Raw genomic sequence first — 57115 nt, 5'->3', positions numbered from 1 at the left:
GACGCCAGTGTGCGACAGAAGTATTGACTTTGTTTCTTCGGTGACTTAAGAATCGCCCCACGTGAGCGACCCCGCCCGCCCGCGAGGCGGCCGAACGGCACACCGACGTGCCCCTCCAGTCACGAGAGGATCCATCCATCATGTTCCAGCAAGCAAGACGCCGCCGTGTGCGCGTGGCGGCGGCCGGGATGGCCGCCATCGCCCTGCTGGCCACGGCGTGCTCGGAGTCGAGCGGTTCGGGCGGCGGCAAGGACGGGACCCTGGTGGTCTACACGGGGCAGGCGGGCGACTACCAGGCCAACTTCAACCCGTTCTCGCCGAGCATGATCGAGGGGCCGGGCACGATCTTCGAGTCGCTCTTCTACTTCAACCAGGTCCGCGACGAGCCCGCCAAGCCGCTGCTGGGCACCGAGTACTCCTGGAACGAGGACGGCACCGAGCTGTCGATCACCCTGCGCAAGGGCGTCAAGTGGTCCGACGGCGAGAAGTTCACCGCGGACGACGTGGTGTTCACGCTGGACATGATCTCCAAGCACAAGGAGATGAACAGCACCGGCTACAAGGGCAGGGCGGAGGCCGTCGACGACACCCACGTCAGGATCACCTTCGACAAGCCCTCCTACATGGACGGGCCGCAGATCCTCGGCAAGATCTTCATCGTCCCGGAGCACATCTGGAAGGACATCGACGAGCCCTCCAAGGACACCGTCCGCAAGCCCGTCGGCACCGGCCCGTACACCCTGGGCGAGTTCAAGGGCCAGGCGTTCACCCTCAAGGCCAACCCCGGCTACTGGGACGGCGAGCCGGCCCTGAAGCAGGTCCGCTACCTGGCCCTGTCGGGCAACCAGGCCGGCGCGGACGCCCTGGCGGCGGGGAAGATCGACTGGCAGACCGGTCCCGTCCCGGACATGCAGAACGTCGAGAAGAACTACCCCGGCTACAAGGCCGTCACGGTCCCGCTCAACCAGACCGTCCTGATGACGTGCGCCAACGCCGAGCTGGGCTGCAAGGGGCCGCAGACGGACCCGGCGGTGCGCAGGGCGATCTACTACGCCATGGACCGCACCCAGCTCAACTCGCTGGCGTTCCAGAACACCTCCAGCCAGATCTCCCCCGGATTCGTGCAGGTGGAGACCAACAAGGAGCTCATCTCCAAGAAGCTGGAGGAGAACCTGGCCCCCATGCAGCCCAGCGCCTCCAAGGCGGAGCGGATCCTCGAGGAGGCCGGCTACACCAAGGGCTCGGACGGCATCTACGCCAAGGACGGGCAGAAGCTGGCCCTGACCGTCAGGGTCGTCTCCGGCTGGACCGACTACATCACCGCGGTCGACACCCTGGCCGAGCAGCTGAAGAAGGCCGGCATCAAGGTCACCCCGCAGCAGTCCTCCTGGAACGAGTGGTCCGAGGCCCGCGGCCAGGGCAACTACCAGCTGCTGATCGACGCGCTGTACCCGGGGCCGTCGCCCGACCCGTTCTACATCTACAGCTACTTCTTCAGCACCGAGACCACCGCCGAGGTCGGCGAGGCGGCCAACCCGAACTTCTCCCGGTACAGCAACCCCAGGGTCGACAAGGCGCTCCGGGCGCTCAAGGAGCTCGACCCCGAGGCGGCCGGGGAGCGCCAGAAGCAGTACGACGTCATCCAGGCCGAGCTGGAGCGGGACATGCCCTACATCCCGGTCATGACCGCCGGCACCACCAGCGAGTACCACGCCGCGAAGTTCGAGGGCTGGCCCACGGAGTACAACCTCTACGCCGTTCCGGCGGTCTGGAGCCGCCCCGACCAGGCGCAGATCTACAAGGCCCTCAAGCCGGCCGGCTGACGGCCCGGCGGCAGTGAACGGTTCCGAGGAGGAGACACAGTGATAGGCGGCGATCGGTGAGGTACTACGCCCGGAAGCTCGGGTTCTATCTCGTCGCCCTCTGGGCGGCGCTGACCCTGAACTTCTTCATCCCGAGGATGATGCCGGGGAACCCGGTCGACACCCTCATGGCGAAGCTGCAGCAACGCGGCGGCGCAGCCGACCCGTCGGTCCGCAGATCCTACGAACTCCTCCTCGGAACCGACACGGGGGACCCTCTGATCAGCCAGTACTTCTCGTACCTGGCCAACATGCTCCGCGGGAACCTGGGCGTCTCGGTGAGCGTCTTCCCGACCGACGTCTCCACCGTCATCGCCGACGCCCTGCCCTGGACGATCGTGCTGGTGGGGATCGCGACCCTGCTGTCGTTCCTGCTCGGCATCGGACTCGGCACCCTGGTCGGCTGGAAGCGCGGCTCCTGGCTCGACTCGCTCATCCCGGCCACCACCGTCCTGGCTGCGGTGCCGTACTTCTGGCTGGCGCTGATCCTGGTCGCGCTCTTCGCCTCGACCCTGAAGTGGTTCCCCCTCAACGGCGGGTACGACGTCATCCTGAGCCCCGGCTGGAACGGCGAGTTCATCGCCTCCGCCGTCTACCACGGCACCCTGCCCGCCCTGACGATCGTGCTCTCCTCGGTCGGCGGCTGGCTGCTGGGGATGCGGAACATGATGGTCTCGACGGTGTCGGAGGACTACATCCTCACCGCCCAGGCCAAGGGCCTGCGCGACCGCCGCATCATGACCCGCTACGCCGCGCGCAACGCGGTCCTGCCCTCGGTCGCCGGCTTCGCGATCTCCCTCGGCTTCGTGGTCTCCGGATCGATCATCACCGAGCAGGTCTTCTCCTACCCCGGGATCGGATCGAGGCTCCTGCAGGCCGTGGAGAACAACGACTACGCCCTGATGCAGGGGATCTTCCTGGTCATCACGGTGGCGGTGCTGGGCGCCAACCTGGTCGTCGACCTGCTGTACGGCCTGATCGACCCCCGCACCCGCGCCGGCAACTGAGAGCTGAGGAACCGACACCGTGACGAACACCAACCCGTCCGCCGGAGCCGCCGTCCGGCGGACCGGCAACAGCGGCTGGCGGGCCATGCTGCCGCGCTGGTCGCCCAAGCTCGGCGTGGGCCTCGGCCTGGTCGTCGCCATCGCCCTCTTCGGGATCCTCGGGCCCTTCTTCGTGGGGAACCCCGACACGGTCCGCAACATCGGCATGACCTCCCCCAGCGGGGAGTTCTGGCTGGGCACCACCCAGACCGGCCAGGACGTGCTGGCCCAGCTGGCCCACTCCACCCGCGGATCGCTGCAGATCGGCCTGCTGGTGGGCATCCTGGCCACTCTCTTCTCCGCCGTCTTCGGCGTCATCGGCGGCTACGTCGGCGGAGCGGTGGACGAGGGCTTCTCCCTCTTCTCCAACGTCATGCTGGTCATCCCCGGCCTGCCGCTGGTGATCGTCATCGCGGGCTTCGTCCCCGTCGAGCAGCGCGGCTGGTGGACCATCGCGGTCGTGCTGGCCGTCACCGGCTGGGCGGCCTCCGCCCGGGTGCTGCGGGCCCAGACCCTCTCCCTGCGCAACCGCGACTACGTCGCCGCGGCGAAGGTGGCCGGCGAGAAGCCGTGGCGGATCGTCTCCGTGGAGATCCTGCCGAACCTGCTGCCGCTGATGGCCTCGCAGTTCGTGTTCGCCGTCATCCTGGCGATCCTCAGCGAGGCGGGCCTGTCCTTCCTGGGCCTGGGCGCCTCCAACTCCGACACGCTCGGCACGATGCTCTACTACGCCCAGAACGGCTTCGCGCTGCAGTACGGGGCGTGGTGGTGGTTCGGCCCGCCCGGCCTGGCCATCGCGCTGTTCGGCTGCGGCCTCTCCCTGATCAACTTCAGCATCGACGAGATCATCAACCCCAGGCTCCGCACGGTGCCGGCCACCACCCGCCGCACCCGCCGGGCCGCCCGGAACGAGGCCGCCCGGAAGGGGACGGCGCGTCCGCTGCCCCGGCGCGACGCCTCCGGCCGGGACGCCGTCCTGACCGTCGAGAACCTCAACGTCGTCTACCGGGGCGAGAAGTCCACGCACGCCGTCAAGGACGTCTCGCTCACCCTTGGCCGCGGCGAGATCCTCGGCCTGGCGGGCGAGTCCGGCTGCGGCAAGACCACCCTCGCCTACGCGATCAACCGGCTCCACCGGCCGCCGGCCGAGGTGACCTCGGGAACGGTGGTCTTCCACGACCGCGACGGCACGGACATCGACCTGCTCGCCCTGGAGAAGGAGGAGCTGCGGGCCTTCCGCTGGTCGAAGCTGTCGATGGTCTTCCAGGGCGCGATGAACGCCCTCAACCCGGTGATCTCCGTCGGGGCGCAGATGGAGGACGTCCTCACCACGCACCGGCCCGGGATGTCCGCCGGGGCCCGCAGGGAACGGTGCGCCGAGGTCCTCCGCCTGGTCGGCGTCGATCCGCGGCGGCTGGACTCCTTCCCGCACGAGCTCTCCGGGGGCATGCGCCAGCGCGTCATGATCGCCATGGCGCTGCTGCTCGACCCCCAGGTGATGATCATGGACGAGCCCACCACCGCCCTCGACGTGGTGGTCCAGCGCGGCATCCTCCGGGAGATCCTCCGCTTCCGCGACGAGCTCGGCTTCGCCGTCGTCTTCATCACCCACGACCTGCCGCTGCTCCTGGAGCTCAGCGACCGGATCGCCGTCATGCGCGACGGCGAGGTCGTCGAGTACGCCACCGCCGAGGAGATCCACCGGCGCCCGCGGCACCCCTACACCCGCAGGCTGCTCGACTCCTTCCCCAGTCTCACCGGCGAGCGGGGCGCGTTTGTCCGCACCGGGGAGTCCAGCGCCCGCGAGCACACCGAAACGACCGTGAAGGAGGCGGGTCCGCGATGACGACGCTCGAAGTACGCGACCTGGTCAAGGACTTCTCCATCCGCTCGGGGCTGCGGCACTCCCGGTTCCGCGCCGTCGACAACGTTTCCTTCACCCTGACCCCCGGCCGGACCGTGGCACTGGTCGGCGAGTCGGGATCGGGCAAGTCCACGGTCGCCAGGATGATCGCCCGTCTGGAGAGGCCCACCGCCGGGCGGATCACCGCCACCCGGTCCGACGGCACCCGGGTGGCCGACCGCGACTACCGCGACCACGTGCAGATGGTCTTCCAGGACCCGTTCGCCTCGCTCAACCCCTTCCATACCGTGGAGCACCACCTGGCGCGCCCGCTGAAGCTGCACGGCCGGGCGAAGACCAGGGAGGAGACCCGGCGGCTGGCCGAGGAGCTCCTGGAGCGCGTCAACCTGACCCCGGCCGCCGACATCGCCCGGCGCCGCCCGCACGAGCTCTCCGGCGGGCAGCGCCAGCGCGTGGCGATCGCCCGCGCCCTGGCGCCCGGCGCCCGGGTCGTCATCGCCGACGAGCCGGTCTCGATGCTGGACGTCTCCATCCGGCTGGGCGTCCTCAACCTCCTCGCCCGCCTCCAGCGCGAGGACGACCTCGCCGTCCTCTACATCACCCACGACCTCGCCACCGCGCGGCACTTCTCCGACGACATCCTGGTGATGTACCGCGGGCGCGTGGTGGAGAGGGGCCCGGCGGACGAGGTCATCCTCAACCCGCGGCACCCGTACACGAAGATCCTCGCGGCCGCGGCCCCCAACCCCGACGCCCGCGACCGGGACCGGCTCAGGGAGGCGCTCGGCCTGGAGCCGGCGGGCAACTCCACCCTGCCCGGCGACGATCCCGGATGCACCTTCCGGGACCGCTGCCCCTCGGCGACGGATGTCTGCGCGCGCATGCCGGAGGACTTCGAGGTGGGCTACGACCACTACGCCAAGTGCTGGCTGCGCCCCGGCGAGGGCCGCGACGCGCTGCCCGCCGCCGACGGCACGGCCGCCGGGCGCCCCGCCTGACGGCCCGCCCCGCCCCCGGCACGGATCGGGTGCCGGGGGCGGCACCCGGCCGGACGCCATGGCCCTGTTCTCCCGAAGCTACGACGAAGTGACAAGTAGCTCTCTGTAATCAGAGTGACGCTCGGTCAGGGAGAGCAAGGCGGGACCCAGGGAGTTCGCTGGCCGCCTGGAGGGCGGCGAAGTCGGCGTGGGCTGCCTCGACGGCTTCGGGGTATGCCTCGCGCTTGGCGTGTTCGGCGAGCGCCCGGTAGATGCTGGCCACCGAGGGGTTCTGTCCCTTGCGCTTGCCGGTGGGGATGATCAGGTCGGGCTGGATCTGCTCGGCGGACTCGCCGCCCGCCCGCGCGGCGGCGGTGCACGGTGTGGAGCATGTCGGCGGTGATGACCGGGGGTCGGCCGCCGTGCTTGCCCTTGCGGGCCGCGGTGTCGAGCCCCTCCAGGGTCGACTCGCGGATGTTCTCCCGCTCGGTCTCCGCCATCGCGGCGAAGAACGCGAACAGCAGCTTGCCGGGGCCGGTGGGGTCGTAGATGCCGGGCAGGGGTCCGGCGAACATCTCCAGGACCAGGCCGTGGGCGGTGAGGTGGTCGGCGAGCGCGGTGAGTTCGGCGGCGTCGCGGCCGAGGCGCTTCATCTCGTACACGGTGAAGATGACTCGGCAGTGCGGGGCGTGCGCCTTGACCTCCCGCGCGGTCCGCAGCGCTTCCTCGAACTTGGGCCGTACGCGGACGCGGGTGCTGATCTTCTCGCTGAAGATCTTGTCCCTCGGGATGCCGTGCTCGCTGAGCGCGTCGAGTTGGGAGTCGAGTTCCTGCCCGAGGGTCGAGCAGCGGGCGTAGCCGATGCGGATGTCCGCGCTCGGCAGGTCTGGGTCGATCGGCGCCGGCGGCGGGGTGCCCGGCCGCCATGGCCGGCCCGGTCCGCGGTCGGCCGGGGTCGGCACCCGTAGCGCCTTCTTCAGCCGGGGCACCATGGTGAAGCGGCGGGTGTGGTACGGCCTCGGGGAACATCGGTACAGCGGTTATCGGTGAGAACGATCATGGCCGTCTAGCACAGTGATCCACTTTGCTGCTGGGGTTCGGTGAAACGTCTTCGGGCCTGCTCCGGGGCTGGCTACGGTCCGGCTCGTGCCGGTGGAATTTCTGAGTGATGAGCAGGCCGAGGCGTACGGGACGTTCGCCGAGGAGCCGACGAGGCCCGAGCTGGAGCGGTTTTTCTTCCTGGACGACGTGGACCGGGACCTGATCGCCCTGCGGCGTACGAAGCATCACCAGTTTGGGTTCGCGCTCCAGATGTGCACAGTGAGGTACGTCGGTCTGTTCCTGGAGGACCCGCTTGCGGTGCCGTGGCCGGTGGTCGAGCATCTAGCCGCGCAGCTCGGCATCGAGGACCCGTCGGTGGTCAAGCGGTACACCGAGCGGCGTCAGACTCTGTACGACCACGCGTGGGAGATCCGGGACGCCTACGGCTACCACCCCTACGAGGACGCTGAGTGGGGCCGGCGGTTCCGTACGTTCCTGCATGGGCGGGCGTGGACGCATGCCGAGGGTCCGAAGGCGTTGTTCGACCATGCGGTGGGCTGGCTGCGCCGTCACCGAGTGCTGCTGCCGGGGGTGTCGGTGCTGGCCCGGCAGGTGTCGGAGGCGCGGAAGGTCGCGGAGAAGCGGCTGCACGCCACGGTCGCGGGCGCTGCTCGCCGGGCGGACCCGGCGCTGCCTGGGGATCTGGTGGCGACGCTGAAGACGCCGGAGGGTTCCCGGTTCTCGGAGCTGGAGCGGTTGCGCCGGCCGCCGACGCGGACGACCGGGACGGCGTTCGCCCGCGCGCTGGAGCGGGTGGACGAGATCGGCGCGTACCGGCTCGGGCGGCTGAGGCTGTCGCAGATCCCGCCGAACCGGATGGCGGCGCTGGCCCGGTACGCGCTGGGGTCGAAGGCGCCGTTGCTGGAGCGGGCGGCGGAGCCGAAGCGCACGGCGATGCTCACCGCGGTGATGCGGCATCTGGAGGCGAAGGCGATCGACGAGGCCCTGGATCTATTCCAGGTCCTGATGGCCACCCGGCTGCTGAACACCGCGAAGCGCAAGACGGAGAAGGAGCGGCTGTCCACGCTGCCGCAGCTGGAGAAGGCGTCGCGGATGCTCGCGCGGGCGGCGAAGGTGCTGTTCGAGGAACTGGAGCTGGTCGAGGAGCAGGAAACGGACCTCGACGTGGCCGCCCTGTGGGCGGCGGTGGAGGAGGTCGCCCCGCGTGCCGCTGTGATGACCGCGGCGGCCACGGTGGTCTCGCTGGTGCCCGAGGACGAGAACTCGGCCGAGGTCGCCATGCGGGCCGCGCTGGCGAACCGGTACGCCACGGTGCGCCCGTTCCTCGCGTTGCTGGGGGAGTCGAAGGCGCTGGACGCGGCGAGCGCCGGGAAGCGGGTCCTGGCCGGGGTGCGCGGCCTTCCGGCGCTGGCGCGGCGGAAGACGGGGGTCAAGCCGCTGCTGCCGCGCGAGGTGGATGACAAGCTCGTGCCGCCCGCGTGGCGCAAGGCGGTGTACGCCAGCCCCGACCTGCCGCAGGGCGCGGTCGACCGGGACGCGTACGTGGTGTGCGTGCTGGAGCAGTTGCACCGGGCCCTGAACAACCGCGACGTCTTCGCCTCGCCCTCGCACCGCTGGTCCAACCCGCGGGCCCGCCTGCTGGACGGGCCCGACTGGGACGCGGTCGAGGAGGACGTCCTGGCGGCCCTGAGCCTGGACATGCCCGTCCAGGAGCACCTGGCGGAGCTGGTGCGGGGCCTGGACGCCGGGTGGAAGCAGCTCGCCGAACGGCTTCAGGAGGCGGGGCCGGCGGCGAAGGTCTCCATCGAGGTGGCCGGCGACGGGCGGGTGAAGCTGAACGTCGACAAACTCGGTGCGCTCGGCGAGCCGAAGTCCCTGACCTGGCTGCGCAAGCGGGTCGAGAAGATGCTCCCGAAGATCGACCTGCCGGACCTGCTGTTCGAGGTGAACGCCTGGACCGGGTTCCTCGACGCCTTCGTCCACCTCGGCGACGGTACGACCCGGATGAAGGACCTGCCCACCTCGGTGGTCGCGCTGCTGGTGTCCGAGGCGTGCAACATCGGCCTGGCCCCGGTGGTCAACCCCGGTTACGAGGCCCTGACCCGGGCCCGGCTCGTGCACGTCGACCAGTACTACCTGCGCGCCGACACCATCGCCGCGGCGAACGCAGCTCTCATCGCCGCCCAGGCCAGCATCCCGATCGTGCGGTACTGGGGCGACGGGCTGCTCGCCTCCGTGGACGGGCTGCGCTTCCAGGTACCAGTGCGCACCATCAGCGCCGCCCCGTCGCCGAAGTACTTCGGGTTCAAGCGGGGCATCACCTGGCTCAACGCCGTCAACGACCAGGTCGCGGGGATCGGGCAGATGGTCGTCCCCGGTACCCCGCGCGACTCGCTGCACATCCTGGACGCGCTGCTGAACCTGGACGGCGGTGTGAAGCCGGAGATGGTGGCGACCGACAACGCCTCGTACTCCGACATGGTGTTCGGCCTGTTCAAGATCCTCGGCTACAACTTCAGCCCCAGGTTCCGCGACCTGGACGACCAGCGGTTCTGGCGGGCCACGATGCCCGGCGTCGAGACCGGAACGTACGGCGCGGTGGAGGACCTGGCCCGCAACCGCGTGAACCTGAACAAGGTGATCACGCACTGGCCGGACATGCTGAAGGTCGCCGGTTCCCTGGTCACCAACCAGGTCCGCGCCTACGACCTGCTGCGCATGTTCGGCCGCGACGGCCGCCCCACTCCGCTCGGGGCGGCGTTCGCGGAGTACGGGCGGATCGCGAAGACCGAGCACCTGCTGCGGGTGGTGGACCCGGTCGACGACACCTACCGGCGGCAGATGAACCGGCAGCTCACCGTGCAGGAGTCCCGCCACAAGCTCGCCCGGGACGTGTGCCACGGCAAGCGCGGCACCATCCACCAGGCGTACCGCGACGGCATGGAGGACCAGCTCGGCGCGCTCGGCCTGGTCCTCAACGCCATCGTGCTCTGGACTACCCGGTACATCGACGCCGCCGTCGCCCAGCTGAAAGCCGAGGGCTACGAGATCCGGGAGGAGGACATCGCGCGGCTCTCCCCGCTCAAGCACCGCAACCTGAACCTGCTCGGCCGCTACAGCTTCACCGCCACCGTCCCGGCGGCCGGCGCCCTGCGCCCGCTGCGCGACCCGGACACGGTCGAGCTGGACGAGGACGACGACGGCGCCGTGCAGGAGTGAGGCGCCCTACCGCTGGCCCGCGAGGGAACGGGTGCCGGGGGCCGGGAGCAGACGCGGGATCGCCCGGACGTAGACGACCATGCCGATCACCTCGACGAGGGTCTGGGTGACCACGACGACCGCGGCGACGGCCAGGACGTCGGGCAGGGCCAGGGCCAGGGGGAGGACGACGAGGGAGTTGCGAGTCGCGCCGGTGAACACGATGGCCCACCCGTCGGGGGCGGTCAGCCGGAAGACGCGGGCGACGGCGAGCCCGGCGAAGGCCATCACGAGCAGGAACAGGACGTAGAAGGGCACCACACGGGCCACGTCCGCCAGGCTGTCGCCGAGCTTGGGAACCTGGGAAGCCACCACCGTCAGCAGGGTCGCGGCCATCAGCGGGACCATGGTGGTCCCCATCGCGTCGGCGACCTTCTGCCCGGCGGCCCGGCGGGCGGCCCAGCCTTGGGTGAGCCAGGCCAGGGCGAGCGGGATGACGATCAGGACCAGGAACGCTTCGAGGAACGGTCCGGCTTCCACGACGTCGGCCAGGCCCGAGCCCATGAACAGGAACAGCAAGGCCGGCAGCAGAATCATCTGGGCCAGCAGGAGCAGCGGCGTCGCGGCCAGGAGACGCTGGCTGCTGCCACCGGCGAGACCGGAGAAGACGATGACGTAGTCGACGCACGGCGCCAGCAGGACCAGCAGCACCCCCAGACGGACGGCCTGGTCGGCAGGCAGGAACGGGAACATGGCCGCCACGACCAGCGGCACCACCACGAAGTTGACCACCAGGGCCGCGGTCAGGAACCGGCCCGCGCGCAGCGAGCGGAGCAGGTCGGCCGCGGGCACCTGCAAGAACGTGACGTACAGCAGCGCGGCGAGCACCGGGTTGATGGCGTGCTCCAGGCCCGGCCCGGCCGCGGGGGCCGCCCAGCCGACCAGGCCGCCGGCCGCCAGGGCGCCGATGTAGACGGCGACCTGATGGCGCTCCATGGCTTCGACCAGGCCGGATGACTGCGACAACGTACGTGCTCCTTGCTCAAGTGGAAGGCGCCGGGCGGAGACCCCCGCCCGGCGGGTGTGAACCGGCGCAGGTCAGGCCGTCGGCACGCTGCGCCGCCCGGTCCCGTCCGGGTGTGCGGACGGCGCCGGGGGCATGGCGGGGATGCGGCCGAGGAAGGCGCACTGCGGATTGCAGCGGTCCTCGCGGTCGGGCAGTTCGTCCAGGTGCTCCACGGCGCGGTGCAGGGACGCGGTGAACGCGGCCAGTTCCGCCGCTCTCCGCTCGGCCTCCTCGATCCGGGCCACGACCCGCTCGCGCAGGTCGGCCTTCACCTCCTGGCAGGCCCGCGCCTGCCACACCCCGAGCAGCTCGGCGATCTCCTCCAGTGGCAAGCCCAGGTGCTTGGCCGCCCCGATGAACGCCAGCCGGTCGACCGCGTCCTCGCCGTACAGGCGGTGGCCGCCGTTGCTGCGCTCCGGCTCGGCCAGCAGACCGCGCCGCTCGTAGTAGCGCAGGGTCTGGATGTTCACACCGGCCGCCTCGGCGACCTGCCCGCTGCGCAGCCCCGCGCTCATGACCGTGTCCCGGCGGCGGTCCGCGCGGCCAGGGCCTCCAGGACCGCGGCGTGCTGCTGGTCCACCGCGATATCCAGGCCGATCAGGTTCTCGCCCGAGGTGACGGTGAAGGCGAAGAACGAGCAGCAGCCGCCCTCCCGCTCCGCCAGGTCCCGCACCCGCTCCTCGACGCCGGGTCCGCCAGCCAGGTCCAGGTGCAGCCGCAGCCGTTCCGGCCGCGACATCGCGGTCAGCCGTTCGGCGAACAGCTCATCCCACTCCGCGACCCGCAGGGGCCGCTCCTCGGTGGGTAGCGTGCAGGACTGCGGCACCCACGCCAGATCGCTCATCGTGCTTACTCCCGTCGTCATGTCCCTCGAAGGGGGACACCTCCGACGGTAAACCTGTACCTAGGTACCGGTTGCAAGCCCCGGTGAAGCGGAGGGCGCCGAGGCTCCACCCCCTCCCCCTGTCGTCAAACGATCGTTTGCCGACAAGGAGCCGCCGCGTCCAATGAACCCGTGCAATCCGGGGGCTCGCGGCGGCGCGAATCCAATCAGATCCGATGGTGATTGCTGACAGGGTTTGACGACAGATAGGGTCCGATCCTCCGTACGGAAGGGACCCGCGGTGGCGAACCTGGTCTACAAGCGGGTCTCGACCGACCAGCAGTCCACCGACCGGCAGAACCTCGTCCTGGACGAGGCCGGGATCGAGGACCCGGTCGTCTTCGAGGAGGACCCGGGGACCTCCAGCCGTCTCCACCCTCTCCAGCGTCCGAAGTTCCGCGCGCTCCTCGACTACGCGCGGCCGGGCGACACCGTGCACATCTCCGAGATGTTCCGTCTGGTGCGCGGCACTGGGCACATCCTCGACGTGCTCGACGTCCTCCACCGCGACCGCCTCGCGCTGCGCATCCACGACGGCGCGTTCTCCGCCATGGACCTCACCGCCCGCCACCCGCGCACCGGCGAGCTGCTGTCCACCGTGAAGTTCATGGTGCAGACCCTCGCCGCTGCCGGCGAACTCCAGCGCGACCTCCAGCGGGAGCTGACCTACGACGGACTGCGCGCCGCCGAGGCCAAGGGCAGCAAGGGCGGCCGCCGCCCCGCCGTGGCGGCCGACAAGACCGCCGGCGTACGCGCCGCGTACCTGGAGGGCCGCTTCATCGCCGCCCTCGCCCGGGAACACGGCGTCAGCCGCGGCGCCATCCGCACGGCCGTCGCCGACCTCATGCCGGACCACACCGCCACCGAGGAGGAGGCCCCGGCCCCGGAGCTGCCCGTCACCCTCGACATGCCCGGCAAGGTCGCCGACTACCTCCGCACCGCCGACCTGGAGCCCGCCGAGCGGGCCGCGCTCGACCAGGGGGTGACCGTACGGCGCGGCCAGGGCTACACCCTGCGCGTCACCACGGCCCCCGCCGTACACCGCCAGCTCCTCGCCCACTGCCAGCCGCTCGACGGCACCCCGGGCGCCCAGTCGGTCCCGGCCCAGCGCAAGGCCCGCCGCGAGTACGAGAACCGGGTCAGCACACTCGTGCCACCTGGACCATGATCGTTCTCACCGATAACCGCTGTACCGATGTTCCCCGAGGCCGTGGTAGGCGGAGGCGACCGCGCCGCCGCGCGAGCGGCACGGCGAGCCGGGCTGCGCGTCACACTTCGGACAGGCGTGCTGTTCGACGTCGTCGGCGTCCGACCGGTCGGTTGGCGAGGGCTGCTGGGGGTCCGTCATGGGCCCGAATTTTCGCACAATGCAAGTCTCATAAGGGGGTCATTCCCTCTTTTGAGTGAGAACGGGTTCCGAGAACCGATCGGGTGCCGAACGGGGTCCTGCGGCCGATTGTTGATCTTGCTCGCGCAAAGGAACCGTTTATGAGAGTTCGTGTTGCGTCGCTCTTGCTGGCGAGCTTCGGCGACTGAGGTGCTTGATACTCAGCGAGGTGGGGTTACCAAACCCGTCTCATAGGCGGTGATGACAAGTTGGACTCGGTCGCGGGCTCCGAGTTTGGTGAGTAGCCGCGCTACGTGTGCCTTCGCCGTGGCCACGCTGATGTAGAGGTGGGTGGCGATCTCGCTGTTGGACATGCCGCGTCCGACGAGGGTCAGTACCTCGCGCTCCCGCTCGGTGATGTTCCCGACCGGTCGTGGATGCAGAGCTGGTTCGGGGCGGGCGGCGAACTCTGCGATGAGGCGGCGCGTGACGCTTGGGGCGATCAGGGCGTCTCCGGCGGCGACCACGCGGATTGCCCCGAGGATGTCGTCCAGTGCCATGTCCTTGACGAGGAATCCGCTCGCACCCGCTCGGAGCGCGCCGTATATGTACTCGTCGTCGTCGAACGTGGTGAGGATAAGGACGCGCGTCGCTCCAGCGGCTGCTGTGATCAGCCCGGTGGCCTCGATGCCGTCCATGCCTGGCATGCGGATGTCCATCACTGCCACGTCGGGCTCGGTGTCCCGGACCAGTTGGACCGCTTCGGCGCCGGTTCCGGCTTCTCCCACGACGTCGATGTCGGGGGCGTCGGCCATCAGGACGCGCAGACCGCTGCGGACCAATGGCTGGTCGTCGGCGAGCACGACGCGGACCGTCATGAGATGTGCACTCCTTCGGGGAGGGGGAGCCGGGCTGCCACACGAAAGCCGCCCTCGGGTCGCGGCCCGGCGGTGAACTGGCCGTGCAGCAGGGTGACGCGTTCCCGCATTCCGGTGATGCCGTATCCGGTGCCGGAGGCGGGGCCGCCACGGCCGTCGTCGGCGACCTCGATGGTCAGTTCGCCGTCTTGGTAGCCGATGGTGACGCGGCAGTCGGGGGTGTCCGCGTGGCGTACGACGTTGGTGAGGGCCTCCTGGACGATCCGGAAGGCGGCCAGGTCGATATCGGGCGGTAGGGGCCGTCGTTCTCCGAGCCATCGCACGTCGACACGGACACCCGCGTCCTTCGTCGACGCGGTCAGCCGGTCCAGGTCGGCCAGCCCCGGGGCAGGCTCGCGCGGCGGTGCCTCCGCCCCGGGGCCCGGTTCGGTGCGGCGCAGTGCACCCAGGGTGCGCCGCAGCCCGGCGAGGGTTTCCCTGCTGGTGTCTTCGATGGTGGCCAGCGCATTGCGGGCCTCGTCCGGCTGTGTGTCGATGACCCGGCGGCCCACGCCTGCCTGGATGGCGATGACGCCGATGCTGTGCGCGATCATGTCGTGCAGCTCACGGGCGATCCGGAGCCGCTCGGCTGCGACGGCCTGGGCGGCGGTCTGCGAGCGCAGTGCTGCGGCGTGCTCGCGGCGTTCGCGAACCGAATGGCCGGTCATCCAGGCGGCGACAAGGGCCAGGACGAGGACCACGACCGTGCGGGCGAAGCCGTCCGTTCCGGTCCCAAGACGTGCGGCGAAGGCGACCTGTACGCCGAGCGTCGTGACGGCAGCGGTGACCACGATGCGGCGAGGCCGTGTGGCCACGATGTATCCGGCGGCGAGATCGTTCGCCAGAACCAGCAGATACACGACCTGCCAGAACGGGGTTGTCGTCGCCGTGACGTACGTACCCAGAAGCATCAGTGCCAGGGCCGGCAGCGGACGACGGCGCAGCAGTCCGAGAGGCAGGACCGTGACCGCGGCCGCCGACACGAAGGGCAAGCCAGGGGAGTCGAAAGGACTGCCGCGTGCCGCGAAGAACAGCACGAACGGGTAGGCGATCGCCCCACACCAGGCCAGAGCCGCCCGCGCGGCCGGCCGCAGGTGCCAGGACAGCAGGGGACGCGGCTTGGCGGACATGGGGAGATCGTAATCGCCTGACCAGCGGCGGAACATTGGCCCGTGGACGTACGCCCACGGGATACCAGCCCTCCCGCCAGTGCAGCCGACGGGGCGATGCCGGACAGGCACTCTCCCCGGCACCGTTGGCCGGGTGATCGAAGTCAACGAACTGACCAAGCGATACGGCAAAGCCACTGCCGTCAACGGCCTGACCTTCACCGTGCGCCCCGGCCACGTCACCGGGTTCCTCGGCCCCAACGGTGCCGGCAAGAGCACCACCCTGCGGATGCTCCTCGGCCTGACCGAACCCACCAGCGGCACCGCCACCATCGACGGCCACCTGTTCCGGGACCATCCGCGCGGCCTGCGCCACGCCGGTGCCCTGCTCGACGCCCATGACGTCCACGGCGGTCGCAGCGCAGTGGCCTATCTGTCCGCCCTGGCCCGCAGCAACGGTATTCCGCGGCGCCGGGTGGACGAGGTCCTTGAGGAGGTAGGACTGGCTCCTGCGGCCCGGCGCCGCATCGGCGGGTTCTCCCTGGGCATGAAACAGCGGCTCGGCATCGCCACGGCCCTGCTCGGCGACCCTCCGGTGCTGCTGTTCGACGAGCCGATTAACGGCCTGGACCCCGAGGGCGTGCGGTGGGTGCGCGGTCTATTCCGGCGGCTGGCGGCCGAGGGGCGCACGGTGTTCGTCTCCAGCCACCTGATGAGCGAGATGCAGAACACCGCCGAGCACCTGATCGTTATCGGCCGGGGCGAGTTGATCGCCGATGAGAGCGTGGCGGAGTTCGCGGCCCGCGGCACCCGCCAGAGCGTGGCCGTGCGGACGCCCGACCCCACCGCGCTGGCGGCTGTGCTCGAAGCCGAGGGTGCTTCGGTACGGCCGGACGACTCGGTCGCCGACGCAGAGGAGCGGCTCACCGTGAGTGGCCTGAGCGCGGCCCGCATCGGGGAACTCGCCTCCCACCACCGCATCGTGCTCCTTGAGCTGGCCACCCGCACCTCCTCGCTGGAGGAGGCGTTCATGGAACTCACCGCCGACAGCGTCGAATACCTCGCAGGAGAATCCCGATGACCTCGACCACCACACAGCAGACGGGGGTCTCGACCGCCGTGCGCGCCGCCGAGCCCGGCGCCCGCTTCCGGGACCTCCTCGCCGCCGAGTGGATCAAGCTCTGGTCGCTGCGGTCCATTTCCTGGGCGTTCGGGGTCAGCGCGCTGGTCATCATCGCCATCAACATCAGCGCGGCCGTCGCGGACTACAACAACTGGCCGACCTACAACGAAGGGATCAGGGCCCTCTTCGTTCCCATCTGGGCCATGCGGGACGCCTTCACCATCGGCGCCTGCATGGTCCTGATACTCGCCACCGGCAGCATCGGCGCCCTCACGGTCGTCGGCGAGTACAGCACCGGACAGATCCGCACGACTTTTGCGGCAGTACCGGCCCGCCGATCGGTCGTAGCGGCCAAGATGGCCGTCGTGACGGCAGTCATGCTCCTCTACGGCACGGTCGTCGCGGGCACCTCGTTCGGCGTGACACAGGCCATCCTGTCCGGTCGGGACATCGGCCTGTCTCTCGACTACCCCGGCGCGCTCCGCGCCGTCGCGGCATCCGCGCTGCTCGCTCCGGTGTGCGCGCTCGTCGGCATGGGCCTCGGCGCCCTCATCCGGCACACCGCAGCCACCCTCGTGACGTTCACCGGAATCCTTCTGCTGCTGCCGTTCCTCCTCAACGACCGCCGCCGCTGGTCGTCCGCCATCCTTCACGCGCTGCCCCGCAGTGCGTGGGAACGACTGGTGCAGGTGGGCGACCCCTTCGGATCGGCCCCCTACCCGGCGACCATCAGCGGGTCGTGGATCGTCTACGTGGCTTGGCCCCTCGCCGCAGCAGTCGTCGCTGTGGTTGCCGTCCGCCGGCACGATCTGTGAGCCCGCAGGGCCTGGCTGTCAAAGATGCACACCGGGCCGTTGCAGCAGGCTCTCGGTCCGTACTCGCCGGGCGCCAGGCGGGAGTGTGACGGCTCCGCCCCGCGCTCAGGCTTTCGGCCTGGTCGTGCCGCGCGGTGCAGGTTGAGGGGGCTGCGAGTCGGACGCCCTACGGGGGCCGGGCACCAGGGATGCCTCGGCGGCGAGGGCGAGGTGTGAGTTCATGTCCAGCTCGAACCGACCGTAGGGGTTCACGTGGGTCCAGAACAGCGGGGACAGCGCCCGCCGATCGGCGTCGGTGAGCCGCTTCTGCCACTTCTCCTCGCTCAGGATCTCCTGGAGGAGCAGCGTGTTGACGTGCACCAACGCCGACTGGAGCAGGTGCAAGGCGAGCATGGAGACCTCCTGGGACTCCTTGTCGGAGCCGGTCAGGTCGCCGTCCTTGCCGTAGAACAGGTCGTGGTTGGCGGAGTTCCAATTCTCTACGACCTGGAGCCCGTCGTTGATCTCGCGCCGCAGGTCGGCGTCGGCGAGGTAGTCGCAGATGAACGCCGTACGTACCGCGCGTCCCAGTTCCTCGATCGCCCGGTACGTCGGGTGCTTGGGCCCGCCGCGGGTGAAGCGGCGCAGGACCTGCTCGGCCTCGGCGGTGCCCAGGCGCAGGGCGGTGGTGTACTTCACGATCTGGTCGTACTGCTGGCGGATCAGGTCCCAGTCGATCGTCTTGGTCGACAGCACCGGCGCCAGGTGCGGCCACTTCTCGTCCTCCCCGGCCGCCGGCCGGTACAGCCGCGCGGAGCCGACGTTCTTCAGCCGTGGCAGCAGGTTGAAGCCGAGCATGTGGGCGAAGGCGAACCCGACGATGGAGGCGCCGTGCGTGTCGGTGTACTGCCGGTCGACCTCCACGTCCGTGCAGTGCCGCAGCACGCCCCCGATCATCGCGGCGACCTCGGAGGCCGAGCAGGACGTGAGCTGGCTGTAGACGCACAGCGACTTCTTCTCGACGTGCCAGTAGATCATCACGCCGGGCCCGCGGTACCGCTGGTGCCACTCGGTCATGAAGTTCGAGCTCCAGGAGCCGAACTTCTTGGAGTCGCTCGCGCAGGCGGTGCCCTCGCCCCACCACGCCTGATCGCGGGCGGCGAAGGTGGCGTTGACCAGCCGCACCAGCGCTGCCCGCATGTTGGTCCGGTTGACGAACAGGTGCCGTACGCGGCGCAGGACGGCCTCGCTCTCGCCGTGCTTGCCGGTGACCGCGACGCGCTTGATGCGCATGTTCGTCCCGAGCGCGAACAGCACCAGCAGCAGCCGGCGCCGCAGCACCGCCTTCGGGACCGCCTCCCTGGTGGCGACCGAGGTGAACTCGCCGGTGAACCCGGTGGCGAACTCGGCCTCCTTGAGGATGTCGATCAGGTCGATGGTGCCCCAGCGGCGTTCGATCTCCGCCTTCAGTGCGACGAGGTTCTCCGGCTCCTCCTGCTTGCCCAGCGGCGAGACCTTGATCCACGGCTCGCCGTGTCTCTTGACGATGTCCACCCCGCCCGTAGTGCCCAGCTCCAGCGCCGTGTCGAAGCGGGTCAGGGCCTCGCGCAGCCTTTTCTCCAGGGCCTCGATGAACTTCTCCGGGTCCTGCGGCTGGCGGATCGCGTCGTAGTGCACATCGCGGTTGTCCTCGAAGTCCGGCGGCAGATCGTCCTCCGGGTTCTGCCACCGGTTCGCGCCCGGCACCCAGATCTCCCGCCGCCGCAGCGCGTCCCGCAGCGCCACGAGCACGCACAGCTCGTACGGGATGCGCTCGACCCGGCCGCGCTCATCCACCACCGCCTTGCGCCACTCCTCGCGCACCACCCCGGCCAGCGGGATCTTCTCCGCCTCGTCGAAGAACGCCCCCTCCTTGGCGATGGGCTGGTCCAGGTACCGCTTGAGCAGGTCGATCGCGTCCATCACCGGCCGGTAGGCCGTGTTGTTGCACTTCAGCTCCAGCGCGTTCAGCAGCGGCGAGAGCATCCGCCGCCAGTGGTTCGAGTACGACGAACGCAGCACCGTACGCACCCGGGCCCGGTAGCGTGCCTCGTTCGCCGCGGCCTCCGCCGCCAGCGCCTTCAGCGTGGACTCCCCGGCCACCGGATAGATCACCTTGCGGACCGTGCCGCCCGGCTCCGCGACCGCCGCCTCCGCCAGCCGCAGCAGGATGCCCTCCTTGCCGCGGACCCGCTTGAGCTCCTTGTTGAACTCGCCCTCGACCTTCTTCTCCGCCCGCGTGTTGATCTTCTGCACGAGCTGGATGAACAGCTCCACCAGCGAGTCGGTGATCTCCGTCTCCCGCACATGGCACAGCGTCGACAGCAGTGTGTACCGCACCGGCCCGGCCGCCGCCCGCAGGTCCGAGGGATACTCCTTGGCCGCCCGCGCCCGCCAGGCCGCCACCAGCTTCCCCGACACGTCCCCGAACAGCTCCGGCGGGAGCTGAAGCCCGCGCACCCGCTGGAGCTTGTTCACCTCCGCCAGCAGGCTGTCCAGCCCCAGCGCGCCCGGGTCCGCCTTCAGCTCGGTGAAGAACGTGCCCCCGCCGCCCGCGCTGTCCGCATCCGCGTCGGCGTCCTCGGCGATCAGGTCGTCCAGCCGGGACCGGGTCGCCGCCGACAACCGGCCCATGGTCGCCGCGCAGAACCGTTCCCCGAAGGTGCTGACCGCCTTGCCCACCAGCCGGTCGATCTGTCCCGGGGCCGGCGGCTCCAGCCGGTCCTTGCGGCAGCGGGCCACCACCGCCTCCGCCAGCCGGTCCCGGTTCAGCTCCACCCCGCACAGCTCGACCGCCAACCACTCGGCGAGCTGGGCCTGGTCCTCCTCGGTGCACTCACGGAAGCCGAACGCACCCCGGATCTCCATCCGGTGCCGCTTGATCGCCCGCCCCGACCAGTCGTACGCGGCCCACTCCTCCGCCGCCACCCTCACCTGCTGAGCGACGTACGACACCGCCGGCACCGGGATCTCCCCGGCGTCCTCCGGGAACCGGGCCTCCACCTCGAAGAACTTCAGCAACAGGGCGAACCCCAACCGGTTCGCCCCCGACTTGTTCCGCAGCCGCTCCTGATCCTCCTCCAGCAGCGTCCAGACCTCGATCAGGTCCTCCGGCTCCCACTCCTGCCGCACCCCAGGCTCCTTCCGGTCGTCATGACCGGACCAACCTCGCCGAGCACCGCCCTCGATGACCCCAGAAGATCAAAAACGCTGACAAGCACACCCCAGCTCCGCTACAGAGGGCTACTTGTCACTTCGCCGTAGCTTCGGGAGAACAGGGCCGCCATGGGCGACGCTCCCCCGCTGACCGCGCCCCGGGGAAGGCCGCACACCCGCTCGCCGCCCGTCGCGGCACGCGGACGGACGCCCGGGAATCCGCCGGCCGGTCACCCGCCCGCGCCCGGTGCCCGCCCCGCCCGGGGGCGTGCTCACACCCGTGTCGCGCGCAGCAGCACCAGCCGCTCGGGGTAGAGCACCGGCGCCTGGAGACCCGCCTCGGAGAGGACCCGGCCGGGCAGGCGCAGCCCCTCCGGCGTCCACCACGGCAGGTGCGCGCCCCAGTGGTGGGCGTTGCCGTCGGGCAGGTCGCCGGGGGCCTGGGGCCGCACCCGGTAGACGGCCTCGGGATCCAGCCCCGGCAGCCTGACCGGCCCCGGCGGGTACAGCTCGGAGGAGGCCGTGGCGACGAGCGCGTAGACCGCGTCCGAGCCGTCCTCGGCGACCACGCCGTGCAGGTGGTAGGCCGGGTCCGGGTGGTCGGCGTGGACGGCCGTGCCGGTGTGGAGCAGGCCGCGCAGCTCCTTGTGGAGGGCCACCCACTCCGCCAGCCGGTCCAGGTCCCCGGGCGAGGCGTCCGTCAGGTCCCACTCGATGCCGAAGTGGCCGAACAGGGCCGTGCCCGCCCGGAAGTCGAGCGGGTGGCGGCGCCCGGTGGTGTGCGCGGTGCCGGAGCCCACATGGGTGCCCATGAGTTCGAGGGGGATCAGCACGTTGGTCCAGCGCTGGATCTGCTGCCGCTCCAGGGCGTCGATGCAGTCCGAGACCCACACCCGGTCGGTGCGCTGGAGGATCTCCAGGTCGACCCGCCCGCCGCCGGAGGAGCAGGACTCGATCTCCACCCCGGGGTGCCGCCGGCGCAGCTCGTCCATCAGCCGGTACACCGCCAGCGTCTGGCCGTGCACGCCCGCGCGGCCGGTCGGCCGGTGGCCGGCCTCGACCAGATCGCGGTTGTGGTCCCACTTCAGGTAGGAGATCGGGTAGGTGGCCAGCAGCTCGTCCAGGCGCTCCAGGATGTACGCGAACGCCTCGGGGCGGGCGAGGTCGAGCACCTGCTGGTGGCGGGCCGCGCCGGGCAGCCATCCGCCCGCGGCCATGATCCAGTCGGGGTGGGCGCGGGCCAGGTCGGAGTCCTCGTTGATCATCTCCGGCTCCACCCACAGGCCGAACTGCATGCCCAGGCCGGTGACGTGGTCGGTCAGCGGGCCCAGCCCGTCCGGCCACACCTCGTCCGAGACGTACCAGTCGCCCAGGGCGCGCCGGTCGTCGCGGCGCGAGCCGAACCAGCCGTCGTCCAGGACGAACCGCTCGGCGCCCACCGCGGCGGCGGCGTCCGCCAGTTCGCGCAGCCGCTCCAGGTCGTGGTCGAAGTAGACGGCCTCCCAGGTGTTGAGCGTGACCGGCCGGGGCGAGGAGGGGTGGTGCGGACGGGACCGCAGCCAGCGGTGGAAGCGGGCGGACACCTCGTCCAGGCCCCTTCCGTACGAGCCGTACTGCCACGGCGTGGTGTAGGACTCGCCGGGCGCCAGCTCCACCTCGCCGGAGAGCAGCAGCTCGCCGGAGCCCAGCAGGGAGACGGAGTGGAAGGTGCGTTCGGCGAAGGTGCGGTGGTTGCCGGACCAGGCGGTGTGCACCGCCCAGACCTCCCCGGACCGGTTGCCGAAGCCCGCGGTGCCCGCGGCGAGCAGGTACGCGCTGTCGTAGCCGGTGCGCCCGGTGCGGTTCTCCCGCACCCGCAGGCCCTGGGTGAAGGCGGTGCGCTGCGGGCTGCGCTCGCGCAGGTGGTGCCCGGTGAAGTCCAGCAGCTCGGTCGCGGCGGCGGGCACCGGCAGGGTGAGGTTCACGGCGTCCACGGCGAAGGGGGAGGAGCCGCGGTTGGTCACCGTCGCGCGCTGGCGGACCAGGCCGGACGCGGTCAGCTCGATCGTCAGCTCCAGGTCCAGGGCGGCCGCCTCGTCGTGGGCCAGGACGGTGACACTTCCGCCCGCCGCGCCGCTGGAGGAGTGGGGCCCGCCGGAGGACCGGGGCCGCCCGGCCGGGGGGTCCACGGTGGCCCCGCGGACGGCGAAGGCGGTGGAGAAGTCCCTCCCGCCGCGGTTGCCGACCAGGCCCGGGGTGCCGAGCCAGCCCGCCGACTGCTCGGGGAGGACGGCCGGCTCGACCGGTCCGTCCACGGAGAAGCCGATGGGCTGCGGCGCCCGCGCGAGCTTCAGCGCCCGCAGCTCCTCGGGGCCGAGACGGCCGAGATCGGCCCCCCAGTGGAGCACCCGGGGGAGGGTGCCGCCGGTCAGGTCGAGCACGAGGCCGACCCCGGCGGCGCGCAGCTGGATCAGCTCGGAGGGAGTTCCGGGAGGAAGGGGAGCGGGACGTGGTGCCACGGTGGTGTCTCCGTCCTGGCCAGGCGGACGCCGGAGGCGCCGTTGACTTACTTTGTTCGGTGGCGTAAGAATCTCGGGCGACGATACTCGGCTGGCGGCGGAGAAATCCACCGGAGACCGGCCAGCCTCTTTCCCGCCGTCCGGACCGTCTTCCGGACCCGCCGCTCCGCACAGCGGAGCCGACCGAGGAGTGAGCGCCGATGATCCGCCAAACCCTGCACGACGGCTGGAAGTTGTCGGCGACCGCGGGACCGGTTCCGGAGCACGTCGCGGGGCGCACCGTCCCGGCCGCCGTCCCGGGCAGCGTCCACCTGGACCTGCTGGCGGCGGGCCTGTTCCCCGACCCCTACCTGGACCGCGCCGAGGAGGAACTGGTCTGGGCGCACCGCACCGACTGGCGGTACGCGCTCGCCTTCGAGGCCGCGGCCCCCGGACCGGGGGAGCGGGTGGACCTGGTCTTCGAGGGCCTGGACACCGTGGCCACCGTCGAACTGGACGGGACGGTGCTGGGCAGCACGGCCAACATGCACCGCGGCTACCGGTTCGACGTCCGCGACGCGCTGGCCGGCGGCGGCTCCCACGAGCTCGCGGTCTCCTTCCGCTCCGCCCTGGAGTACGCCGAGGAGGTCGAGCGCCGGCTCGGCCGCCGCGACCACGTCTACCCGCACCCCTTCAACATGGTGCGCAAGATGGCCTGCAGCTTCGGCTGGGACTGGGGCCCGGACCTGCAGACGGCGGGCATCTGGAAGCCGGTGCGCCTGGAGCGCTGGCACACCGCCCGCCTGGCGCGGGTGCGCCCGCTGGTGACGGTGGACGCCGACGGCACGGGCCGCGCCGAGGTGCACGTCGACATCGAGCGCTCCGGCCTGGACGGCGACGCCGGCGGCACCCCGCTGGAACTGACCGCCACCGTGGCCGGCCGCACCGGGCGCGTCACCGTCCCCGCCGGGGAGAGCGGCGCGGTGCTCACCGTCACCGTTCCCGGCGCCCGGCTGTGGTGGCCCGTCGGCCACGGCGACCAGCCCCTGTACGACCTGGCGGTCACCCTGAGGGCGGCCGGCGCCGGCGAGCCGCTGGACGGCTGGGAGCGCCGCATCGGATTCCGCACCGTCACCGTGGACACCGCTCCCGACGAGATCGGCACCCCCTTCACCGTCGTCGTCAACGACAAACCGATCTTCGTCAAGGGCGCCAACTGGATCCCGGACGACCACTTCCTGACCCGGATCACCCGCGAGCGCCTGGAGCGCCGCGTGGACCAGGCGGTCGGCGCCCACATGAACCTGCTGCGGGTGTGGGGCGGCGGCATCTACGAAACCGACGACTTCTACGACGTCTGCGACGAGCGCGGTGTCCTGGTCTGGCAGGACTTCCCCTTCGCCTGCGCCTCCTACCCCGAGGAGGAGCCGCTGTGGAGCGAGGTCGAGGCCGAGGCCCGCGAGAACGTCGTCCGGCTCGCCTCCCACCCCTCCCTCGCACTGTGGAACGGCGCCAACGAGAACATGTGGGGCTTCCGCGACTGGGGCTGGCCCGAGCAGTTGCAGGGGCGCACCTGGGGCCTGGGCTACTACACCGACCTGCTGCCGTCGATCGTGGCCGAACTCGACCCCACCCGCTTCTACTCCGCCAACAGCCCCTACAACCCCGGCGCCCCCGTCGACGGCCTCCACCCCAACGACGAGAACCACGGCACCCGGCACGAGTGGGAGGTGTGGAACCGGGCCGACTACACCCACTACCGCGACCACATCCCGCGGTTCTGCTCGGAGTTCGGCTTCCAGGGCCCCCCGACCTGGGCGACCCTCACGACGTGGATCCACGACGACCCGCTGACCCCCGCCTCGCCCGCCTTCCTGCTGCACCAGAAGGCCGAGGACGGCAACGGCAAGCTCGACCGCGGCATGGCCCCGCACCTGCCCGAACCGAAGACGTTCGAGGACTGGCACTGGGCCACCCAGCTCAACCAGGCCCGCGCGGTCGCCTTCGGCATCGAGCACTTCCGCTCCTGGTGGCCGCGGACCGCCGGGGCGGTCGTCTGGCAGCTCAACGACTGCTGGCCGGTCACCTCCTGGGCCGCGGTCGACGGCGACGGGCGCCTCAAGCCGCTGTGGTACGGACTGCGGCACGCCTACGCGCCCCGGCTGCTGACCGTGCAGCCCCGGGACGGGCGCCTCGTCCTGATCGCGGTCAACGACCACGACGAGCCCTGGCGGGGCGAGCTGCTCCTGGAGCGGCAGACGTTCTCGGGCATCTCGCTGCGGAGCGTTAAGCTTTCCCTCGACGTACCGGCCCGTTCGGTCACCCGCACCGAACCGGACGAGTCCCTGCTCACCCCGGAGAACGCCCAGGAGGAGGTACTGGTGGCGACCGCACCGGACGCACGCGCCGTCCACCTCTTCCGCGAGGACCGGGAACTGGCCTACGACCCCGCCCCGCTGAAGGCGGAGGCCGTCGCGGTGCCCGGCGGCTACCGGGTGGACGTGCGCGCCTCGTCCTTCGCGCGCGACGTCGCCGTCCTGGCCGACCGGGTCGCGCCCGACGCGGTCGTGGACGAGATGCTGGTGCCGATGCTCGCGGGGGAATCGCGGTCCTTCACCGTCAGGACCGGGGCCGACATCGATCCCGCCGCGCTGACGGGGCCGCTGGTGCTGCGCTCCGCCAACGCCCTGAGCGCTCCGGTGGTGCGGGACTGAGTGAACGCCTCGGAACACGGCATGACCACCGGCACGGAGTTCTCCGGCGCCGTCGGGCTGGTGCTCGCGCGCCCCGCGCGGCTGCTGGGCGTCGAACCGTTCTTCATGGAGTTCATCGCGGGCATCGAGGAGCGCCTCGCCGAACGCGGGCTGTCGGTCCTGCTGCACGTCGTGGGCACCCAGGAGGCGGAGATCGCCGCCTACCGCCGGTGGGCGGCACAGGGGCTGGTCGACACGGTCGTGGTGGTCAACCGCACCGTCGACGACAAGCGGCTCCCCGTCCTGCGGGAACTGGGGCTGCCCGCCGTCCTGGTCGGCGCGGGCAGCGACGACGCCGGTGACGCGGCGGACGGCGGCGGGCCGGGCATGCCGGCCGTCCGCACGGACGACGCCGGGCCGGTGCGCGAGGCGCTCGCCCACCTGCTCGACCTCGGCCACCGGCGCATCGCCCGGGTCAGCGGTCCCGCCGCCCTGCTCCACACCAGGGCCCGCACCGCGGCGCTGGTCGAGGGGTGCCGCGAGGTCGGCGTCGAACCGGTGGTGGTGGAGGGCGACTACTCCGACGAGGCCGGCGCCAGGCTGACGGAGGAGCTGCTGCGCCGCCCGGAGCCGCCCACCGCGATCCTGTACGACAACGACGTGATGGCGGTGGCGGGTCTGGGGGCCGCCCAGCGGATGGGCGTCTCCGTGCCGGACCGGCTCAGCCTGATCGCCTGGGACGACTCCACCATGTGCCGGCTGGCATCGCCGCCGCTGACCACCATGAGCGTGGACGTGCACCAGTACGGGGTGCTGGTCGCCGAGTCGGTCCTGGAGCTCGTCGACGGGAGGCCGGTGGCCGAGCGGTGGTCCCCCACCGCGCGGTGCGTGCCCCGGGGCAGCACGGCGCGCTGCACCGTCCCGTCCGCCACCGCGTAGTCCGCGCCGCGGCCGGGCACGGACACCTCCGGGGAGGAGGCCCGTACGGGCCTCCTCCCCGGAAGGGTTCCGGTGGCGTCAGTGGCCGTAGCCGCCGTTGCCGTAACCGCCGTTGTGGCCGTTACCGCCGTTGCCGTTGTGGCCACCGCCGTTGTGGCCGCCGTTGCCGTTGTGGCCGTGGCCGCCGTTCCTCTTGCCGCCGTTGTGGCCGTTCTTCTTGCCGTTGTCCTTCTTGCCGTAGTGGTGACGGCCGAGGTCGTTGATGCAGGCGTTCCCGAACGCCGGGTTCAGCGAGCCGAAGACGTTGACGCTGTTGCCGCAGGCGTTGACCGGAACGGTGACCGGCACCTGGACGAGGTTGCCGGAGGCGATGCCGGGGGAGCCGGCGGCGATGCCCTTCGCCCCGTCGTAGGCGGAGGCGGTCCCGGCGGAACCGGCCAGAACGGCGCCGGCAGCGGCCGTCAGGGCGGCGACCTTGGCAATACGAGACATGGAAAGTCACTCCTTATAACGAACATTCGCCCAACCGCCCAGCCAGCGGCGGTGGTGCCGTGACCAACGCCCGACCCGGTCGAAGGTCACCGCGATTAGGCCGAATGGTGACCGGGCCGGTGATTCCGCCGCGAAACCCCCCTCGTTTCGCGGGAAGGCCCCCGGGTACCGGAATCCGCCCGGAACCGATCGAGGAGGTTGGATGAACGCCCACGACGAATCCGCCCGGCGTGTCGCCGTGATCACGGGAGCGGACTCGGGCATCGGCCGCGCCACCGCCGTGTGCCTGGCCGAGCGGGGGATGGACGTCGGCATCACCTGGCACGAGGACGAGAAGGGCGCGCGGGAGACGGCGGAGGAGGTCCGGTCCCACGGCCGCCGGGCCGCGATCGCGCAGATGGACCTCACCCGCCTCCCCGGGGCGGCGGACGCCGTCGACCGGCTCGTCGGCGAACTGGGCAGGATCGACGTCCTGGTCAACAACGCCGGGACCGGCACCGCCACCCCCTTCCTCGACCTCGACTTCGACACCGTCCGCCAGGTCCTGGACGTCGACCTCCTCGGCCCCTTCCTGTGCGGTCAGCGGGCCGCCCGCCACATGATCCGGCAGGGGAGCGGCGGCAGGATCGTGAACGTCACCAGCGTCCACGAGCACCAGCCGAGGGTGGGCGCCGCGCCCTACTGCGCGGCCAAGGGCGGGCTCGGACTGCTCACCCAGGTCATGGCCCTGGAACTGGCCGCGGACGGCATCACCGTCAACGCCGTCGCACCGGGGGAGATCGCCACCCCGATGACCGGCCAGGAGGACACCGACGTCCGCACCGAGCCCCGGCCCGGCATCCCCGCCGGGCGGCCCGGCGACGCCCGCGAGGTGGCCGCCGTGATCGCCTTCCTCGCGGGCCCGGACGCCTCCTACGTCACCGGCGCGTCGTGGGCGGTCGACGGGGGGATGCTGAGGATGGGCCCGCAGGCGGGCTCCCACCTGCCGGACGACTCCTGGCGCCGCCCCTGACCGGCGGGCGTTGCTCCGGTTGGTGGGCACCGGTTTCCCAGCCGTGGCGCGAACGGGCAGCATCGGTGTCCGGGAGGAGACCGCGGGCGGCCCTCCCGGCCCCGACCAGCCCCGCGAGCCGCCGGCTCGGACGAGACACAGTGTGGTGATCGGCAGTGACGGAGACCGCGAGTGCGCCGCAGGGCGTCCCCTGCTGGGTCACCCTGCTGGTTCCCCACCTGGAGGCCGCCCAGCACTTCTACGGGGAGCTGCTGGGCTGGCACTACCGGCCGGGTTCGCAGAAGCTCGGCCACTACGAGATCGCGCTCTCCGGGGGAGCGCCGGTCGCCGGACTGGGGGAGGCGCGCAACAGCCTGCGCACCTTCGTCGCCTGGACCCCGTACTTCGCCACCGACAGCGTCGACACCGTCGCCGGGCGGATCCGGGAGCGCGGCGCCACCGTCGCCGTGGGGCCGGTCAGGTTCGGGCCGGGCCGCGTGGCGTGGGCGGCCGACCCGGCCGGGGCGGTCTTCGGCATCTGGGAGGGGGCGGTGACCCCGGGGTGGCGGGTGGGCGGCAGGGTCAAGGCCAACAGCCCGGCCTGGCTGGAGCTGATCACGCGCGACGCCTTCGCCGCGGCCCTGTTCTACGGGGAGGTGTTCGGCTGGGACCGGGCCGACCCCGAGCGCTACGACATCCGCTACGAACACGACCGGGTGATCCTGCGCATCGACCGGCAGACCGTGGCGGGGCTGAGCGGAGGCGCGGTGGAGGACGCGCCCGATCCGCGGGTCAGGCCGCACTGGCACGTCCACTTCCGTGTCGAGGACGTCGAGGCGTCGGCGGCGAAGGCGGCGTCCCTGGGCGCCGAGGTGGTCTCCCCGCCCACCGAGTCGCCGTCGGGGCGGCTGGCGGTCGTCCGCGATCCGCAGGGCGCCCTGTTCTCCATCGAGAGCGAGGGCGCCTGAGACCGGAAGGGGACGCGGGCGGACCGGCCGGCGCGGCGGACGGCTCAGCCCCCGCTCTCCTCCCCGCCCTTTCCGTCTCCCCCGCCCTTTCCGTTCCGCCCGTCCCCGCGGTCCTTCCCGGCGAGCGTGAGCAGCCCCTGCCCGGTCACGGCCTCCAGCGACAGCGCGCGGTAGCCGGCCGCGTCGAACAGGACGGTGATCCGGTCCTCCTCCTCGCTCATCACCATCCCCTCGCCCCACTCCCGGTGGAGCACCCGCGCTCCGGTGCGGAACCGGCCCGCGTCCGGCCGCGGCGCCTCCCCGGCGTCCTCGCCGCGCTCCCGCGCCAGGCGCCCGAACTCCTCCCGGTCCCCGCCGTGCGCCTTCGCCGCCGCGCAGATGTCGCAGCCGCCGCACGGCGGCTCGTACTCCTCGCCGAAGTAGCCCAGCAGAAAGCGGCGCCGGCATCCGGTGGTCTCGGCGTAGCCGCGCATCATCTCCAGCCGGGACCGCTCCAGGCCGCGCCGCGCCTCGGCCGCCCCGGCCGCGCGGTCGGCGGCCTCCCGGGGGTCCAGGTCCCCGGCGGGCAGCAGTTCGCCGGCGGCGGTGACGGTCACCGCGCCCGCCTCCTCCAGGAGGTTGACGGCGGCGGTGAGGCGGCCGGCCGGCAGCCCGGTCAGCTCGCGCAGCCGGGCGGTGGGCAGCGGGGAGCCGTGGCGGCGGATCCGCCCGGCGACGTCGGCCAGCGTCCCGGTGTCGGGGCGTCCGCCGGAGAAGAACCTCCGCAGCCCCAGGTCCTCGGGCCGGTAGTGCAGCACGGCCAGGGCCGGGGCGCCGTCCCGGCCCGCCCGGCCGATCTCCTGGTAGTAGGCGTCGGGGGAGTCCGGCACGGAGGCGTGGAGCACGAACCGCACGTCGGGCTTGTCGATGCCCATGCCGAAGGCGGAGGTGGCGGCCACCACGTCCAGCCCGCCGCCGAGGAACGCGTCGTGCGCCCGGGAGCGCTCGGCCGCGCGCAGGCCCGCGTGGTAGGGGAGGGCCCGCAGCCCGAGGCCGGCCAGCCGCTCGGCGTACTCCTCCGCCTCCCGGCGGGTGGCCGTGTAGACGATGCCGGGCTTCGGCTCCCCGGCGGCCCGTTCCACCACGGCCCGGCGCTTCTCCTCGTCGTCCCGGAAGCCGGCGCGCACCTCCAGCCGGAGGTTCGGCCGGTCGAAGCCCGCGACGATCCGGGCGGGGTCGTCCATGCCCAGGCGCTCGGCGATCTCGTCCCGCACGGGAGGGGCCGCCGTGGCGGTCAGGGCGAGGACGGTGGGATGGCCCAGCCGCCGCACCACATGGCCCAGGCGCAGGTAGTCGGGGCGGAAGTCATGGCCCCAGGAGGAGACGCACTGGGCCTCGTCCACGACGAACAGGGAGGGGCCGGCGCGCGCCAGCCGCTCCACCACCTCGTCCTTGGCGAGCTGTTCGGGGGAGAGCAGGAGGTACTCGGCGTCCCCCTCGCGGACGGCGCGCCACGCCTCCGCCGTCTCCGCGGCCGCCTGGCCGGAGTTGACGGCGACCGCGTCGGGGGCGCCGCTCTCCGACAGGCCCTCCACCTGGTCCTTCTGGAGCGCGACGAGGGGCGAGACCACCACGGCGGGGCCGGGCAGCAGCACCGCGGGCACCTGGTAGACGGCGGACTTCCCCGCGCCGGTGGGCATCACCACCAGCGTGTCCCTGCCGTCCATCACCTGCCGCATGGCCTCGGCCTGCCCCGGGCGCAGCTCGCTCCAGCCGAAGACCTCGGCGGCGACGCGCCCGAGGCGGCCGGGACCGGCACCGGTCCCGGCCGGCCCGGAATCGGACATGACCGGTCCTCCCTCACAAGCTCCCGGGGGCTCCCGCCGGCCCCCGCGGACCGGGCTCGCGACCGTCCGGCGCGGGCCCGGGCGGGGGCCTCAGCGGGACGCCTCGGCCAGGGCGCCCGCCTCGTGCCGGCGGTCCGCGCCGGGCTCCAGGTGGTACACCGCGAAGGCGCGGCGGATGACCGGCTGCGCCACGTTGCGCACCCGCACCCCGCCGCTGGTGAGGCCGCGCTCGGTGCCCGCGTGGGCGTGCCCGTGCACGAACAGGTCGGCGCCGGCGGTGTCCGCCGCCTCGGCGAGCAGGTAGCTGCCCAGGAAGGGGTATATCTCCAGCGGCTCCCCGGCGAGGGTGTCGGCCACCGGGGAGAAGTGCGTCAGGGCGACGCGCACGGCGCACCCCTGGTCCCGCAGCTCCTCCAGGGAGGTCCGCAGGCCCTCGGCGCAGCGCTGGGTGTGGCGCATGAAGTCCTTCATCACCCGTTCGCCGAACTCGCTGCCGCTGCGTCCGGCGAACCCGCCGCCGAAGCCCTTGGTGCCGGCCACTCCGACGCGGGTCCCGTCCACGTCGACGACCGTCCCCTCGCCCTCCAGGACGGTCACGCCCGCCTCCCTCAGCACGGCGGTGACCTCGTCGGGCCGCTCGTCCTGGTGGTCGTGGTTGCCCAGGACGGCGATCACCGGGACCGGCAGCCCGGACACCTCCTCGGCGACGACCCGGGCCTCCTCCGGCGTGCCGTGGCGGGTCAGGTCCCCGGCGAGCAGCAGGAGGTCGGCGCACTCGCGCAGGGTCTCGAAGGCCGGGCGGAGCACTCCCCTGCTGTCCGGGCCCATGTGGATGTCGCCGACGGCTGCGATGCGGATCATGCGAGTTCCTCCGAGCGGTCGGGTGCCGTGGCGTCGGCCACGACGATGTCGGTCCGTACCGGTACGCCGGCCAGCTCCTCCCTCACGACGCGCTCGATGGTGTCGCGGCACTCGCCCGTGGGGGCGGTGCCGGTGACGACCACCGTGCCGCCGCGGGCCTCGATGCGCATGCCCTGCTCGGCGATCTCCTCGTGGACGAGCCGCTCCTGCAGGTGGGCGATGCGGTACTCGGTGGCGCCGGAGCCCTCCGCGGGGCTCACCCGGTGGGTCTCACGGTCCGTCATGGGAGTCCTCCTCCGGTTCGATGACCTGGAGACGTTCCAGCAGGTAGAGGAAGGCGTCGGGCATCGGAGCCGAGCCGCACTCGCGCCGCACCCGGGCCCAGTCGACCTTCTCCCGCAGGGCCCGGGCGATCGGCAGGACGGCGCCGAAGTCGCAGTGGTGCTCGGTGAAGGCGTTCAGCAGGCTGGCGACCAGGTCGGTCACGGCCAGGACGGGCATGTGGACCGACTCCACGGGGAGTTGCTCGGCCCGTTCCAGCAGTTCGCGGGTGACCGGCTGCCGCGCCAGCTCGAAGATCAGGTCGATGTCCTCGCCCAGGCACTTGGCCTTGATCAGCCAGTCCTCCGGCGGGGTGTAGACGTGAAGTCCCGCCCGGCTCAGTGTGGCCGCCACCGCCTCGGCGTCCTCGGGGAGGATGCAGAAGTCGGCGTCGTGCTGGAGGTTGTCGGGGCCGCCGTGCGCGTAGACGGCGACGCTGCCGGCCAGCGCGAAGGGGTGGCCGGCGGCCTTGAGCAGGGTGGCCACCTGCTTGGTGGCCTCCAGGATGGCCTGGGTGCGGTTCGGGGGCAGCTCCCCGAGTCCCTCGCCGGGGTCCCGGCGGTCCCGCCCGCCGCCGGGGCCGGCTGCCGGGCGCGGGCCGGGCGGCGCGTTCCGCGCCGCCGACGCCGCCTCGCCCGGGTGCTCCGTCACAGTCACTCCATCTCCAGGTCGTGTCGTCGTTCCCCGCCGCCGTGTCGCCGGGCCGCGGCGCCGCGTCCGCCGCGGCGGCCTCGCGGATACCGGTCCGGGCTCCTCCGGCGTCCGGCCGGAGGGCCGGCGGCCTTCCACGACACCACCGGTACCCGCCGCGGGCGGTTCGATACCGGCGGATACCGGGCGTGCGGGGGCGCGCGGCCCGGACGGGGGCTCAGACGGCGGCCGGGGCGATGCGCCGCAGTTCCTCCAGCGCGGCGGCGACGGCGGGACGTTCGCGGCCGCCCCGGCGGGTGCAGGTGAGCAGCCGGCGGCTGGGGTTTCCGGCGCAGGGCACGCGGACGACGGGCAGGTGCGGCGGGAGGTGGGCCAGGCGCGGTACGAGCGCGACGCCGAGCCGGTGCGCGACGAGGGCGGCGATCGCCTCCCAGGCCAGCGCGTGGTGCGCGATCGCCGGGGTGAAGCCGGCCGCGCCGCACGCGGTGAGGGTGTGCGCGTGGCAGGTGCTGTCGGGCAGCGGGACCACCCAGTCCTCGCCGGCCGCCTCGGCGAGGTCCACCCGCCGCCGCCGGGCGAGCGGGTGCGTGTCGGGGACGACGAGGTCGAAGGGGTCGTCCAGCAGCGGCCGTTGGTCGAACCGGGCGTCGCCCGGGGGCGGGGCGCCCGGGACGGCCTCGACGATCGCCAGGTCGGCCTCCCGCTCGAAGAGGAGGTCGAAGCTGCCGTGCGGTTCCGTCTCGGTGATCCGCACGGTCAGCCGGGGGTGGCGGTCGCGCAGGGCCGCCGCCGTCGGGGCGAGCAGCGTGGAGACGGCGACCGGGAAGCCGCACACCCGCAGCAGGCCGGCCGGTTCGCCGTCCTGCGCGCACAGCTCGCTCTCCGCCTGCTCCCAGCGCGCCTCGATCGCGTCGGCGTGTTCCAGCAGGGTGCGCGCGGCGGGGGTCAGCCGTACCCGGCGTCCGTGGGGCTCCAGCAGGTCGACGCCGAGTTCGCGACCGAGCTGCCGGATCTGCTGGGACGCGGCCGAGGGCGTGAAGTGGAGGGCGCGCGCGGCGGCGGTGACCGTTCCGTAGTGGGCCACCGCCCTGAGGACGCGGAGGCGGCGCAGGTCAATCATGTAGGGCACGCTTAATGGTCCGGTGCGGAAAGTCAACCTGGACGTGGAGACTCCATGGCCCCCACCCTGGGTGTGACAGCGGCCGGGGACGGCCCGGGACGGCAGAGGAAGGAAGGTCCGTCATGACGAGTCGGTGCCCGCACTGCGGATGGCCGGACGCGCAGCCGGTCCGGGTGGTCTCCCGGCACCGCACGTCCGCCGGGCAGGCGGTGTGGACCAGGTGTGCCTGCGGCTCGCTGCAGGTGAGGGTCGTGGACGAGGCGGGGGCCCGGATCGCGGTGCGGGGACGTCCGGAACCCCGCGGACCGGGGGCGGGCCGGTCCGCGGGGTCCTCTGCCCGGTGAGGCGGGCCGGCGCCGCCGCCCGCGGCCGCCGGTGTGCGGGGTGCGGCGTCCGCCGGATGCGGCACCCCGCCGTTCCCCGCCGTCCGTCAGGGCGCGGGCGCCCCGGCGGGGGAGGCGGCGACGTCCGCCCGGACGGTCGTCCGTGATCCGGCCTCCTGCCGGCCCACAGGGGGTGGGAGCGCTCCCAAGATAGGGAGGGCGGGAAGGCGGGGCAGGGCCGGGGCAACGCCCGGTGAACACGTCCGAAACGGAACTCCGGTGGCCGTGCCATGCAATCCGCCATCCGAAACGGAATATGCGAAAACGGTCGGCCGTCCGCCATTCGGAGGGCCCGCGCGGTCTTCCGGAGGATCTCCGGAGGGAAAGGGGAGCCGGCCCCGGAAGAACAGGGTGCCGCCCGATACGCAGCCCACCGGGTACCGGAAATGTCGCTCCCCTTTCCCGGCGGGGATCCGGAGCGGAAGGGAGAAGTGCTGGTTTCGGCCAGAGGAAACGACGGCGGGGCGAAGAACCGCCCGGCGCCGGAAAGGTTGCCGCGCCGGGCCGGGCGTTCCGCGATTCCCGGCCGGGGACTACCGATCGGTTTCCCTTATTCGCCCGAGGATGTCCGCGGAACGCCGATCCCGGACACGGGAACCGGCCACCGGCCCCCGCCGGAGTTCCGCCGAGGCCGGGGGCGGGCGGTCCGGCCCCGGTGCCGCCGGGGCCCGGCGCGGACGGAACCGCCTCCCGCCGCCGCCCGCTCCGCCGTTGGAGCGGCGGTTTCCGGGAAGAGGGAGGAAGAAGGAGGAGGGACAGGCCCTCCCACCGTCCCGGAGGTGCATGCCGGATGGCCCGCTCCGTCAGATCCTCGCCCCCGTCCCGGTGGTCCGCCCCTCTCGCCGTCCCGCTGGTCCTGGTGCTGCTGGCGGCCGCGGTCCTGGTGGCCGGACAACTGCGCCTGCTCCCGGACTCGCTGAACCCCTTCGCCACCCGGACCGAGGACCGGACCGGGCCCGCGCTGCTGAAGTCCCTGAAGGACATGAGCCGTTACGAGGGCGCCTCCGGGACCTTCCAGGTCGTCGTGGACCTGGAGAAGGACGCAAGGTTCCTGCCGGACGCGGTGCGCGGCAGCCGCACGCTGTTCGTCGGCACGGGCAGCGTCGGCGCGTACGTCGACCTCGGCGGCCTCGGCGAGGACGCCGTCACGGTCACGGACGACCGCAGGGGAGCGACGGTCAGACTGCCGCGCGCCCGGCTGGAGAAGCCCGCGCTGGACGTCGACCGCTCCTACGCCGTCACCAAGGAGCGCGGACTGCTCGACCGGCTCGGCGACTTCTTCTCCGACAACCCGGGCGACGAGCGCGAGGTGCACCGCCTGGCCGTGCGGCGCATCGACGAGGCGGCGCGGGAGAGCGGCCTGACGGCCCGGGCCGAGCGGAACACCCAGGAGATGCTGGAGAACCTGCTGCGGTCCCTGGGGTTCACCCGGATCTCCGTGGTCTTCGAACGGCCCGGCGGGCGGGACTGAACGGCGCCGGGCGGAGCGGCCGGGGCGGGCAGGCCGAACGGGGGGAGCCGGGCCCGTTCCCAGGAACGGACGCCCCCGTTATCGTACCGACCGGCCGGTAGGACGCCGGCCCCCGGCCGTGGCCGGCCGGTCGTCCCCCGGGAGGATTCATGCCGCGCGCCCTGTCCAACGGGATGGAGCTGGAGTACGACACCTTCGGCGACCCGGCCGACCCGGCCATGCTGCTGATCATGGGGCTGGGGACGCAGATGACCGCCTGGCGGCCGGAGTTCTGCCGGGCCCTCGCCGGGCGGGGCTTCCACGTCGTCCGGTACGACAACCGCGACTGCGGCCTGTCCACCTCCCTCGACCACTGCCCGCCGCCGGACATCAGGGCCGTCCTGGCGGGCGACACCTCCACCGTGCCCTACCTCCTCGCCGACATGGCCCGGGACGCGGCGGGGCTGCTCGACGCCCTGGGCATCGGCGCGGCCCATGTCGTCGGGGCCTCGATGGGCGGCATGATCGCCCAGCAACTGGTGATCGACCACCCGGAACGGGTGCTCTCGCTCTGCTCGGTCATGTCCACCACCGGGGACCGCTCGGTCGGGGGGGCTGCGCCGGAGGCGGTGGCCGTGCTGGCCGCGCCGGCGCCCCGCGACCGGGAGGAGGCCGTGGAGCGGGCCGTGCGCTCCGCCGCCGCCATCGGCTCCCCCGCCCACCCGGTCCCCGCCGGGGAACTGCGGGAGCGGGCGGCCGCCGCCTACGACCGCTCGCACCGGCCCGAGGGCTTCGCCCGCCAGTACGCCGCGATCCTGGCCTCACCCGACCGCACGGCGGGCCTGCACGCCGTCACGGTCCCGACGCTGGTCGTCCACGGCGCCGAGGACCCCCTCGTCCACCGCAGCGGCGGCGAGGCCACGGCCGCCGCGGTACCCGGCGCCGAGCTGATGGTGATCCCCGGCATGGGGCACGACCTCCCCGAACCGCTCTGGCCGGACATCGTCGACGCCGTGGCCCGCAACGCGGCCCGCGCCGGCGACCGCACGGCCGGGGACGCCGACGGCCGTCCCGCCGCCTCCGGACTCGACGGCTGACGGACTCCCGGCCCGGGCTTGACCCTGACACCGTGTGAGGCCCTGGACTGGGAGGCGTCATGTTCACCATCGGAGACTTCGCCAAACACGGCCGCGTGTCGATCCGCATGCTGCGGCACTACGACGCGATCGGACTGCTGCGCCCGGCCCGGGTCGACCCGGCCAGCGGCTACCGCTTCTACGAGGCGGCGCAACTCGCCCGGCTCAACCGGATCATCGCCCTCAAGGACCTCGGCTTCACCCTCGGACAGGTGAAGTCCGTCCTCGACGAGGAGGTGGGCACCGGGGAACTGCGCGGGATGCTCCGGCTGCGGCGGGCGGAACTGGAGGAGACCCTGGCGGGCGCCCGCGCGCGGCTGGCCCGGGTCGAGGCGAGGCTCCGGTCGATCGAGAGCGAGGGACGCATGTCCGCCGACGACGTCGTGATCAAGAGCATTCCGCCCGTCCGGGTGGCCGAACTGACCGGCACCGCCGACAGCTACCGGCCCGAGGACATCGGACCGGTCATCGGACCGCTGTACGACGAACTGTGCCGCCGCCTGGAGCGCGCGGGCATCGCCCCGGCGGGGCCGGGCATCGCCTACTACGAGGACGCCCCCGGGAAGGAGGGCGCCGTCGTCGTCCACGCCGGCATCACGGTCGCGGCCGAACCGGCGGAGGGACAGGACTTCGCGATCGTGGACCTGCCCGGCGTCGAGAGGGCCGCCACCATCGTCCACCGTGGCCCGATGGACGCGGTCCTGCCCACGGCCCAGACCCTGGCCCGCTGGATCGACACCGGCGGCCACCGCTCGGCCGGCTACGCCAGGGAGCTCTACCTGGAGTGCCCCGAGGACACCGCGGAGTGGGTGACGGAACTGCAGGAGCCCATCCTCCCGGCCTGACCCCTCCGGCCCGGTCCCTCCGGTCCGGAGGGGTCCGCGCCGCGCGGGCCGCGGCGGGACGGGGCCGGCCCCCGTCCCGCCGCGGCCGTCCCGCTCACGGCCAGGAGGGCTCGCTCCGCGGCACCACGACCACCTCGGACATCACACTGCCCTCCGGCACCGACAGCGCGCACAGCACCGCGTCCGCCACCACGTCGGGGCTCTGCAGCTTGGAGGTGTCGGCGTCGGGGAACCGCTCCAGCACGAACGGGGTCTCCATGCCGCCCGCGATCACGCCGGTGACCCCGATGCCGGGGCAGTCGCGCTGCGCCTCCTTGAACAGGGTGTGGGTGAAGGCCCGCAGCCCCGACTTGCCCGCCGAGTACGGGCCCGCCTCGGTCCAGGTGCGGTTCGACGCCGTCGAGAGGATGTTGACGATGTGTCCGCCGCCGCGGGCCACCATGCGCCGGTAGGCCTCCAGACACAGGTACATCGGGCCCAGCAGATTGGTGGAGACCACCCGGGTGACCTCCTCGGCGGACAGGTGCTCGATCGGCTTGGAGACGTCCACGGCGGCGTTGTTGACCAGGACGTCCAGCGGCCACGAGGCCTCGTCCAGCCCGCGGAAGACCGCCGCGACCGCCTCGGAGTCGCGGACGTCCAGCTCCAGGAACCGGACGTCCGCGCCCTCCTCCTCGCTCAGCCGGGCGCAGAACTTCTCGCCCTCCTCGCGCCGTACGTCCGCCACCCGCACGGCGGCTCCGGCGTGCGCCAGGCGACGGGTGATGGAGGCGCCCAGCCCGCGGGCGCCCCCGGTCACCAGCGCGCGTCTGCCCGTCAGGTCCACATGTGCAGAACCGCCCATGGCGTTCCCTCCTTCGCTCGGCCGCCCCCGGCCGCTCCCGAGCGGCCGCCCGCGCCCCCGTGGGCGGGGGGCTGTCCGGCCGCCCGGTGGTCCCGCGCGCACGGGACCACCGGGCGGGGCCGCGGGGGCGGGACCGCTGCCCTGCCCCGCGCGACGGGCGGTGAAACAGATCAGCACCCGGGTGCGGTGGAACCACCGCCCGGCCGGTCCCGGGCGGCCGCCCGGGACCGGCCGGGCGGGTGCGCCGGGCCGGTCCCGGCCGTCACCGCCCCCGGGCGGCCGACCCCGCACGGTGGGCCGCACGCGTCACCGTCCGTGCCGGCGCCCGTGCGGGTGGCGGGGGGGGCGATGAATTCCGCCCGCCCGCCGGGTCCTTCCCCGCGACACCCACGACAGGAGGCTCGCCTTGGCCGTTCACGAGGAACCGCAGACCTCCGGGCGGGGGGAGCCCTGCCCGGCGTCCCGCCCGGGGGCGGGCCGGCCGATCCCGGAGCCGGCGGCGCCGGTGCTCGCGGTCGACGGGCCGATCACCCGTGCCGACATACCCGCGCTGTGCGAGCGCCTGCACCGCCTGCTGCGCGGCACCCGCGCCGACCCGGTCACGGTGGACATGGGCGGGTGCCCCACCGCGGACCTGGTCGCCGTGGACGCCCTGGCCCGGCTGCAGCTCACCGCGCGCCGTCTCGGCCGCCGGATCCGGCTGGGCCGCGCCGGCGGCGACCTGCGGAGCCTCCTCGCCCGGACGGGGCTGGACGAGGCCCTGGACCGGGAAACGGACGGGGAGACGAATGGGGGAGCGGGCGGGGAAACGGACCGCGGCGCGGCCGAGGAGGCGCGCGGCGCCGGGCCGGACCGTGCCGGATCAGCGGGAACCGAGGCGCGGGGGCAGGCCGAACAGCGGGAACAGCCGGGCGGTGTCCAGGAAGGAGTTGATCCCGGTGATCCGCCCCTGTGACACCTCGACGACCTGGAGCGCCCAGGGCGCGAAACCACCGTCCGGAGCGGGCCGGTACTGGCCGAACCCCTGGCAGCCGTTCACCGCGACCGGCACCAGCCGCGATCCCCGGCAGCCCGAGCCGTGCCCGGTGAGCCACGCCCGTATGTCCGCGTGGCCGCGCAGCCACAGCTCGTGGGGAGGCATCGACAGGGTGGCGTTGTCGTGCAGCACGGACGTGAGGGCGTCCAGGTCGTACGCCTCGAAGGCGCGGACGTAGCGGGCCAGGAGGGCCCGCTGCTCCCCGTCCAGCGCCTCCGCCCCGCCGCCGGCGGCGAGGTCGCTCGCGGCCAGCGTCGCCCGCGCCCGCTGGAGGGCGCTGTTGACCGAGGCGACCGTGGTGCCCAGCAGTTCGGCGGTCTCGCTCGCCCTCCAGCTCAGCACCTCGCGCAGGACGAGCACCGCCCGCTGCCGCGGCGGAAGGTGCTGGAGCGCCGCGACGAACGCCAGCCGCACCGACTCCCGCGCCACGGCCGTCTCGGCCGGATCGCCCCCCTCCGGCAGGATCCGGCTGTCGGGCATCGGCTCGATCCAGGTGGCCTCCGGCAGCGCCGGGCCGGGCGGCAGCTCCGCCCCGCCCGGGGAGGACAGGTCCATGGGGCGGGCGCGCCGCACGCTGCTCCCGAGCATGTCCAGGCACACGTTGGTGGCGATGCGGTACAGCCACGACCGCAGGGAGGAACGGCCCTCGAACCGGTCCAGCCCCCGCCAGGCGCGCACCATCGTCTCCTGGACGGCGTCCTCCGCCTCGAAGGCCGATCCCAGCATTCGGTAGCAGTAGCCCGTCAGCTCCCTCCGGTGCCGCTCCAGCCTCTCCTCGGCCGGCCCGCTCGCCGCCGCGGTCCTGACGCGCTCCGTCGTCGCGACGTCTTCCATCGGTTCCCCCAGTGAACCCGGTCCTCGCCGGCCGCCTCTCCGCGGCCGGCCACTCACCAGCAAACCACCGGCCACTGACAACCGCTTCCGGAGGCGGTTGCCAGTGGCCGGACACCGGGGCACCGGGGCACCGGAGCGCCGGGGCCGCCGGCTCCCTAGCGGCGGCGGCGGGGGCCCAGGGGCAGCCGGAGCCGCCGCCGGAGCTCGTACAGCACCGGGTGCCGCTCCCGCTCCTCGCGGGTGTAGCGGTCGAGCTCCTCGGCCAGGCGCATGGACCGCTTCTCCACGTCCATCTCGTCCAGCAGCCGGTCGACCTCGGCCAGCAGCGCGCCCTGCAGGTGCCACTGGCGGGAGTGCTCCTTGACGCGGCCGAGCAGCATGTGGGCGACCTTCTCGCGGCTGGCGCGGCCCGCCTCCAGTTCGCGGGTCAGCCGCTCCTCCGCCTCCTCGGAACTGCTGCTCAGCGGGCTGGTGACCAGGACGGCGAAGTTGCCCACGGTCTCGGCCAGATGCTCGAACAACTCCTCCAGCACCGCGGCGACGTCCGGAGGGAACAGCGGCTCGTCCCTGCGGTGCACGGCCAGGTCGGCCAGGGTCCGCGACACCGACCTCAGCACGGAGGTGCAGATCTCCAGGGTGTCCAGACCGGTCCGCAGCACCACCCGGGAGAGGAGGGGCTCCTTCACCCGGGGGTTGAGCCGCAGGCTCTCCTCTGCCTGGACGAGGGCGCGGTCCACCTGGGCGATGTCGTTGTCCAGCCGCCGCGCCTCCTGGAGCTTGGCGGCGGCGCGGTGCACCGGCGTGTGGGCGCCCGGCGACTCGCCCAGGTGCAGCAGCAGCCGCCGCATCCGCCCGGCCAGGTCCAGCAGCGCCTCCTCGGCGGGCTGGACCCACACCGGGGGCACGAAGAAGAGGTTGAACAGCAGCCCGACCGCCGCGCCGATCAGGGTCTCCAGCACCCGGCCCAGCGCCAGGTCGGTCGCGTGCGACGCCCCCAGCACCAGCATGGCGCTGATCGCCACCTCGTTGATGAAGTCGCCCGCCCGCACCAGGTGGCCGACGCCCAGGGAGGTGAGGATGATCAGCCCCAGACTCCACCAGCTCAGGCCCACCAGCGAACTGAACAGGACGGCGACCGTCACCCCCGCCACCACGGAGTTCACCCGGGTGATGCCGCTGGTGATCGTGGCGTAGAGGGTGACCTGGACGACCAGCAGCGCGGTCAGCGGGGCCAGCAGCGGGGCCCGGACGTCGAGCAGCCACAGGGCGGCCGCATAGGCGAGCGTCGCGGCGGCCGTGGAGCGGAGGGCCTGGACGACCGCGGGCTCCCTGCGCCGCTTGACCAGCCGGGCCACGGAAACGGGAACCTCAGGCACGTTCTGGCCCTCCCCCTCCGGAGCGGATCGACACCGGCTGTCCTCCCAACCTGTAGGTGATCTTCCGTCCCTTAACGCAGTGCCCGGACGGCCGCTCCGAACACCACGGGGAACCGGGAGGCCACCGGCACCACCAGGCGCGCCGCGCGCCCGCTTCCGCTCGCGCGCACCAGCGCCCCGGTCAGCAGCCGGTGGCGCCGCGACAGCCGGCGCCAGGCGGCCTCGTACGCGGCGGGACGTCCGGCCGCCAGGCAGTCCACCGCCGCGCGCGCCGACGCCACGGCCAGTGCGATGCCCTCGCCGGTGAGCGCGTCGACGTACCCCGCCGCGTCGCCGGCCAGCAGCACCCGGCCCGCCACCCGGCCGCGCACCCGCTGCCGCAGCGGCCCGGCGCCCCGCACGGGGCCGGCGGCGGGCGCGGACAGCACCGGGGCCAGCCGGGGGAAGCACGCCAGGTGGGCGTCGAAACGGCGGCGTTCCGCGCTGAGCACCGCGATTCCGACCAGCTCCTCGCCGACCGGCGTCACGTACGCCTCCCCGTGCGCCGACCAGTGCACCTCGACGAAGTCCGTCCACGGCGCGACGCGGTAGTGGCGGCGCAGCCCGTACCGCCGCGCCCCGCGCCAGGGCGCCTGGAGCCCCAGCGCCCGGCGGACGGGGGAGTGGAGGCCGTCGGCGGCGATCATCCAGCGGGCCCGCCACCCGGCGGCCAGCACCGCGCCGTCGGTCTGCCGCACCTCCCCGACCCGGCCGGGCACGATCCGCACCCCCAGGTCCACGGCCCGCGACCACAGCGCGCGGTGCAGCCCGGTGCGGCGCACCCCCAGCCCGGGGCCGCCGCGGAAGGCCGCCTGGACGCTGCGGACGCCGTCCGTGTAGCGGATGCCGCGCAGCTCCCGTCCCCCCGCCGCGCCGAGGTCCACGCCCAGCTCCCGCAGGTCCCGCACCCCGCCGGGCATGACGCCCTCGCCGCACGCCTTGTCCACCGGCGCCTCGCGCGGCTCGACCACCACCGTCTCCATGCCCGCCAGCGCCCCGCAGACCGCCGCCGCCAGCCCGGCCGGCCCGCCGCCCGCCACCAGCAGGTCGATCACGCCGCACCCGCCGGGGAGACGGGGGGCGCCGGGGCCGCTCCGGCCGCCGAGGCCAGGGCGGCGTCCTCGCAGCGGACGCGGACGGCCAGCAGCGCCGCGTTGAGCACGGTGAAGGCCGCGGCGGTCGCCCAGGCGCCGTGCATCAGGGGAAGGGCGGCGCCCTCGGCCGCCACCGCCGCGTAGTTGGGGTGCCGCAGCAGGCGGTACGGACCGCGGGCCACCGGGGGGAGCCCGGGGACCACGATCACCCGGGTGTTCCAGCGCGGCCCCAGCGTCGTGACGCACCACCAGCGCAGCGCCTGCGCGCCCAGCACCACGGCGAGCATCGGCCAGCCCAGCGCCGGCTCGAAGGACCGGCCGGCCGCCCACACCTCCACCGGGGCCCCGGCGAGCAGGGCCGCGTGGAGCGCCACCATCGCCGGGTAGTGTCCCCGGCCGTACTCGATCCCGCCGCGGGCGGCGCTCCAGCGGGCGTTGCGCCGCGCCACCGCCAGCTCGGCCACCCGCTCGGCCCCGACGGCGAGCACCAGCCCCGCGTACCAGAACACTCCGCCCGCCTCCTCGCTCCCGACCCCTCTCCGGTCCCCCTCCGCCTCCGTCCGCGTCCCGCCCGCCGTTCCCGGCGGCGGGGCGCCTACCAGCGCAGCAGCACCACCTCCGAGCAGAAGCCGGGCCCCATCGCGAGCAGCACGCCCGGCGCCCCGCCGCCGGGCGGATGCCGGGCGAGGGTGTCCCGCAGGACGTGCAGCACCGAGGCGGAGGAGAGGTTGCCGATCCGCTCCAGGGAGCGCCGGGTGACCTCCAGCGCGCCGTCCGGCAGGCCGAGCGACTCCTCCACCGCGTCCAGCACCTTGGGCCCGCCCGGATGGCACACCCAGAAGGCCACGTCCCGCCGCGTGAGGCCGTGGTCGGCGAGCAGGCCGTCGACGTCGTCGGCCAGGTGCTTGCGCACCAGGTCCGGCACGGTGGCGTCCAGCACCACCCGGAAGCCCGAGCCGGTGACGTCCCACCCCATCACGTGCCCGGTGTCGGGGTAGAGGTGGGCGCGGGTGTCCACGACGACCGGGCCGGCCGCCGTGGTGCGCCGGGCGCCGCACAGCACCGCGGCGGCGGCGCCGTCGCCGAACAGCCCGCAGGCCACCAGATTCGCCGGGGAGGCGTCGCCGCGCCGGAAGGTCAGGGAGCACAGCTCGACGCAGAGCAGGACGGCGACGTGGTCGGGACGGCCGCGGAGGTGGTCGTGCAGCCGGGCGATCCCGGCCGCCCCCGCCACACAGCCCAGGCCGAAGACGGGGAGCCGCCGCACGTCCGGCCGCAGACCCAGGAGGCCGGCGAGCCGGGCGTCCACGGACGGGACGGCCAGACCGGTCACCGAGGCGAACATCACCAGGTCCACGTCGCGGGGCGACAGGCCGGCCGCCCGCAGCGCCCCCGAGACGGCCTCGGCGCCCAGCTCCACGGCGGTGGAGACGAAGACGTCGTTGGCCGCGCCGAAGTCCGCCAGCCCGGCGTACGCATCCAGGGGCAGCGCCGTGTGGCGGAAACGCACCCGGGTGTTCTCGTGGAGGCGGTCCAGCGGACGGCGGTCGGCGCCCTCGGGCAGGCAGAGGCGGGCCACCAGGTCGGTGATCTCGCGCTGGCTGCACCGGTGCGGCGCCAGGACCGAGTGCACGGCTGCGATGCGGCTCATCGGCTTCCCGGGTCGAGGGCATGGGACACCTCGGGATTACCTCCCGGCGGCGCCCGGCATGTCCCCCCGGCCCCCTTGCCACCCGTCCGGGCCACCCCGTACGCGCCGGCGCCCCGGCGGACCGAGGCCGCGCGGAGCCGCGCGGAACCGTACGGAACGGCGAAGGCGCTGGTCACCGGAGCCCCGCCGATCTAGGTTTGGGTGCACAACTCGTGTTCGCCACACGCACGTTCGCACCACGCACGGCAGGAGAGCCTCCCATGGCAGACGTCTCGCCCACCCCGGAGCAGCGGGCCTTCCCGCAGATCGACACCACGGTGCCGCACTCGGCGCGGATCTGGAACTACTGGCTGGGCGGCAAGGACTACTACGAGGTGGACAAGGCGGCCGGCGACCAGTTCGCGGCGGGCTTCCCCGCCATCGCCGCCACCGCCCGCGCCTTCCGGGAGTTCCTGGGCCGGGCCATCCGCCACCTGGCCGGCGAGGCGGGCGTCCGGCAGTTCCTCGACATCGGCACCGGCCTGCCCACCGCCGACAACACCCACGAGATCGCCCAGCGCGTCGCCCCCGAGTCGCGGATCGTCTACGTCGACAACGACCCCCTGGTCCTGGCGCACGCCCGCGCCCTGCTCACCTCCACCCCCGAGGGCGCCACCGACTACCTCCACGCGGACCTCCACGACACCCCGGCCATCCTGCGGGACGCCGCCGGGACGCTGGACTTCACCCGGCCCGTCGCCCTGATCCTCAGCGGCATCCTCGGCCACCTCCCCGACTACGAGGAGGCGCGGTCGATCGTGAAGCGGCTGGTGGACGCCCTGCCGTCCGGCAGCTACCTGGTGGTCTGCGACGGAACCGACACCGACGAGACGCTCAGGGAGACGCAGGAGCACCACAACGAGGGCGGCGCGTCCATGTACCACCTCCGCAGCCCCGAGCAGATCGCCGGCTTCTTCGACGGCCTGGAACTGCTGGAGCCGGGCGTGGTGCCGTGCTCGCGCTGGCGCCCGGAGACCAGCACCACCGGCACCCTCACCGAGGCGCACGCCTACAGCGGCGTGGGACGCAAGCCGTAACGGCCCTCCCCGCACGAGCCGCCCGCGCCGCACCCGGCACGGACCGCGCTCCCGCCGGCGCCGCGCCCCCGTCCGCCGGACCGCACCCGTCCGGCGGACGGGCACCCGCCCGTCGGCGCGGAATGTCTGAGATCGCGGGTACGGGGTAGTCGGCACTCCCGGCGGCGGTGCCGACGGGCCGGGTGCGGGAACGGGCGCGAGGCCGGGACGGCGCGGCGGAGAACCCGCCGCGGGCGGCCGGACACCGCCCCGGCCTGCGCGGCGAGAGGGCAGCGAGGCGATGAACGCGATCGACCGGGCGAAGGACCCCGGTGTCCTGCGGGCGATCTTCGAGGGCCTGGGGTCCGGGGTGTTCGCCACCGACGCGTCGGGGGGCCTCATCGCCGTCAATCCGCGGGCCGCGCAGATCGTGGCGCGCCCGGCGGCGGAGATGCTCGGCCGCGACATGCACGACCTGCTGCACCGCCACGCGGACGGCAGCCCGTTCCCCCGCGACGAGTGCCGGGTGATCGCCGCCCTCGCCGAGGGCCGCCCCGCCGAGGGCGGCGACGAGTACCTGCTGCGCGGCGACGGCACCACCGTCCCGATCATCTGGGCGGCGGCCCCCCTGAAGCTGGAGGGGGAGCCGGACGGCCTGGTCTACGTCTTCCACGACTTCAGCGTCCGCCGGGCCGCCGAGGAGCAGACCGCGGCCCACCTGGCGGCCCTGGAGACCCTGACGGCGCGGCTGACGCTGGTGTCGGAGATCTCCTCCGTGCTCATCTCCAGCCTGGAGGTCTCCCTGGTGCTGCGGCGGCTGGGCCGCCTGCTGGTGCCGGAGCTGGCCGACTGGACGGCGGTGGACGTGTACACCGGACAGCCCGGGGAGCTGCGGCGCCTCGCCGTCCACAGCGAGGACGACCCGGTGGCGGCCGGGGCGCTGGAGGGGCCCCTGCCGCCGCTGCCGGAGTCCTCCGCCTCGCCCCTGGCGCGTGCGCTGCGCGGTGCCGGGGCGATGCTGCTGGACGCCGACGACCTCGCGCGGGAGCCCGGTACGCCCCTCGACGCCGCCCACCGGGAGCTGTTCGAGCGCCTCGGCGGGCACAGCGCCGTCGTGGTGCCGCTGAACAGCCGCCGGCAGGTCTTCGGGGCGCTGACCGCGGCGCGGACCGGAGACTCCCCGGGGTACGAGGACGACGAGGCGATGATGCTCATCGACATCGGCCGCCGGGCCGGGCTGGCGATGGACAACGCCCGTCTCTTCGACCAGCAGCGCCACGTCGCCGAGGCCATGCAGCGCCAGCTCCTCACCCCGCTGCCGCAGACCGACCACCTGCGGATGGCGGCCCGCTACCGGCCCGCCCTGGTCGCAGCCGAGATCGGCGGGGACTGGTACGACGCCTTCCTGCTGGCCGACGGGGTCACCACGATGGTCATCGGGGACGTGGTCGGCCACGACCTCCAGGCGGCCGCCCACATGGCCGAGGTCCGCAACATGCTGCGCGCCCTGGCCTGGGACCGCCAGGAACCCCCCAGCCTGATCATGCGCCGCCTGGACGAGGCGATGACCAACACCAGCGACGCCCCCATGGCGACGGTCGTCTTCGCCCGCATCGAGGGCGCGGAGGGAGGGCCCTGGCGGCTGCACTGGGTCAACGCCGGGCACCCCCCGCCGCTCCTGGTCACCCGCGACGGACGCGCCCGCTACCTGGAGGGCGGCCACGGCCCCCTGCTGGGCATGAGCGCCACCCTGAACCTGGGGATGTCCTGGCCCGACGCCCACGAACAGCTCCCGCCCGGGTCGACCGTGCTGTTCTACACCGATGGCCTGGTGGAGAGCCGCACCCGGCCGATCGACACCGGCATGGAGGTGCTGTGCCGCCACGCCGCCGCCCTGGCCCGCCGCGACGTCGAGGACTTCTGCGACGAACTCCTGGAGCGCATCGACCCCCGCGGCGACGACGTGGCCCTGCTGGCCCTGCGGCTGCCGCCGTCCGGAGCGGGAGCCGCGGGCGACGACACCCCGCCGCCGGCCCGCGGGCGGCGTGCCCACAGTCCGGCCGCGCCCACCCGCTCGGCGCCCGGGGCCGAGGCGCTGGGCGCCGACGACGTCTTCACGGACGCCCCGCGCGGCGACGACGACCTCACCGAGACCCCGCGCGGCGACGACCGTCCTCCCCGTCCCTGACCCCCGGTCCGGCCCCGGCCCGCGCCGGCCGGAGCCCCGGGGGGCCGGGCGGCGGGAGCGCAGGCCCGCCCGCGCGCGCCGCGGTCGCCCGCGCCCTCACCCGGCCTCCGACGCGCCGGCCTCGCGGTCGGAGGCCGGCCACACGTAGGGCAGGTCGTCCGGCGCCTCCGGGAAGAGGGGCCGGTAGTGGTCGGGGTCCTTGCGGACCAGGGCGGACCGGTGGCTGAGGTGGAAGCCGGGATCGCCGAGCCAGGGGGGCAGTTCCCCCGCCCGTGCCAGCTCCTCCTGCGAGCGGGGGGCGGAGATGCCGGTCGCGTGCCGCAGGTCGGTGAGCATGGTGACCTCGCAGGTGTCGCTGCGCCCCGCCAGGCGCCAGTGGCGGCAGATCTCCATGCCGTAGCGGACGAGGGCCTCCTCGTACCCCGCCCACATGCGGACGGCCGGATGCCGCGCCCAGCCGTAGCCGGGCACGGTCAGGGCGCGCAGCACCTGGAGGGTCTCGACGCGTTGTTTGCCCAGGCGGCGCCAGTCGAGCACGCGGGCCGTCCCGGCGAAGTCGGGGAGCGGCAGGAACGTCTGCACGATGTCCGGTCCGTTTCTCCGGTCCCCCCTCGGCACGGACTGCGATCGTCGCAGCCCGTGCCGGTCCCCGCATCCCGGGCGGTTCCGGACGGGTGGCACCCGGACGGCCGCGGTCACCTCCCCCGCTCGTCGACGACCCGGCGGATCTTGCCCACCGAGCGCTCCAGGGTCTCCGGGTCCACGACCTCCACCCCGACGGTGACGCCGATCCCGTCCTTGACGCCGCGGGCGATCGCGGCGGCGGCCGCCTCGCGCAGCTCGGGCCCGGCGCCGGGGCGGGCCTCGACCCGCACCGTCATGTGGTCCGCCCGGCCGCGGCGGGTGAGCCGGATCTGGAAGTGCGGCGCCACACCGGGAACGCGGAGGACGATCTCCTCGATCTGGGTGGGGAAGACGTTGACGCCGCGCAGGATGATCATGTCGTCGCTGCGGCCGGTGACCTTCCCCATGCGGCGGAAGGCGGGGCGGGCGGTGCCGGGCAGGAGCCGGGTCAGGTCGCGGGTGCGGTAGCGGACGACCGGGAGGGCCTCCTTGGTCAGCGAGGTGAACACCAGCTCGCCCTCCTCGCCGTCGGGCAGCGTCTCGCCGGTGACCGGGTCGACGACCTCCGGGTAGAAGTGGTCCTCCCAGACGTGCAGGCCGTCCTTGGTCTCCACGCACTCCTGGGCGACGCCGGGGCCCATCACCTCCGACAGCCCGTAGACGTCCACCGCGTGGAGCCCGCCGCGCTCCTCGATCTCGCGGCGCATCTCCTCCGTCCACGGCTCGGCGCCGAAGATGCCCACCTCCAGGGAGGAGGTGCGCGGATCGACCCCCTGGCGTTCGAACTCGTCGAGGAGGGTGAGCATGTAGGACGGCGTGACCATGATGATCTCGGGCCGGAGGTCCCGGATGAGCTGCACCTGGCGGGCCGTCATGCCGCCGGAGGCCGGGATGACGGTGCAGCCCGCCCGTTCGGCGCCGTAGTGGGCGCCCAGCCCGCCGGTGAACAGCCCGTAGCCGTAGGCGATGTGCACCTTGTGCCCGGGACGGCCGCCCGCCGCCCGGATGGAGCGGGCCATCAGGTCCGCCCACACCGACAGGTCGCCGTCGGTGTAGCCGACCACGGTGGGGCGCCCGGTGGTGCCGCTGGAGGCGTGGAGGCGCCGCACCCGCGACATGGGCACGGCGAACATCCCGTAGGGGTAGGTGTCGCGCAGGTCGGCCTTGGTGGTGAACGGGAACCGCGCCAGGTCCTCCAGGGACCGGCAGTCGTCCGGGGTGACGCCGGCCCCGTCGAACGCGCGCCGGTAGTGCTCCACGTTGTCGTAGGCGTGCCGCAGGGTGCGGCGGAGGCGGTCGAGCTGGAGGGCTCTCAGCTCCTCGCGGTCCATGCGCTCGGCCGCGTCCGGGATCCCCCCGCCCGGGGCCGGCGAGGGGGGCGGGGCCGGAGGGCCCGCGGGAACCGTCGGATCGCTGATCACACTGTCTCCTTCCGGCCGGTCAGGCCGCGGTCGCCGACGGTGCGGCTGCGCCCGCGGAACTCGGCGATCACCTGCTCGTCCCGCAGGACGGTGACGTCGTAGACGCCGCTGCGGCCGAACCGGGTGCGCTCCTCGGCGACGGCCACCAGCACGTCGCCCTCGTGGGCCGGGGCGACGAAGACGACGTCCGCGCCGGCCGCCACGGTCACCGGGCCGCGGCTGTTGCAGGCGCAGGCGAAGGCGGTGTCGGCGAGCAGGAAGAGGTAGCCGCCGTGGGCGACGCCGTGCCCGTTGACCATCGCCTCCGTCACCGTCATCCGCGCGGCCGCCGAGCCGCCGCCGGCGTGGAGCAGTTCGATGCCCAGGCCCCGGGAGGCCCGGTCGGCGGCGAACATCGCGTGGGCCGGCCCGGGGCCGGTGTCCGTGACCTGTGTCATGCGCCTCCACCATTTCCCCGCGGGGCCCGTGGTTTTCGCGGTTCCCCGTGGTTCGTGCCCGGGCCGGCCCGGGAAGCGGGCAGCCACTCCCTTGAGCCCGACCGACCATTCGGTTAGCTTTGCGGCGACGCCAGGTAACCCAACCCGCGGACCGCCTGTCAAGGGGTGCGGCGCCCGCCGGGTACGGTCGGCGGCGGCCCGCGCGCCCCGGCCGCGGGAGGCGCGGCGAGGGGACGCGGGCGGACACGGGACGGACACGAGAGACGAGGAGAGGCCATGGCAGCGGCACCGGGGACCGTCGGCGTGGTGGGCGGCGGACGGATGGGCGCGGGCATCGCCCAGTCCTTCGCGACGGCCGGTTCGGACGTGGTCGTCGTCGAGAGCGGGAAGGAGGCGGCCGAGGCGGCCCTGGAGCGCGTCGCCGGAGGCCTGCGCCGCGCGGAGGAGCGGGGGAAGCTGGACGAACCGGCCGGACGGGTGCTGGAACGCGTCACCGTCACCGCCTCGGTGGAGGAGCTGCCGCCCGGCGCGGACCTGGTCGTCGAGGCCGTGCCCGAGGACGCCGCCCTCAAGGCGAGGATGCTGGCCGCCGCCGAGAAGGCCGTGGGCGACCGGACGGTGCTGGCCACCAACACCAGCTCCCTGTCGGTCACCGAGCTGGCCTCCGCCCTGGCCCGCCCGGAGCGGTTCCTGGGCATGCACTTCTTCAACCCCGTGCCGGCCTCGGCGCTGGTGGAGGTGGTCGTCACCGGGCAGACGGCCGAGGACACCGTCCGGGCGGCACTGGAGTGGACCCACGCCCTGGGCAAGCGGGACGTCGTCGTCAGGGACTCGCCCGGCTTCGCCAGCAGCCGCCTGGGCGTCGCCCTCGGCCTGGAGGCCATCCGGATGGTCGAGGAGGGCGTCGCCGAGCCCGAGGCCATCGACGCCGCGATGACGCTGGGCTACCGGCACCCGATGGGGCCGCTGCGCCTGACCGACCTGGTCGGCCTCGACGTGCGCCTGGCCATCGCCGAGTACCTCCACGGCACCCTGGGCGAGAGGTTCGCGCCGCCGCGGCTGCTGCGGGAGAAGGTCGCCCGCGGGGAACTCGGGCGCAAGACCGGGCAGGGCTTCTACACCTGGCGGGAGTGACCGGCGGAGCGGCCGGCGGCAGGGCCGGCCGGGTCCGTTTCCGCGCCGCCGGAAAGCCGCCGAACGCTGTCGCACGGAAACCGGACGTGGCATTCTCGGGTGGTTCGACGGTTCCGCCGCCGCGGGGGCGCCGCGGAGACGGTCACGGGGGAGGGACGGCCGGATGGAGGACGCCGGGACGAGAATGGGCATGCGGGGGCGGAACGGCATCATGGCCCTCGTCGCCGAGTGCCTGGACCAGCCGCACGGTGCCGAACGGCCGGTGACGATGCTGGTCGGGCCGCGGGGCAGCGGCGCCAGCGAGGCGCACAACGCCGTCATGGAGCGCTTCGGCGCCGACCATCCGTTCGCGTACCTCAACTTCGCCGCCGACCAGGCCCTGCTGCCCCGCTACGCCCTCGCCCTGATAGCCCGCCAGCTGGAACGGAAGCTGCCGCAGTACCGGGCCTCGCGCTTTCCCCGGCTCACCCTCGGGCTGCTCGCCTCCGACCGAGAGCTGCGGATGACCACCCGTTCGGACGGACGGCGTGCCATCCAGAGCCAGCTGGACCAGTTCCGGCAGCAGGCCGAGGAACGCTACGGCGACTACCTCGGCACGTTCCTGGAGGTCGCCGGCAGCGCCCTGGGCGCGCCCAACGGCGCCTCCGCCGTGGTCGCCACGCTGCTGCGGGACGCCGCCCGCGGCGGCGGACGGCGATTACTGCCGGGACGGCGCTTCGCCGGCGCCCCGCAGTGGTTCGCCGACCACCCGCTGGTGCCCTCCCGGGACCCGTGGGACGCCCTGCTGGAACTCAACATGTGGCGGCACAACGGCACCGGGCAGGAGAAGCGCATCCTGGACCGGGTGCTCTTCGCGGCCTTCCTGGACGACCTGCGCCACGACACCGGCCGCCGGTTCGCCCCCGGCTCCTACCTGCTGCTGCTGGACAACTGCCACGCCGATCACGGGCGGCTGTTCCTGGAACTGCTGGTCGGCGCGCGCCGCGACGCCGCCCTGGCCGGCACGCTCTGCGATCCGCTGACGGTGGTGGGCAGCTCCAACCGCTGGCTGGACAACTGGGGTTCGTCCTCCGGGGACCAGTGGCCCTGGCGGCTGCGCAGCCCCGACCGGGCCTCGCTCGCCGACTGGCGCGAGCGCCGCCCGGGCCACGACAGCGGCGACTCCTGGTGGTACCCGCTGCGGCTGCGGGACCTCACCCTCGACGAGGTCCGCACCGGCATCGAACTGGCCTCGCCCCGGCACTCCGGCCTCGCCCCGTTCGTCTACCGGCTGACCCGCGGCCTGCCGGCGGCGGTGCGGCAGGTGATGGACGCCCTGGACTTGCCCAACGCGCCCGGCCGGGGCGGTGAGCTCGACCTGTGGCTGCGCTCCCTGCCCGGCCGGCGGATGCGCGGCACCCCCGGACTGAGCCTGGCCGACGCGGCCCTGGACCATCTGCTGGAGGACTTCTCGGCCGCGCAGCGCGAGGCGCTGGTGCGCTGTGCGGCGGCCCGAGACCTGGCCGTGGGCAGCAGGATCCTGGGCGCGGTGGCCCCGGGCGGCGCCGGGGAGCCGCTCTTCAACGAGGTGCGGTCGCGCTGGCTGCTCGAAGCCGACCGGGCGCGGCCGCGCCTCCACCCGTGGCTGCGCAGGCTGCTGCTGTGGCGGCTGGCCGCCGACCCGGACGAGTGGGACACCGTCCACGAGCTGCTGGCCGAGTACTCCGAGGCGGAGGACCGGCCGGCGGACGCGCTGTACCACCGGCTGGCGGCCCACCACGTCGACGAGGTGGTCGACCGGCTGACCGGCCACTTCCGCGAGATGGCGGCCGTCCGGTGGATCCGCCTGGTCAACGAGGTCACCTCCGCGCCCAACCGGCTGCCGCCCGACCGGCCGCCGCTGGAGCTGCTGGGCGACCTGGCACCCGAGGAACCCGCGCACTCCATCACCGACACCTCGGTGATCCGGGGGCTGGTGTGCGCGCGCTGGCTGTGGAGCGATCCGCTGGGCGATCCGGGGCTGCGGCTGAACAGCGTGATCGCGGCCCGGTACGACCGGCTGTCCGAACTGAGGGGGAGTGACATCGTGGCCCTGTACGACGAGGCCGAACGGTACCGGCACTGGCGTCACCGGCCGACCGGCGCGGAAGGGGCGTGAGGGGCGTGGCCGGGCGCGGTATGTCCCTGCTGGCGGTCAAACGCCTCGTCACCGCCGTCGTGGCGCTGGCCGTCCTGGCGGGCGGGACGCTGCTCTTCCTCGACTGGTGGGTCGAGCGCGAGTCGCGCTGCGCGGCCGGCGTGGTGAAGAAGGGACCGGACGAGGAGTGCGTCGGCGTGACCGACGGCTCCTACGTCTTCGCCGGTCACCTCGCCGCCGTGACGGAGCGGATCCGCGAGGCCAACGAGAAGGTCGTGAAGGAGGGCGGCGACTACGTCAGCGTGGCGTACATGACCTCCCTCACCGTCGGGGAGGACGACAGCAACTCCGAGGAGTCGGTCCTCCACGAACTCCAGGGCGCCTACCTGGCGCAGCAGCGGTACAACGAGCGGTCCACCCCGAGGATCAGACTGCTGATCGCGAACACGGGCAGCGAGTCCGAGCACTGGCGGCACACCGTCGGGGAACTGATCGCGCGCAAGGACGACGAGCGGCTGGTGGCGGTGACGGGGCTGGGCCCGAGCACGGACCCCAACCGGCAGGCCCTGCGGGAGCTGTCCGCCCACGGAATGGCCATGGTCGCCGGCACGATGACCGCCACCGACGTCAACGAGGACGAGAAGGGCGGGAAGCTGAAGGGCTTCGTGCGCGTCGCCCCGACCAACGTCGACGAGGCGAAGGTGGCGGCCGAGTACCTGCGGAAGGAGGGCTTCGGCACGGCGATGGTCGTCCAGGACGTCGCGGAGCGGAACCTGTACGCCCGGACCCTGGGCGACGCCTTCACCGAGGAGTTCCCCCGGGGCGGGCGGCACCGGCTGGTCGCCGAGCGCAAGACCTTCGACTCCTCGGTGCCCGGCAACTGGAAGAGCGAGCTGCACTTCCTCTCCAACCAGCTGTGCTTCCACCGTCCCGAGGTCGTCTACTTCGCCGGACGCGGCCAGCACCTCACCCACTTCCTGAAGGTGCTGGCCGACCGGGTCTGCCCGGAGTGGGACTTCACCGTGATGACGGGGGACGACACCACCAACCTCACCGCCCAGCAGGTCAGGAGGGCCACCGCGAGCGGCATCGAGGTGTACTACACGGGGCTGGCCCATCCGCGGATGTGGAAGGACCGGCCCGACGGGGCGCCGAAGGAGCTGCAGGCGGCCTTCCTCGAGAACGGGCAGCTGGAGAAGTGGTTCGGCGACGACTCGCACGCCGACGGCCAGGCGATGATGTCCCACGACGCGGTGCTGACCGCGGCCCGCGGCGCGCAGATGGCGGACATCGGCGAGACGGGGGTGACCAGCGAGGCCGTGGGCAGGATGTTCCACCTGATGGAGGACAGCGAACGGGTCCGGGGCGCCGGCGGCTCCCTGTCGTTCGGGAGCGACGGCAACCCGCGCGACAAGGCGGTGCCCGTCCTGCGGCTGGACCCCAACGGCATCCCGGTCTTCGTCGAGGTCTTCTCGCCGCGGGGCTGAGCGGCCCGCCCCCGGCCGTCCCGCCCCGGTCGCGGTCCGGGACGGCCGGGGCCCGTGCGGGGTGTCAGGACGGCGGCGGGTTGAGCTGGTCGCCGACCGGGCAGATGCGCAGCGCCTGGGCGATGACGCGCTCCCGCTGGTCGCCGTCGGCGGAGGGCAGGGTGATCTCGGCCGTGGTGTCGAAGGTGTAGTGCTGGGCGCCGCCGTCGCCCAGGCGGACCCGGGCGGTCACCTCGCTGCCGGACGGGTCGACGCCGCTCTGGGTGGCGGCGATGACCAGGGCCTGGTGCAGGCAGGTGGCCACGGCCGCCGCGTAGAGCTGCTCGGGGTCGTACCCCTGCCCGCTGCCGCCCAGTTCGCTGGGGGCGCCGACCGGGATGCCGGCCCGCCCGGAGACGTCCACCCGGCCGGTGCCGTGCCGGGAGTGGGCCTGGGCGCTGTAGAGATCCTGTCGTTCGGAAGGGGACATGCGCACAGGTCTACCCGGGCGCCCTTCCCGGAAGGCGCCCCCAAACGGCTGACGGCGCCCGCCGGTGCCCCCGTCCCCGCCGTCCCCCGCCGTCCGGCCGTCAGTCGGCGTGCTCGGTGCGCATCCTCACCTGCTCGGCGAGCCTTTCCAGGCTCTGGTCGAGGGACTGGTGGACGGCGTCCTCCGGGGGAGCGTGGTCCTCGTCGAAGAACGACAGGTGCACGGTCACCTCGCTGGCGCCGCTGCCGATGCCCGCCACCTGGAGCCAGCCGGCGTACGAGCCCTGCTCCCGGGTCCCCCACTCGGCCCGCATCTGGTCGGGCTGGGTGCGGAACAGGGCCCGGACGTCGTGCCCGGTGCGGTCCTCGTGGACGGTCACCGCCGGAGGGGCCTCCACATGGGCGTGGAGGTCCGTGGGAAGCCAGCGGTTCAGGGCGCCGGGGTCGGACACCTGGTCGAAGATCAGCTCGGGCATGGCGGGCATGGTGCGGGAACGCTCGTATTCGCTCACCGGACATCACTCCCGTGGTCGGTACGTTCGGGACCCAGAACGACGTACCCCGGCCCGGCCCGGGCATCCACGCCGGAACCGGTCCGTTCGGACGGGCGCCGTCGGGACGCGGTGCGGGACGGCTCAGAACCCGCCCGCCGCGTCCAGGATCCGCTCGGCGACCCGCACCGAGTCCACCAGCGGGTGGAGCGCCAGGGCCCGCAGCGCCGCGCGGCGCGAACCGCTCTGCGCGGCCTCGATCGCCGACCGTTCGACGGCCTTGAGCGTGAGCATCAGCCCGAGCTGGTCGGCGGCGACGGGCCCGGTCGCCAGCGGGCGGGCCCCGGAGGCGTCGACCAGGCAGGGCACCTCGACCACCGCGTCGCCGTCCAGGCCCGGCACGGCCCCGCGGCCGGGGACGTTCAGGATCAGGGTGGTGCGCTCGTCCCGGGAGACCGCCCGCATCAGGGCGAGCGCGACCCGGTCGTATCCGCCGCCGTCCAGGTCGCAGCCGTCGCGTTCCCAGCCGCCGGAGGCCTCGCGGCTCTCGGCCAGGTAGGTCTCCTCGCGCTCGCGCCGGGTGCGCTCCCACTCCCGGTGCGCCTGCGCGGGGTCGTCCGGCCGGGCCCGCTCGTAGTAGCGGGACTGCTGGCCGAGGAGGAACTCCCCGCGGGTGGCCGCGGCGGCGCGGACGGAGGCCAGTGTCTCCCGGCCGAAGTAGTAGTAGTGGAGGTACTCGTTGGGCAGCGCGCCCAGCGCCCGCAGCCAGTCGGCCCCGAACAGTCTGCCCTCCTCGAAGGACTCCAGCGCGGCGGTGTCGGCCAGCAGCACGGGCAGCCGGTCCACGCCGTCCACCGTGAGGCGGCGCAGCCAGCCCAGGTGGTTCAGGCCCACGTAGTCGTACCCGGCGCGGTCCGGGTCGGCGCCCAGGGCGCGCGCCGCGCGGCGGCAGAGGCCGACGGGGGAGTCGCAGATGCCGATCACGCGGCCGGGCAGGCCGCGGTCCCGGAGGACCCGGTCCATCGCCTCGGTCACCATGCCCGCCGGGTTGGTGAAGTTGATCACCCAGGCCCCGGGGGCGAGCTCGGCGATCCGCTCGGCGATCCGCACCGCCACCGGCAGGGTGCGCAGCCCGTACAGCACTCCGCCCGCGCCCACCGTCTCCTGCCCCAGCACGCCCTCGGCGAGGGGGATCCGCTCGTCGCGGACGCGGCCGGCCAGGCCGCCGACCCGGATCGCGGAGA

General features: G+C 73.3%; 48 protein-coding genes (1 of these 48 only partly in view). 21 read left to right on the top strand and 27 right to left on the bottom strand.

What is annotated here, in order from left to right:
* The first annotated feature begins 140 nt into the window (after nucleotides 1-140).
* From ABD358_RS17105 to ABD358_RS17090, 4 genes are read left to right on the top strand one after another with little or no spacing between them, the layout of a single operon-like run.
* Nucleotides 141-1823: an ABC transporter substrate-binding protein gene (locus tag ABD358_RS17105; RefSeq protein ID WP_344631902.1), complete on the top strand. Its 1683-nt coding sequence runs from the start codon at nucleotides 141-143 to the stop codon at nucleotides 1821-1823.
* A gap of 56 nt (nucleotides 1824-1879) precedes the next feature.
* Nucleotides 1880-2869, top strand: a complete 990-nt coding sequence (locus tag ABD358_RS17100) for an ABC transporter permease (protein WP_344631901.1) — start codon at nucleotides 1880-1882, stop codon at nucleotides 2867-2869.
* 19 nt (nucleotides 2870-2888) lie between these two features.
* Nucleotides 2889-4754 (top strand): dipeptide/oligopeptide/nickel ABC transporter permease/ATP-binding protein, encoded by a 1866-nt coding sequence (locus ABD358_RS17095; RefSeq protein WP_344631900.1) that lies wholly within the window; start codon nucleotides 2889-2891, stop codon nucleotides 4752-4754.
* Entirely contained in the window at nucleotides 4751-5770 is a 1020-nt protein-coding gene (locus ABD358_RS17090) for an ABC transporter ATP-binding protein (protein ID WP_344631899.1), read from the top strand. The genes ABD358_RS17095 and ABD358_RS17090 overlap by 4 nt, the downstream gene beginning before the upstream one ends.
* Before the next feature lie 125 nt (nucleotides 5771-5895).
* Here ABD358_RS17090 and ABD358_RS17085 read toward each other — a convergent pair whose 3' ends face one another.
* Nucleotides 5896-6711: a recombinase family protein gene (locus ABD358_RS17085; RefSeq protein ID WP_344631898.1), complete on the bottom strand. Its 816-nt coding sequence runs from the start codon at nucleotides 6709-6711 to the stop codon at nucleotides 5896-5898.
* A 184-nt stretch (nucleotides 6712-6895) separates the two neighbouring features.
* Here ABD358_RS17085 and ABD358_RS17080 point away from each other — a divergent pair, with 184 nt between their 5' ends.
* Nucleotides 6896-10030 (top strand): Tn3 family transposase, encoded by a 3135-nt coding sequence (locus ABD358_RS17080; RefSeq protein ID WP_344631897.1) that lies wholly within the window; start codon nucleotides 6896-6898, stop codon nucleotides 10028-10030.
* 6 nt (nucleotides 10031-10036) lie between these two features.
* Here ABD358_RS17080 and ABD358_RS17075 read toward each other — a convergent pair whose 3' ends face one another.
* From ABD358_RS17075 to ABD358_RS17065, 3 genes are all read right to left on the bottom strand, one after another.
* Nucleotides 10037-11005: an arsenic resistance protein gene (locus tag ABD358_RS17075; RefSeq protein WP_344631945.1), complete on the bottom strand. Its 969-nt coding sequence runs from the start codon at nucleotides 11003-11005 to the stop codon at nucleotides 10037-10039.
* A gap of 102 nt (nucleotides 11006-11107) precedes the next feature.
* Entirely contained in the window at nucleotides 11108-11590 is a 483-nt protein-coding gene (locus ABD358_RS17070) for a MerR family transcriptional regulator (RefSeq protein ID WP_344631896.1), read from the bottom strand.
* The gene (locus tag ABD358_RS17065) at nucleotides 11587-11919 is read right to left on the bottom strand and encodes a hypothetical protein (RefSeq protein ID WP_344631895.1); all 333 of its coding nucleotides are present in this window, start codon (nucleotides 11917-11919) and stop codon (nucleotides 11587-11589) included. Before ABD358_RS17065 ends, ABD358_RS17070 begins: the two co-directional genes overlap by 4 nt.
* A 280-nt stretch (nucleotides 11920-12199) precedes the next feature.
* On the opposite strand from ABD358_RS17065, the gene ABD358_RS17060 reads away from it, so the two are divergent.
* Complete coding sequence (locus tag ABD358_RS17060) at nucleotides 12200-13126, top strand: recombinase family protein (RefSeq protein ID WP_344631894.1); 927 nt, start codon at nucleotides 12200-12202, stop codon at nucleotides 13124-13126.
* Nucleotides 13127-13132: 6 nt separating this feature from the next.
* On the opposite strand, the gene ABD358_RS28440 is transcribed toward ABD358_RS17060, so the two are convergent.
* From ABD358_RS28440 to ABD358_RS17050, 3 genes are all read right to left on the bottom strand, one after another.
* A complete protein-coding gene (locus ABD358_RS28440) occupies nucleotides 13133-13306 on the bottom strand; it encodes a zinc finger domain-containing protein (RefSeq protein ID WP_425576355.1) in 174 nt (57 codons plus the stop codon).
* 200 nt (nucleotides 13307-13506) lie between these two features.
* Nucleotides 13507-14163, bottom strand: coding sequence for a response regulator (locus ABD358_RS17055; protein WP_344631893.1), 657 nt, complete (start codon nucleotides 14161-14163; stop codon nucleotides 13507-13509).
* Nucleotides 14160-15332 (bottom strand): sensor histidine kinase, encoded by a 1173-nt coding sequence (locus ABD358_RS17050; protein ID WP_344631892.1) that lies wholly within the window; start codon nucleotides 15330-15332, stop codon nucleotides 14160-14162. The genes ABD358_RS17055 and ABD358_RS17050 overlap by 4 nt, the downstream gene beginning before the upstream one ends.
* A gap of 133 nt (nucleotides 15333-15465) precedes the next feature.
* Between ABD358_RS17050 and ABD358_RS17045 the strand changes: the two genes are divergently transcribed.
* A complete protein-coding gene (locus ABD358_RS17045; protein WP_344631891.1) occupies nucleotides 15466-16392 on the top strand; it encodes an ABC transporter ATP-binding protein in 927 nt (308 codons plus the stop codon).
* Nucleotides 16389-17249, top strand: a complete 861-nt coding sequence (locus tag ABD358_RS17040; RefSeq protein ID WP_344631890.1) for an ABC transporter permease — start codon at nucleotides 16389-16391, stop codon at nucleotides 17247-17249. The genes ABD358_RS17045 and ABD358_RS17040 overlap by 4 nt, the downstream gene beginning before the upstream one ends.
* A 105-nt stretch (nucleotides 17250-17354) precedes the next feature.
* On the opposite strand, the gene ABD358_RS17035 is transcribed toward ABD358_RS17040, so the two are convergent.
* Nucleotides 17355-20399: a Tn3 family transposase gene (locus tag ABD358_RS17035; protein ID WP_344631889.1), complete on the bottom strand. Its 3045-nt coding sequence runs from the start codon at nucleotides 20397-20399 to the stop codon at nucleotides 17355-17357.
* 296 nt (nucleotides 20400-20695) lie between these two features.
* Nucleotides 20696-22921 (bottom strand): alpha-galactosidase, encoded by a 2226-nt coding sequence (locus ABD358_RS17030; protein ID WP_344631888.1) that lies wholly within the window; start codon nucleotides 22919-22921, stop codon nucleotides 20696-20698.
* A 200-nt stretch (nucleotides 22922-23121) separates the two neighbouring features.
* Here ABD358_RS17030 and ABD358_RS17025 point away from each other — a divergent pair, with 200 nt between their 5' ends.
* Together ABD358_RS17025 and ABD358_RS17020 are read left to right on the top strand one after the other, a co-directional pair.
* The gene (locus ABD358_RS17025) at nucleotides 23122-25614 is read left to right on the top strand and encodes a glycoside hydrolase family 2 protein (RefSeq protein ID WP_344631887.1); all 2493 of its coding nucleotides are present in this window, start codon (nucleotides 23122-23124) and stop codon (nucleotides 25612-25614) included.
* Nucleotides 25615-25635: 21 nt separating this feature from the next.
* Nucleotides 25636-26532 carry a LacI family DNA-binding transcriptional regulator gene (locus tag ABD358_RS17020; protein ID WP_344631886.1) on the top strand — a complete coding sequence of 299 codons (897 nt, stop codon included), beginning with the start codon at nucleotides 25636-25638 and terminating at the stop codon, nucleotides 26530-26532.
* A 78-nt stretch (nucleotides 26533-26610) separates the two neighbouring features.
* Here ABD358_RS17020 and ABD358_RS17015 read toward each other — a convergent pair whose 3' ends face one another.
* Nucleotides 26611-27024, bottom strand: coding sequence for a chaplin (locus ABD358_RS17015; RefSeq protein WP_344631885.1), 414 nt, complete (start codon nucleotides 27022-27024; stop codon nucleotides 26611-26613).
* A 202-nt stretch (nucleotides 27025-27226) separates the two neighbouring features.
* Here ABD358_RS17015 and ABD358_RS17010 point away from each other — a divergent pair, with 202 nt between their 5' ends.
* A complete protein-coding gene (locus ABD358_RS17010) occupies nucleotides 27227-28036 on the top strand; it encodes an SDR family oxidoreductase (RefSeq protein WP_344631884.1) in 810 nt (269 codons plus the stop codon).
* A 155-nt stretch (nucleotides 28037-28191) separates the two neighbouring features.
* On the top strand, nucleotides 28192-28983 hold the full coding sequence (locus ABD358_RS17005) for a VOC family protein (protein WP_344631883.1): 792 nt from the start codon (nucleotides 28192-28194) through the stop codon (nucleotides 28981-28983).
* Nucleotides 28984-29027: 44 nt separating this feature from the next.
* Here ABD358_RS17005 and ABD358_RS17000 read toward each other — a convergent pair whose 3' ends face one another.
* From ABD358_RS17000 to ABD358_RS16980, 5 genes are all read right to left on the bottom strand, one after another.
* Complete coding sequence (locus tag ABD358_RS17000; protein WP_344631882.1) at nucleotides 29028-30809, bottom strand: RecQ family ATP-dependent DNA helicase; 1782 nt, start codon at nucleotides 30807-30809, stop codon at nucleotides 29028-29030.
* A 90-nt stretch (nucleotides 30810-30899) separates the two neighbouring features.
* Nucleotides 30900-31670, bottom strand: coding sequence for a metallophosphoesterase family protein (locus ABD358_RS16995; protein WP_344631881.1), 771 nt, complete (start codon nucleotides 31668-31670; stop codon nucleotides 30900-30902).
* The gene (locus ABD358_RS16990; protein ID WP_344631880.1) at nucleotides 31667-31954 is read right to left on the bottom strand and encodes a BON domain-containing protein; all 288 of its coding nucleotides are present in this window, start codon (nucleotides 31952-31954) and stop codon (nucleotides 31667-31669) included. The genes ABD358_RS16995 and ABD358_RS16990 overlap by 4 nt, the downstream gene beginning before the upstream one ends.
* The gene (locus ABD358_RS16985) at nucleotides 31941-32642 is read right to left on the bottom strand and encodes a hypothetical protein (RefSeq protein ID WP_344631879.1); all 702 of its coding nucleotides are present in this window, start codon (nucleotides 32640-32642) and stop codon (nucleotides 31941-31943) included. Before ABD358_RS16985 ends, ABD358_RS16990 begins: the two co-directional genes overlap by 14 nt.
* 217 nt (nucleotides 32643-32859) lie before the next feature.
* Nucleotides 32860-33762 (bottom strand): LysR family transcriptional regulator, encoded by a 903-nt coding sequence (locus ABD358_RS16980; protein WP_344631944.1) that lies wholly within the window; start codon nucleotides 33760-33762, stop codon nucleotides 32860-32862.
* A gap of 1173 nt (nucleotides 33763-34935) precedes the next feature.
* Here ABD358_RS16980 and ABD358_RS16975 point away from each other — a divergent pair.
* From ABD358_RS16975 to ABD358_RS16965, 3 genes are all read left to right on the top strand, one after another.
* A complete protein-coding gene (locus ABD358_RS16975; RefSeq protein WP_344631878.1) occupies nucleotides 34936-35616 on the top strand; it encodes a DUF4230 domain-containing protein in 681 nt (226 codons plus the stop codon).
* 149 nt (nucleotides 35617-35765) lie between these two features.
* A complete protein-coding gene (locus ABD358_RS16970) occupies nucleotides 35766-36692 on the top strand; it encodes an alpha/beta fold hydrolase (protein WP_344631877.1) in 927 nt (308 codons plus the stop codon).
* Between the two features lie 59 nt (nucleotides 36693-36751).
* The gene (locus tag ABD358_RS16965; protein ID WP_344631876.1) at nucleotides 36752-37576 is read left to right on the top strand and encodes a MerR family transcriptional regulator; all 825 of its coding nucleotides are present in this window, start codon (nucleotides 36752-36754) and stop codon (nucleotides 37574-37576) included.
* Nucleotides 37577-37670: 94 nt separating this feature from the next.
* Here the strand turns inward: ABD358_RS16965 and ABD358_RS16960 are convergent, their stop codons facing one another.
* The gene (locus tag ABD358_RS16960; protein ID WP_344631875.1) at nucleotides 37671-38420 is read right to left on the bottom strand and encodes an SDR family oxidoreductase; all 750 of its coding nucleotides are present in this window, start codon (nucleotides 38418-38420) and stop codon (nucleotides 37671-37673) included.
* A gap of 406 nt (nucleotides 38421-38826) precedes the next feature.
* Here ABD358_RS16960 and ABD358_RS16955 point away from each other — a divergent pair, with 406 nt between their 5' ends.
* Complete coding sequence (locus tag ABD358_RS16955; RefSeq protein WP_344631874.1) at nucleotides 38827-39375, top strand: STAS domain-containing protein; 549 nt, start codon at nucleotides 38827-38829, stop codon at nucleotides 39373-39375.
* Here ABD358_RS16955 and ABD358_RS16950 read toward each other — a convergent pair.
* The 5 genes from ABD358_RS16950 to ABD358_RS16930 all read right to left on the bottom strand — a co-directional run bounded on the left by ABD358_RS16950 (nucleotide 39283) and on the right by ABD358_RS16930 (nucleotide 44450).
* Entirely contained in the window at nucleotides 39283-40290 is a 1008-nt protein-coding gene (locus tag ABD358_RS16950) for a sigma-70 family RNA polymerase sigma factor (protein ID WP_344631873.1), read from the bottom strand. The two genes, ABD358_RS16955 and ABD358_RS16950, sit on opposite strands and share 93 nt — an antisense overlap.
* A gap of 155 nt (nucleotides 40291-40445) precedes the next feature.
* Nucleotides 40446-41666, bottom strand: a complete 1221-nt coding sequence (locus tag ABD358_RS16945) for an FUSC family protein (RefSeq protein WP_344631872.1) — start codon at nucleotides 41664-41666, stop codon at nucleotides 40446-40448.
* 71 nt (nucleotides 41667-41737) lie between these two features.
* Nucleotides 41738-42760: an NAD(P)/FAD-dependent oxidoreductase gene (locus ABD358_RS16940; RefSeq protein WP_344631871.1), complete on the bottom strand. Its 1023-nt coding sequence runs from the start codon at nucleotides 42758-42760 to the stop codon at nucleotides 41738-41740.
* Nucleotides 42757-43308 (bottom strand): isoprenylcysteine carboxyl methyltransferase family protein, encoded by a 552-nt coding sequence (locus ABD358_RS16935; RefSeq protein WP_344631870.1) that lies wholly within the window; start codon nucleotides 43306-43308, stop codon nucleotides 42757-42759. Before ABD358_RS16935 ends, ABD358_RS16940 begins: the two co-directional genes overlap by 4 nt.
* Nucleotides 43309-43394: 86 nt before the next feature.
* Entirely contained in the window at nucleotides 43395-44450 is a 1056-nt protein-coding gene (locus ABD358_RS16930) for a type III polyketide synthase (RefSeq protein ID WP_344631869.1), read from the bottom strand.
* Between the two features lie 260 nt (nucleotides 44451-44710).
* On the opposite strand from ABD358_RS16930, the gene ABD358_RS16925 reads away from it, so the two are divergent.
* Nucleotides 44711-45526 carry an SAM-dependent methyltransferase gene (locus tag ABD358_RS16925; protein WP_344631868.1) on the top strand — a complete coding sequence of 272 codons (816 nt, stop codon included), beginning with the start codon at nucleotides 44711-44713 and terminating at the stop codon, nucleotides 45524-45526.
* Between the two features lie 280 nt (nucleotides 45527-45806).
* The gene (locus ABD358_RS16920) at nucleotides 45807-47693 is read left to right on the top strand and encodes a SpoIIE family protein phosphatase (RefSeq protein ID WP_344631867.1); all 1887 of its coding nucleotides are present in this window, start codon (nucleotides 45807-45809) and stop codon (nucleotides 47691-47693) included.
* 96 nt (nucleotides 47694-47789) lie between these two features.
* On the opposite strand, the gene ABD358_RS16915 is transcribed toward ABD358_RS16920, so the two are convergent.
* The 3 genes from ABD358_RS16915 to paaI form a co-directional block, all read right to left on the bottom strand.
* Entirely contained in the window at nucleotides 47790-48275 is a 486-nt protein-coding gene (locus ABD358_RS16915; RefSeq protein ID WP_344631866.1) for an MSMEG_6728 family protein, read from the bottom strand.
* Nucleotides 48276-48388: 113 nt separating this feature from the next.
* Nucleotides 48389-49738: a phenylacetate--CoA ligase PaaK gene (gene paaK / locus ABD358_RS16910; RefSeq protein WP_425576354.1), complete on the bottom strand. Its 1350-nt coding sequence runs from the start codon at nucleotides 49736-49738 to the stop codon at nucleotides 48389-48391.
* Nucleotides 49735-50175, bottom strand: a complete 441-nt coding sequence (gene paaI, locus ABD358_RS16905) for a hydroxyphenylacetyl-CoA thioesterase PaaI (RefSeq protein ID WP_344631865.1) — start codon at nucleotides 50173-50175, stop codon at nucleotides 49735-49737. The genes paaK and paaI overlap by 4 nt, the downstream gene beginning before the upstream one ends.
* Before the next feature lie 276 nt (nucleotides 50176-50451).
* Here paaI and ABD358_RS16900 point away from each other — a divergent pair, with 276 nt between their 5' ends.
* The 3 genes from ABD358_RS16900 (at nucleotide 50452) to ABD358_RS16890 (ending at nucleotide 54912) form a co-directional block, all read left to right on the top strand.
* A complete protein-coding gene (locus ABD358_RS16900; protein WP_344631864.1) occupies nucleotides 50452-51309 on the top strand; it encodes a 3-hydroxyacyl-CoA dehydrogenase family protein in 858 nt (285 codons plus the stop codon).
* 190 nt (nucleotides 51310-51499) lie between these two features.
* Nucleotides 51500-53446 carry a hypothetical protein gene (locus tag ABD358_RS16895; RefSeq protein ID WP_344631863.1) on the top strand — a complete coding sequence of 649 codons (1947 nt, stop codon included), beginning with the start codon at nucleotides 51500-51502 and terminating at the stop codon, nucleotides 53444-53446.
* 5 nt (nucleotides 53447-53451) lie between these two features.
* Nucleotides 53452-54912, top strand: coding sequence for an ABC transporter substrate-binding protein (locus ABD358_RS16890; RefSeq protein ID WP_344631862.1), 1461 nt, complete (start codon nucleotides 53452-53454; stop codon nucleotides 54910-54912).
* 64 nt (nucleotides 54913-54976) lie between these two features.
* Here the strand turns inward: ABD358_RS16890 and ABD358_RS16885 are convergent, their stop codons facing one another.
* The 3 genes from ABD358_RS16885 to ABD358_RS16875 form a co-directional block, all read right to left on the bottom strand.
* Nucleotides 54977-55381 carry an OsmC family protein gene (locus ABD358_RS16885; protein WP_344631861.1) on the bottom strand — a complete coding sequence of 135 codons (405 nt, stop codon included), beginning with the start codon at nucleotides 55379-55381 and terminating at the stop codon, nucleotides 54977-54979.
* Between the two features lie 100 nt (nucleotides 55382-55481).
* Nucleotides 55482-55892 (bottom strand): SRPBCC family protein, encoded by a 411-nt coding sequence (locus ABD358_RS16880; RefSeq protein ID WP_344631860.1) that lies wholly within the window; start codon nucleotides 55890-55892, stop codon nucleotides 55482-55484.
* 123 nt (nucleotides 55893-56015) lie between these two features.
* On the bottom strand, nucleotides 56016-57115 hold the 3' portion of the coding sequence (locus ABD358_RS16875; protein ID WP_344631859.1) for a 6-phospho-beta-glucosidase. Its footprint extends 244 nt past the window's final position; only the last 1100 of its 1344 coding nucleotides appear in the window; its start codon lies beyond the right edge, outside the window; it ends in the stop codon at nucleotides 56016-56018.

This window comes from Streptomyces glaucosporus, from assembly GCF_039533345.1.
Lineage (GTDB): Bacteria > Actinomycetota > Actinomycetes > Streptomycetales > Streptomycetaceae > Streptomyces > Streptomyces glaucosporus.
This window is presented reverse-complemented; position numbering and strand designations above follow the sequence as displayed.

What these genes read in the sequence shown, in the direction of transcription:
- ABD358_RS17105 (WP_344631902.1), top strand. Translation starts at nt 141, where the DNA reads ATGTTCCAGCAAGCAAGACGCCGCCGTGTGCGCGTGGCGGCGGCCGGG.
- ABD358_RS17090 (WP_344631899.1), top strand. Translation starts at nt 4,751, where the DNA reads ATGACGACGCTCGAAGTACGCGACCTGGTCAAGGACTTCTCCATCCGC.
- ABD358_RS17075 (WP_344631945.1), bottom strand. Translation starts at nt 11,005, where the DNA reads ATGGAGCGCCATCAGGTCGCCGTCTACATCGGCGCCCTGGCGGCCGGC.
- ABD358_RS17070 (WP_344631896.1), bottom strand. Translation starts at nt 11,590, where the DNA reads ATGAGCGCGGGGCTGCGCAGCGGGCAGGTCGCCGAGGCGGCCGGTGTG.
- ABD358_RS17065 (WP_344631895.1), bottom strand. Translation starts at nt 11,919, where the DNA reads ATGAGCGATCTGGCGTGGGTGCCGCAGTCCTGCACGCTACCCACCGAG.
- ABD358_RS28440 (WP_425576355.1), bottom strand. Translation starts at nt 13,306, where the DNA reads ATGACGGACCCCCAGCAGCCCTCGCCAACCGACCGGTCGGACGCCGAC.
- ABD358_RS17055 (WP_344631893.1), bottom strand. Translation starts at nt 14,163, where the DNA reads ATGACGGTCCGCGTCGTGCTCGCCGACGACCAGCCATTGGTCCGCAGC.
- ABD358_RS17050 (WP_344631892.1), bottom strand. Translation starts at nt 15,332, where the DNA reads ATGTCCGCCAAGCCGCGTCCCCTGCTGTCCTGGCACCTGCGGCCGGCC.
- ABD358_RS17040 (WP_344631890.1), top strand. Translation starts at nt 16,389, where the DNA reads ATGACCTCGACCACCACACAGCAGACGGGGGTCTCGACCGCCGTGCGC.
- ABD358_RS17025 (WP_344631887.1), top strand. Translation starts at nt 23,122, where the DNA reads ATGATCCGCCAAACCCTGCACGACGGCTGGAAGTTGTCGGCGACCGCG.
- ABD358_RS17020 (WP_344631886.1), top strand. Translation starts at nt 25,636, where the DNA reads ATGACCACCGGCACGGAGTTCTCCGGCGCCGTCGGGCTGGTGCTCGCG.
- ABD358_RS17015 (WP_344631885.1), bottom strand. Translation starts at nt 27,024, where the DNA reads ATGTCTCGTATTGCCAAGGTCGCCGCCCTGACGGCCGCTGCCGGCGCC.
- ABD358_RS17010 (WP_344631884.1), top strand. Translation starts at nt 27,227, where the DNA reads ATGAACGCCCACGACGAATCCGCCCGGCGTGTCGCCGTGATCACGGGA.
- ABD358_RS17000 (WP_344631882.1), bottom strand. Translation starts at nt 30,809, where the DNA reads ATGTCCGATTCCGGGCCGGCCGGGACCGGTGCCGGTCCCGGCCGCCTC.
- ABD358_RS16995 (WP_344631881.1), bottom strand. Translation starts at nt 31,670, where the DNA reads ATGATCCGCATCGCAGCCGTCGGCGACATCCACATGGGCCCGGACAGC.
- ABD358_RS16990 (WP_344631880.1), bottom strand. Translation starts at nt 31,954, where the DNA reads ATGACGGACCGTGAGACCCACCGGGTGAGCCCCGCGGAGGGCTCCGGC.
- ABD358_RS16980 (WP_344631944.1), bottom strand. Translation starts at nt 33,762, where the DNA reads ATGATTGACCTGCGCCGCCTCCGCGTCCTCAGGGCGGTGGCCCACTAC.
- ABD358_RS16975 (WP_344631878.1), top strand. Translation starts at nt 34,936, where the DNA reads ATGGCCCGCTCCGTCAGATCCTCGCCCCCGTCCCGGTGGTCCGCCCCT.
- ABD358_RS16970 (WP_344631877.1), top strand. Translation starts at nt 35,766, where the DNA reads ATGCCGCGCGCCCTGTCCAACGGGATGGAGCTGGAGTACGACACCTTC.
- ABD358_RS16965 (WP_344631876.1), top strand. Translation starts at nt 36,752, where the DNA reads ATGTTCACCATCGGAGACTTCGCCAAACACGGCCGCGTGTCGATCCGC.
- ABD358_RS16960 (WP_344631875.1), bottom strand. Translation starts at nt 38,420, where the DNA reads ATGGGCGGTTCTGCACATGTGGACCTGACGGGCAGACGCGCGCTGGTG.
- ABD358_RS16950 (WP_344631873.1), bottom strand. Translation starts at nt 40,290, where the DNA reads ATGGAAGACGTCGCGACGACGGAGCGCGTCAGGACCGCGGCGGCGAGC.
- ABD358_RS16930 (WP_344631869.1), bottom strand. Translation starts at nt 44,450, where the DNA reads ATGAGCCGCATCGCAGCCGTGCACTCGGTCCTGGCGCCGCACCGGTGC.
- ABD358_RS16925 (WP_344631868.1), top strand. Translation starts at nt 44,711, where the DNA reads ATGGCAGACGTCTCGCCCACCCCGGAGCAGCGGGCCTTCCCGCAGATC.
- ABD358_RS16920 (WP_344631867.1), top strand. Translation starts at nt 45,807, where the DNA reads ATGAACGCGATCGACCGGGCGAAGGACCCCGGTGTCCTGCGGGCGATC.
- paaI (WP_344631865.1), bottom strand. Translation starts at nt 50,175, where the DNA reads ATGACACAGGTCACGGACACCGGCCCCGGGCCGGCCCACGCGATGTTC.
- ABD358_RS16900 (WP_344631864.1), top strand. Translation starts at nt 50,452, where the DNA reads ATGGCAGCGGCACCGGGGACCGTCGGCGTGGTGGGCGGCGGACGGATG.
- ABD358_RS16895 (WP_344631863.1), top strand. Translation starts at nt 51,500, where the DNA reads ATGCGGGGGCGGAACGGCATCATGGCCCTCGTCGCCGAGTGCCTGGAC.
- ABD358_RS16885 (WP_344631861.1), bottom strand. Translation starts at nt 55,381, where the DNA reads ATGTCCCCTTCCGAACGACAGGATCTCTACAGCGCCCAGGCCCACTCC.